The sequence below is a fragment of the Nonomuraea ferruginea genome, assembly GCF_039540635.1.
Taxonomy (GTDB): domain Bacteria; phylum Actinomycetota; class Actinomycetes; order Streptosporangiales; family Streptosporangiaceae; genus Nonomuraea; species Nonomuraea ferruginea.
This window is the reverse complement of sequence record NZ_BAABFD010000036.1, coordinates 1-55,011: the sequence shown is the minus strand read 5'-3', so window position 1 is coordinate 55,011 and position 55,011 is coordinate 1. Positions and strand designations below refer to the sequence as shown.

Here is a 55,011-nt window from a genome sequence, read left to right as displayed (position 1 = left end):
TGGAGATCTACCAGAACTGCAACATCTTCAACGACAACGCCTTCGAACCGCTCAAGGACCCGGAGCTGCGCGACGACATCACGTTGAAGCTGGAACACGGCCGGCCGATCGCCTCGGCCTCCAAGGCGGTCATCCGGGCGGCGAACGGCAGCCTGGAGGTCGTCCCCCGCGACAGCGTGGAGGAGGACCGGGTCCTGGTGCACGACGCGCACAACCCCGACCCGTCGGTGGCGTTCGCGCTGTCCCGGCTGGACGAGCCCGCGTTCGACCACGTCCCGATCGGGATCTTCCGCAGCGTGGACCGCCCGGCCTACGACACGCTGATGACCAGCCAGCTCGACGAAGCGGTGACACAGAAGGGCCAGGGTGATCTGGCCGATCTGCTGATGGGCGGCGACACCTGGCGCATCGGCTGAGTCCGCCGGGGATGTAGGGCGAGCCCCACGGTCCACGCGGAGTCAGCCGGGCCGCTGCCCCGGCTTGTCGACGACAGCCGCCGCGATCAGGGCGTCCCAGTCATGGATCTCGCCCTTCTTCATGGTCCCGAAAGGCCTGTCCTCGTGGTCCTCGACCACGAGGGTGCGGTAGCCCAGATACTCGCAGGTCTTCGGATCGATGAAGATCTCGTCGCGCAGGTAGCCGTCCAGGACGTGGTAGAGGGTGACGCCTCGGCGCTTGAGCAGGTCGGATGCCTCGGCTTCGTAGCGGACGCCCGGGATCTTCGCCATCGCGCCGTACATGGCGGCACGGAGCCTGGGCGGCAGCGCGGTCTCCCTCATGCCCATCGCGATCAGCTGGAACGCCCACCGGTCGCGGTGCTGGGAGGTGAACGCGGGCAGCGACTCCTCGGCCAGCCGCTTCGCCTCCTCGGGGGTCTTGCCCCTGTTCTCCGCACGTTCCCGGGCCGAGCGCAGGAAGGAGGCGCGATTCCTGGCGTTCTCGGTGTCGACGGTCTGGTAGACGCGGGCCAGCAGGGGGCCGGCGTCGGCCGGCAGGGAGAGCAGGTAGGGGTAGGTCACCTCGAACTCCGACCCCTTGGAGACCTTGAGCCTGCCCTTCTCGACGGTGGCGAACGCCTTGTCGTCGAGCCGCCGCCACTGCTCGTGGGTGCTCGTGACCTCCGGCCTGCCGATCAGCCATCGCCCGCCGTCCAGCCGTGTCCGGGCCCGCAGGCTCTTCACGTAGCCCCACTGCTCGGGGCCGGCGCTCCATCCGGGCTCGCCGGAGGCCAGCACCGCCGCGTTGTCGGCCAGATCCTGGGCGTTCGCCACCGGTCGCAACCGGAGCTCGGTGACGGCGGGGGAGTGCCGCGCCCCGGCGACCTCGCCGCCCTTCTCCTGGGTGACGCCAGGAACCATGGTCGTGGCCACGGTGAGCAGCGCGGCCGCCCCGGCCAGGCCCAGCCCCCACACCGGCCGGCGGCGGGCCCGCGGACGCCTTCGCGCGTGATCCGCCAGGCGGGACCGGGCCGCGCCGATGGTCTCCGCGGAGGTCTCCGGCAGCGCGTCGTGATAGCGGCGCAGTTCCTGCAGCTCGTCCATGATTCAGACCTCCTTCGCCACGTGACCCAGTGCCTCGCGCAGCTTGGCCCTGGCCCGGTTCACCCGGGAGCTGACGGTGCCGATCGGGATGTTCAGGGCCGAGGCGGTCTCCGCGTAGCTGAGGCCGGCGCAGGCCACGAGCATCAGCGCGTCGCGGTCGCCCCGGGACAGGCCCTGCAGGCCGCGCGCCAGCCGAGGGCTGAGCTGCTCGGCGGTCACCCGGTCGGTGACGCGGTCGGCGTGGCCTTCCACGTCGTCGCGGGCGGCCGAACGGCTGAGCGCCCGGTAGAGGCGGAGCTCGCCGCGGCGATGGCGGCCGATGAGGTTGGTGGCGATGCCGTACAGCCAGGCCCTGGCCTCCGGGCGGGTCAGGTCGTAGCGGTCGCGCTGGTCGAACGCGGCCAGGAACGTCTCCGCTGCCACGTCGTCGGCGGCGCCGGACCCGAGCCGGGCGGCGGCGTAGCGGTGGATCGCGGTGAAGTACCGGTCGAAGATCACCGAGAACCACTCCGGCTCGTGCCGGGAGTTCGCGATGACCGAAGCGTCGTCCGGCTCCGCGGCCAGCCGTGTGGCGGGGTACGAAGGGTCATGCATCCGGCGCCTTTCTCGAGAAGAGGGTCGGCGCTGATTGCCCGATGCGGGCGTTCTTGTTCGCGGTGCCCTCCGGACGGTGACGACGATCGGCGTCCCGTCGCGCCCCCGGCCACGGCAGGTCACTGTATCCGCGGGGCGGGCGGAGGACCGGCCGCCCCGGCCGTCCGGGTGCCGAAGATCACACTTCGGGGGCATACTCCGCGATACTGGGAAGCCGGACGATCGCGGAGGTCAGGTTGGTTCAGGAGGAGATCCGCCGGAACAACGTCGGCACCCTGCTCCGACACGTGCACCTGGGCGGTTCGGTCTCCCGTACGGCGCTGAGCGAGCGGATGCGGCTCAACCGCAGCACCATCATGGCGCTGATAGCGGAGCTCACCAGGGCCGGCCTGGTGCGCGAGGAGCTTCCCCAGGGCACCGGGCGGGCGGGGCGGCCGTCGCTCGTGGTCCGGCCCGAGTCGGGCCGGGCGTACGTGCTGGCCTTCGACGTGGCGGTGGACAGACTGGTCGCCGCCAGGGTCGCGCTGGGCGGGATCGTGCTCGACCGCAGGGAGGCGGTCCGCCCGCGCGCCGGGGCGGACCTCGACCGCGTGGTCGAGGTGCTCGCCGAGTTCGGTCGCCGGCTGCACGGGGAGGCTCCTCCTGACGCGCTGTGCGTCGGGGTCGGCGCGTCCTACTGCGGGATGATCCGGCCCGGCGACGGCATGGTGCGCTTCGGGCCCGACCTGGGCTGGGTCGACCAGGCGTTCGGCGCCGAGCTCGGGCGCCGCCTCGGGCTCGGCCTGCCGGTGTCGGTGGGGAACGAGGCGCACCTCGGCGCGCTCGCCGAACAGCAGCGCGGAGCCGGCGCGAACTTCCAGAACCTGATCTACCTCCACGGTGACGTCGGCGTGGGCGGCGGCATCATCGTCGGCGGCAAGCTGCTCGACGGCGACAGCGGATACGGCTGCGAGCTGGGGCACATGGTGGTCAACCCGTACGACGGGCGCCCGTGCGGCTGCGGCTCGCACGGCTGCCTGGAGGCGGAGGTCGGCGAGCGGGCCCTGCTCGACGCCGCCGGGCGACCGGCCGAACTGTTCGGCCGCGACGCCGTGCGGGCGGTGGCGGACGACGCCGACCGCGGCGATCCGGCGGCCCAGGAGGCGCTGCACCGGATCGGCGACTGGCTCGGCATCGGGGTGGCGAACCTGTGCAACCTCTTCAACCCCGGCATGGTCATCTTCGGCGGCACGTTGCGCGAGATCTATCCGGGCATGGCGGCACAGGTGCGCGCCCGCATCGCCGCCAACGCGCTGCCCGTCGCCCGGGAGCGGGTACGGCTGCGCACGTCGGCCCTGGGCTACGACGCCACGCTGGCCGGCGCCGCCGAACTCGGCTTCTCCGGCCTGCTGGCCGACCCGCTGGGCGTGCTCGCCCGTACCGCGCCGTGTTCAGCCCGCCGGTGAGGTGCTGGCCCGCACCATGAGCCGGGTGGGCAGGACCTCCACCGCGCCCGGCGCGACGGCGCCGGTGAGAAGGTCGGCGAGCATCCGCGCCGCCCGGCGGCCCATCTCGCGCGGCGCGATGTCGATCGCGGTGATGGGGGTGGCCAGGCCGCGCAGGGAAGGGCTGTCGACGTACGAGGCCACCCGCAGGTCACCGGGCACGTGGCGGCCCTGCTGGAAGGCGGCCTGCACAGCGCTGTTCGCGCCGCCGTCGGGGACGGAGACGATCGCTTCGACGCCGCCGGGCGCCCGCAGGGCCTCGGCCACGGCGCGGCTGACGTCCTGCGGCTCGCAGACCAGCGGCACGTCGTAGACCGACGGCGTCCGGCCGGTCTCGGCGCACCACCTCTGGTAGGCGGTGCGGATGTCCAGGCCGAACGCGGTCTCCTCGCCGGGGCAGAGCATCGCGATCTGGCCGCCGTGACGGGACAGGTGGCCGAGCAGCGTGCGGGTCGCCGCGGCGTGGTCGGACTCGACCCGGCCCGCGTGCCGGGCGCCCGGCGTCAGGTCGCGCTCGCAGGTGACGATCGGCACGCGCAGGCCGGTCAGCGTCTCCAGCATCGGGTCGCCGAGCACGGGGTCGGAGACCACCACGCCGTCGAGGTGGAGGGACGGCGCGCGCCCCGGATCCTTCGTCGCCGGGATGAGCGTGAGCGCCAGATCGTGGGCCAGGGCCTCCTCGGCGGCGCCGATGGCGAGGTGCATGTAGTACTCGAGACCGATCGTGCGGCCGGGAAAGTAGAGGCCGATGGCCCCGGTGCGGCCCCTGCGCAGATTGCGGGCGCTCCGGTTGGCGACGTAGCCCAGGTCGCGGGCGACCGCGGCCACCCGCTCGCGCGTCGCGGCGGGCAGCCGGCCCCGGCCGCTCAGGGCGTCGGACACGGTCGTCGTCGACACCCCCGCCGCGCGGGCCACGTCCTGCAAGGTGATCGGTCGAGGCGCGTTCATCAAGGGCAACCGTACTCCCGCGCGACGGCGGTCGCGGCCGTGGTTCCCGCGCCTGTGCAGGAACGTTTCTCCAGACCATTGCAGGAACGTTCCTGTACGTGTTCTAATCATGCCCACCTCGGCGGATTCCCTACAGGTCATGGAGGCGGTCGTCGTGCATCTCACTCCTGCGGAACGCGACCGGCTGCTGCTGTTCACCGCGGCGGAGCTGGCGCGGGCGCGGCGGGCCAGGGGCCTGCGGCTGAACGTGCCCGAGGCCACCGCGCTGATCGCGGACACGGTCTGCGAGGCGGCCCGTGACGGCCGGCGGCTGAGCGAGGCGATCGCCGCCGGGCGCTCCGTGCTGACCCACGAGGACGTGCTGCCCGGCGTCACCAACGTGGTCACCGAGGTGAAGGTCGAGGCGGTCTTCGACGACGGGACCCGGCTGGCCGTGGTCACCGCCCCGTTCGGCCCGGCGGCGCCCGACCCGGCCGGGCCGGGCGCCCTGCTGCCCGGGGCGGACCGTCCCGAGCCGTACGGCGACGAGGTTGTGACGGTCCTGGTCACCAACACGGCGGCGGTGCCGATCAGCGTCACCTCGCACTTCCACTTCTTCGAGGTGAACCCGCGGCTGCGGTTCGACCGGGCCGCCGCCTACGGGCGCCACCTGGCCGTGCCGGCGGGCACGGCGACGCGGTTCGACCCCGGCCAGACCACCGGGGTGCGGCTGGCGCCGATCGGCGGCGCGCGCGTGGTGGTCGGCTTCGCCGGCCTCGTGGACGGGCCGCTGGACGCCCCGGGCGCCCGGGAGGCGGCGCTGGAACGCGCTCGGGCCTGCGGCTACCTGGGATCGGAGTGACCGTGAACGGCGGCGGCTACGCGGCGGTGTACGGGCCGACCACCGGGGACAGGGTGGTGCTCGGCGACACCGGGCTGGTGGTGGAGGTCGAGGCGGACGCGCAGCGGCGCGGGGACGAGTTCCTCGCCGGCTTCGGCAAGACCGCCCGCGACGGCCTGCACCTGAAGGCCACATCGACCCACGACACGTGCGACCTGATCGTGTCCAACGTGCTGATCCTCGACCCGCTGCTCGGGGTGCGCAAGGCCTCCATCGGTATCCGGGAGGGCCGCATCTGCGCGATCGGGCGGGCGGGGAACCCCGACACCCTCGACGGCGTCGAGGTGGTGGCCGGCACCGGCACCACGATCATCAGCGGCGAAGGCCTGATCGCCACCGCGGGAGTGATCGACACGCACGTGCACCTGCTGTCGCCGCGGGTGATGGAGGCCTCGCTCGCCTCCGGGGTGACCACCATCCTCGGCCAGGAGTTCGGCCCGGTGTGGGGCGTCGGGGTGAACTCGCCGTGGGCGCTGCGCACCGCCTTCGCCGCGTTCGACGCCTGGCCGGTCAACGTCGGGTTCCTCGCCCGCGGCTCCTCGTCGCGGCCCGAGCCGCTGGTCGAGGCGCTGGCCGAGGGCGGCGCCTGCGGGTTCAAGGTGCACGAGGACATGGGCGCGCACGCCCGCGCGCTGGACACCGCGCTCCGGGTGGCCGAGGAGCACGATGTGCAGGTCGCGCTGCACACCGACGGGCTGAACGAGAGCCTGTCTGTACGCGACACGCTGGCGGTGCTGGACGGGCGCACCATCCACGCCTTCCACATCGAGGGCTGCGGCGGCGGTCACGTGCCCGACGTGCTCAGCCTGGCCGGGCAGCCGCACGTCATCGGCTCCTCCACCAACCCGACGCTGCCGTTCGGCCGGGACGCCGTCGCCGAGCACTACGACATGATCGTCTCCTGCCACGGGCTCTCTCCGGACCTGCCCTGCGACGAGGCGATGGCCCGCGACCGGATTCGCGAGCAGACCATGGGGGCCGAGGACGTGCTGCACGACCTCGGCGTCATACCCATCACCTCCTCCGACGCCCAGGGCATGGGCCGGGCCGGCGAGACGGTCCGGCGGACCTTCGCCCTGGCCGCGAAGATGAAGGCCGAGCGGGGGGCCGAGCACGACCGCCACGACAACGCCCGGGTCCTGCGCTACCTGGCCAAGCTCACCGTCAACCCGGCGCTCGCGCACGGGCTCGGCCACGAGATCGGCTCGCTGCGGCCCGGCCTGCTCGCCGACCTCGTGCTCTGGGAGCCGGCCAGGTTCGCCGCCACCCCGCGGCTGGTGCTCAAGGCCGGGTTCCCCGCCTGGGGCGTGACCGGCGACCCGAACGCGGCGGTGGACGAGGCGCAGCCGCTCGTCCTCGGCCCGCAGTTCGGCGGGTACGGGGCCGCCCCCGCCGAGCTGGCCGTCGCCTTCGTCAGCCGGGCCGCCGCCGAGGCCGGGGCGGACCTGCTGCCCACCCGCCGCCGCCGCGTCCCCGTACGCGGCACGCGCGGCATCGGCCTGCCCGACATGGTGCGCAACGCCCGCACCGGCCACGTCCACGTCGACCCGCGCACCGGCGCCGTCCGGCTGGACGGCGAGCCCATCAGTTCCGCACCGGCCGAGCAGGTGTCCCTGTCCCGCCTGTACTTCCTCTGACCCCGAAGAAGGTGCACCGAGTGACCCCACACGCCGATCTCGTGATCGTCGGAGCCGACGTCTACACCGTCGACGCCGCACGGAGCTGGTCCGACGCGGTGGCCGTGCGCGGGGACCGGATCGTCGCGCTGGGCGAGCCCGCCGTCCGCGAGCTCGTCGGCCCGCGCACCCGGGTGATCGAGGCGCGCGGCGGGATGGTGCTGCCCGGCTTCCAGGACGCGCACGTCCACGCGCCGTTCGCCGGCCGCAACCGGCTGAACGTGGACCTCAACGGGCTGGTGGGCCGGCAGGCCTACCTCGACCGCGTCGCCGCCTACGCGGCGGGGGAGCCGGACCGGCCCTGGATCGTCGGCGGCGGCTGGGCGATGGAGTACTTCCCCGGCGGCACCCCGCGCAAGGAGGACCTCGACGCGATCGTGCCGGACCGGCCGGTGTTCCTGTTCAACCGGGACGTGCACGGCGCGTGGGTGAACTCCGCCGCGCTCGCGCTGGCCGGGATCACCGCAGCCACCCCCGACCCGCCCGACGGCCGGATCGAACGCGACCCGCGGACCGGCGAGCCCACCGGCACCCTGCACGAGGGCGCGGCCTACTCCTTCAACGACCGGCACGTCCCACTGCCCTCCCGCGAGGAGTGGGAGGACGCCATCCTCGACGCCCAGGCGCACCTGCACTCCCTCGGCATCACCGGCTGGCAGGACGCCTGGGTCACCCCGGCCACCCTGGACGCCTACCGCTCCCTGGACTCCGCCGGCCGGCTCACCGCGCGCGTCGTGGGCGCGCTGTGGTGGGACCGGCATCGCGGGCTGGACCAGATCCCGGAGTTCCTCGGCCAGAGGGAGACGGGCACCGCCCGGTTCCGCCCCACCACCGTGAAGATCATGACCGACGGGGTGATGGAGAACTACACGGGCGCGCTGCTGGAGCCCTACTGCGACGGCTGCGGCGGGCACACCGCCAACCACGGCCTGACCTACGTCGAACCCGACCTGCTGGCCGCCGCGGTCACCGAGCTCGACCGGCTCGGCTTCCAGACGCACCTGCACGCGATCGGCGACCGCGCCGTGCGCAACGCGCTCGACGCCGTGCAGGCCGCCAGGACCGCCAACGGCCCCGGCGACCGCCGGCACCACATCGCGCACCTGCAGCTCGTGCACCCCGACGACGTCCCGCGCTTCCGCGCCCTCGGCGTCACGGCCAACTGCCAGGCGTACTGGGCGCAGATGGAACCGCAGATGGAGGAGCTGACGCTGCCGTTCCTCGGCCGCGACCGCGCCGACCTGCAGTACCCCTTCGGCGACCTGCTGCGCTCCGGCGCGACCCTGGCGATGGGCAGCGACTGGTCGGTGACCACCGCCAACCCGCTGGAGGAGATCGAGGTCGCCGTCACCCGCGTCGACCCGGAGAACCGGGACAACGCGCCCTTCCTGCCCGAACAGGCGCTGCCGTTGCCCGTCGCGCTGGCCGCGTTCACCGCCGGCTCCGCGTACGTCAACCACGACGCCGACGCCGGCACCATCGCCGTCGGCAACCGCGCCGACCTCGCCGTCCTCGACCGCAACCTGTTCGCCCGCGCCGCCGGCCCGGCCGCCGACGCCCGCGTCGACTACACCATCACCGAGGGGTCCGTCGTCTACGAACGCCCCTGAGGAGGAACCCTTGTCCAGCCAACCCCCCACCCCACACCTGCGGCGGGTGCTCGGTCTGCCCTCGCTTGTCCTGTTCGGCCTGGCGTACATGGTGCCGCTCACGGTGTTCACCACGTACGGGATCGTCACCGAGATGACCGAGGGCCACCTGCCCGGCGCGTACGTCGTCACCCTCGTCGCGATGCTGTTCACCGCCTACAGCTACGGGCGGATGGTCCGGGCGCATCCGTACGCCGGCTCGGCCTACACCTACACCCAGAAATCGTTCGGCCCGCACCTGGGCTTCATGGCGGGCTGGGCCCTGCTGCTGGACTACGTGTTCCTGCCGATGATCAACTACCTGGTGATCGGTATCTACCTGAACGCGGCCTTCGAGGCGATCCCGGCCTGGGTCTGGGTCGTCGGCGCGATCGCCCTGGTCACCGGGCTGAACGTGCTGGGCATCCGGATGGTCAGCCGGATGAACGTCGTGCTCATCGGGATCCAGGTCGTGTTCGTCGTGGTGTTCCTGGCCGGAGCCCTGCGCGCCATCGCCGGTGAACCGATGCCGTCGATCACCGAGCCGTTCTTCGGCGACGGCACCGACCTGTCCATGATCCTCGGCGGCGCCGCGATCCTGTGCCTGTCCTTCCTGGGCTTCGACGCGGTCTCCACGCTGTCGGAGGAGACGCACGACCCCCGGCGGCGGGTCCCCCGGGCGATCATGCTGACGACCCTGGCCGGCGGCGTCTTCTTCATCGTCATCTCCTACGTCGGCCACCTGGCCTTCCCTGACTGGCAGTCGTTCACCGACCCGGACTCGGCGGCCCTGGACGTCATGCGGCACGTCGGCGGGACGCTGCTGGCCGCCTTCTTCACCGCCTCCTACATCTCCGGCGCGTTCGCCTCGGCGATGACCTCGCAGGCGAGTGTCTCGCGCATCCTGTACGCGATGGGCCGCGACGGCGTGCTGCCGCGGCGGTTCTTCGGCTACGTGCACCCCAGGTTCCGCAACCCCGTGCTGGCCACGCTCGCGGTCGGCGCGCTGTCGCTGGTGGCGCTGGTCATCGACCTGGAGTTGGCGTCCGCCATGGTCAGCTTCGGCGCGCTCGTGGCCTTCTCCTTCGTCAACCTCTCGGTGATCAAGCACTACGTCGTGAACGAGGGCAGGCGGACTCCGCCTGACCTGGTCAAGTACGGCGTGGCGCCCGCCGTCGGCGTGCTGCTCTGCCTCTGGCTGTGGACCAGCCTGTCCGGCCTCACGTTCGTCGTCGGGCTGTCCTGGGTCGGCGCCGGATTCGTCTACCTGCTCGGCCTGACCCGGATGTTCACCCGCCGCCCGCCGGAGCTGCGCCTCGGCGAGGTCGAACGGGACGACGACGTCACCGTGCCGACCACGTAGATCACCCCCGCCGACGCGTTTCCACCGGGGAAAACATCCTTTACGTACGAATGTACATATAATGTGTACACTCGTCCTTATGACGCATGATTCGGACGGCCGCTCGATGCGTGAGCGGATGCTCGCCGGCGACCTGTACATCGCCGACGACCCGGAGCTGGCCGAGCACATGCGGCGGGCCGCGGATCTGATGGACGCGTACAACGCCACGTCGGCCCGTGACCCGCAGACGCGGCGGCGGCTGCTCGCCAAGCTGCTCGGCGCGGTCGGCGAGGGCACGGAGATCCGGCCGCCGCTGCGGGTCGACTACGGCAGCCACATCCGCGTCGGCGCCCGGTCCTTCGCCAACTTCGGCCTCGTCGCCCTGGACGTCGCGTCGATCACCATCGGCGACGACGTGCAGATCGGGACGAACGTGCAGCTGATGACCCCGACCCATCCGGTGGACCCGGACCTCCGCCGGGCGAAGTGGGAGTCCGCCGCGCCGATCACCATCGGCGACAACGTCTGGCTGGGCAGCGGCGTGATCGTCCTGGCAGGGGTCACGATCGGGGAGAACGCGGTCGTCGGCGCCGGCGCGGTGGTCACCCGCGACCTCCCGCCCAACGTGGTCGCGGCCGGCAACCCGGCCCGGGTGATCCGCACGATCGAGCACACCGGACCGGGCGCGGGACCGAGCGCAGGGACGGACGCTGGTCCGGGCGCTGGTCCGGGCTCCGGACCGGGCGCGGGGTGAGTCGTGTCTCCGGCGGGGACGGCGGGGCCGTGCCACGGCGCGCCCGCCGCCATGACCCCGGCCGGCGGGACCGGCTGATCGACGCCGCGCTCACCGTCATCGCCGAGCGCGGCCTCGCCGGGACGACCCACCGGGAGATCGCCAGGGTGGCGGACGTGCCGCTGGGCTCGACGACCTACCACTTCACCTCTCTTGAGGAACTGCTCGCCGAGGCGTTCAAGCGGTACGCCGCCACGGTGGCCCGGGTGTTCGACGAGCGGATGGCGGCCGCCCGTGACCGGGACGCGGCGGTCGAGGCCGTCATCACGCTGGTCTCGGACGACCTGCTCGGCTCACAGCGCGACCTCGTGCTCACGGTGGAGCTGTACGTGGCCGCGGCCCGCAACCCGGTCCTGAGAGCCGTCACCCAGGAATGGATGGCCCGCAGCCGCCAGGCGCTGGAGCGCCACTTCGACGCCGACACCGCCCGGGGCCTCGACGCGCTCATCGAGGGCCTCACGCTGCACAACGCGCTGTCGACCGAGCCGATGACGCCCGCGCAGATCCGCGACGCCATCCAGCGCTACCTGCGCTGACCCCCACCCCCTCTACCCCGATCGGAAAGCCGATGTCCGTCACCGCGCCCGCCCGCCGGGCCCGCGTCGCCGTCGCGGCGCTGTTCCTCACCAACGGCGCCGTGTTCTTCAACATCGTCCCCCGCTACCCGCAGATCAAGGCCGACCTCGGAGTGACCAACGCCGTCTTCGGCACCGCGCTGGCGGGATACCCGCTGGGCGCGCTGCTGGCCGGGCTGCTCGCCGGCGCCGCCATCCGCCGCTTCCGCTCCGCGCGGGTGGCGGCGTTCGGGATCGTCCTGACGACGATCGCGACGCTGGTCCTGCCCTTCGTGCCGAACTGGGTCGCGTTCGGCGGCGTGCTGTTCGTCGTGGGCGCTCTCGACGCGATCGTCGACGTCGCCCAGAACGCCCACGGCCTGCGCGTCCAGCGGCTCTACCGGCGCTCCATCGTCAACTCGCTGCACGGCCTGTGGAGCGTCGGCGCGGTGCTGGGCGGCCTGATGGGCGCGGCCGCCGCCGGTCTCCGGCTGCCCCTGGCGATCCACCTGGCCATCTCCGCCGCGCTGTTCAGCGTCGTCGCCGTGGTCGCCTACCGGTTCCTGCTGTCCGGCCCGGAGGACGCCGAGCGCACCGCCGAGGCCCAGGACCCGGCCGCCGCAGACGGCCATCCAGCCGCCCCGGCCGCCGCCGAAGGCCATCCGGCCGCCTCGCCCGTCCGCGGCGGGCGGCGCTCGTTCGCCGGCCCCGCCGTGCGGATGCTGGCCGCGCTCGGCGTGCTGGCGGCCTGCGGCGCGCTCGTCGAGGACGCCGGCGCGTCCTGGGGCGCCCTCTACCTCAGCGGCCTGCACGCCGACGCCGCCACCGCCGGCCTGGCCGTGGTGGCCTTCCAGGCCGCCATGACCGCCGGCCGCCTCACCGGCGACCGCGTGGTGGACCGCTTCGGCCGGCGCGCCGTCGCGCGGGCGGGAGGGGTGCTGGCCGCCGCCGGCATGGGCGGCGCGCTCGCCGTGCCGTCGATCGCGACCGCGCTGATCGGCTTCGCCCTGGCCGGGCTCGGCTTCGCGACGCTCGTCCCCGCCGCCATGCACACCGCCGACGAGCTGCCGGGGCTGCCCCCCGGCACCGGCCTGACCGTCGTCAGCTGGCTGCTGCGCGGGGGACTCCTGCTGTCCCCGCTCCTCGTCGGACTCGTCGCCGACCTCGTCAGCCTCCGCGCCGGGCTGCTCTCCGTCGTGCTGGCGGGCCTCGTCACGGTCGTCTTCGCCCGTGCCCTGGTCGACCGGGAACACGTCCAGTCGCGCTGACCTACCTCGGCGGCATGTCCTTGACGTACACGATGCCGTCGCTCTGAGCCAGGTGGGCCGGATCGAGGGGGAAGTAGCCGAACCAGGAGGACTCGCGGGGCCCGGGCGGCGCATCGGCGAGGACGGCGGCCAGCCGGCGGGCGTCGACCAGGCAGCGGTCCTCCGGGAGCGCGTACAGGAGCCCTTCGACGGTGCCCGGGGGCGGGGTGTCCACCCCCTGGTGCCGGATCGTGCCGAGAGCCCCGGCCACGAAGGCGTACTCCTCGCCCAGATGGGCGCTCACCAGCGCGCCGGCGCCCCACCAGTCCAGCGGCAGGTCGCCCATCCGCATCGCGGCCTCGTGCCGCTGCAGGTGGAGGTTGTGGGCGTGGACCAGCACCGGACCCCGCCGTGCGGCCGCGAGGAGGTTGTCGGCCATGATCGAATCCCGTACGCCCAGCAGCCGCGCCATGCGGCCCGGCGAGTCGTCGGCCATCCAGAAGTGGTAGCGCATCAGGCCGGTGGCGGCTCTGGCGTACTGGCGCGCGCGTTCCCAGGCGTCCCGTGAGGTCGCCGCGATCAGGTGCGGCGTCCGCTCGTCGAGCAGCGCCGCCAGGTCGTCGGCGAGCAGCCGCAGCTCGCGGGCCTCGGCCGACCGTCCCACGGACCGGGACGGATCCATCATCGCGGCCTGGTCGGTCCACCGGTCGTCGGCGCCCAGCAGGCGGTCGAGCGTCTCCGCTGTGCAGGGGAGCAGGCTCTCGTGCACCAGGGCCGCGAGGTAGCCGTGGAGCGCGGTGAGCGACTCCCGGGGGCTCGCCGGGCCGGTGATCTCCATCGGGCCGTCGACACCGGCGAAGCGCAGCCGCTCCGGCGCGGGCCGGCCCTCGTTGTGGGCGCGCATCCAGCGCACGAGCTCGCGGTTGCCAGCGAACGCGCCCCAGCCGTGGCTGATGCCGTGCTCCATGACCTCGTCGAGGGTGCCCGTGCCCCCGGTGACGTAGTCGTCCACGACCAGGCCCATCACGCAGTCGCTCTCGATGGCGATCGTGGTGTAGCCCTCCTGCTCGACGAGCTGCCGGAAGAGCTCGTTGCGGACGTCGAGCAGGAGCTCCTCGCCGTGGGTCGGCTCGCCCAGCGCGAGCACCCGCGGCCGAGCCGGGAGCAGCCGCATGACGGCGGCGGCCTCGACGGCATGGGCGGTGTCCTTGATGCCACTAGTCATGCCATCAACGGTATCGTTGGACATACGGTTGAGACTTTGCTCGCCTCCATGCCTGGTTGAGGAGCACAACCCTCAAAAAGGGGTCAGCTGTTCGACCTAGCGGCCACGGGCGCGGCGGCACGGACGCGCGACGGTCGCGAGCGGTGAAACTTTCAGCGCGCCGCGCCGGGCGACCGGAGCCGCGCGGGGCGATCTTCCGTGGGGATCACGGGCAGGTGGCGGGCGGCGGCGGGCACCGCGGGCGGCGGCGGGCGCCGTTCCTGCGGTACGGCGGGGCTGCGCGCGGTTCCTTGACCGGCCGGGTGTTCGCGCTAACACTGGGCGCACAACCAGGATGACCAGCACCGCGGACGTCGGCCCTCGGTGGTGTAGTTCTCGATCGACCTTCCTTTCTCGACAGCCCCGCCATCTGTTAGCGCTAACATCGAGAGGCGCTCCATGAACAGACCCGCCCCCTCACGACCGAGACCCCGCCGCGCCGTCACGGCAGCCGTCGTGGCGCTGCTGGCCATGTGCCAGACCCTCGTGGCCGCCGGGCAGGCGGCCGCCGCGACGATCGACACCAGCGCCTGGTACGTGCTGGTCAACCGGCACAGCGGCAAGGTCATGGACGTCTACGAGCGCGCCACGGCCGACGGCGCGTCCATCGTCCAGTGGGCCCGCAACGACGGCGCCTGGCAGCAGTGGCAGTTCGTCGACTCCGGAGGCGGCCACTACCGCCTGCGCTCCCGCCACAGCGGCAAGGTCCTCGACGTCCGCGACAACTCCACCGCCGACGGCGCGAACATCGTCCAGTGGAGCGACCGCAACGGCGCCAACCAGCAGTTCCGCGTCGCCGACACCGACAACGGCTTCGTCAAGCTGATCAACCGCAACAGCGGCAAGGCCCTGGAGGTCTGGGAGTGGTCGACCGCCGACGGCGGACGGCTGTCGCAGTACGCCGACCTGAACGGCGCCAACCAGCAGTGGCAGCTCGTCAAGCTGGGCGACTCGTCCACGCCGCCGCCCTCCTACCCCGACCCCGGCACCGTCACCGGCTCCGTCAACGTGCACGATCCCGAGGTGGCCAAGACTCCCGCCGGCGGCTATCTGCTGGCCCACACCGGCGAGGGCATCCAGCTGAAGACCTCGGCCGACCGGACGGCCTGGCGCAACGCCGGGTCCGCCTTCCCCGGCGGCGTGCCGTGGGCGCATCCGTACACGAACGGCGGCAACACGCTCTGGGCGCCGGACATCACCTACACCGGCGGCCGCTACGTCATGTACTACTCGGCCTCCACCTTCGGCTCCAACCGCTCGGCGATCTTCCTCGCCACCAGCACGAGCGGGGCGTCGGGGTCGTGGACCAACCAGGGCCTGGTCATCGAGTCGCGGACCTCGGACGACTTCAACGCCATCGACCCCAACCTCGTCGTCGACGACCAGGGCCGCTGGTGGCTGAGCTTCGGCTCGTTCTGGTCCGGCATCAAGATGATCCAGCTCGACCCGGCCACCGGCAGGCGGCTCGGCTCGGCCGTCCACTCGATCGCCGGCCGCAACGGCGGCGCGATCGAGGCGCCGACCGTCTACCGGCACGGCGCCTACTACTACCTGCTGGTCTCCTTCGACGCGTGCTGCCGGGGCGCCGCCAGCACCTACCGCGTCATGGCCGGCCGCTCCACCTCGGTGACCGGCCCGTACGTGGACCGCAACGGGGTGGCGCTGACCGCCGGCGGCGGCACGCAGATCCTGGCCGGCCACGGCGACATCCACGGCCCCGGCCATCAGGCGGTCCTCGCCGACACCGACGGCGACGTCCTCTTCTACCACTGGTACGCGGCGGACAACTCGTCCCGGCTGGGCATCAACAAGATCGGCTATGACGCGGCCGGCTGGCCGTACGTCTACTGACGCGGCAGGGCGGCCGGCACGCGCCGCGCCCGGCCGCCCTCTACCCGCCCCCGGCGTCCCCGTGCACCCCGGTCGCCCGCAGCAGGTGCGGGCGCAGGAGTTCGGCCCGCTGCAGGGGCAGCCCGCCGGCCCGCGCGGCGCCGGTGAGCGCGTCGGCGATCCAGCCGGGCTCCACCTGACCGCCGTCCGGCCGCCTGATCAGCGGCTCGTCGGCGCCCCGTCCGGCGGACTCGGCCTCCAGCAGGCGGCGGATCTGCGGCGAGATCGGGTACGCGACCGGGTCCCGCTCGTCGCGCACGACGAGCACGACGGGCGGGCCGTCGCCGGGCAGCGCATGCAGGTCGCGGGCCGACAGCGAGGCGAGCGCGTCCGCGGACGTGCCGGTGGCCTCCAGCAGGGCGACGGCGAGCGCCTCGGCGCGCCGGCCGTCACCGGCCAGCCGCGCGATCCCCCTGCGCAGCAGGCGTCGTTCGTCCCGGGTGAGGCGGGACGTGCCGTTCAGGATGCGCTGCGCCCGTACGGCGCCGGTCCGCTCGGCGTGCGCGTAGAAGGAGGCCACGACGGCGCGCCTGCCGGCCACCGTCGCCTGGGCCAGCGGCCTGGCGGCGACGCCGTCGCCGGTGGTGAGTGCGGCGTAGCAGTAGGCGTCCAGATGGGTGGCGGAGGCGGCCAGCGGTTCGAGGCCCTGTTCGGCCGCGTACAGCCAGCGCAGCCATGAGGCCAGGACCCGCAGGCAGGTCCGCCGCCGGGCCGTGGAGGGCCTGCCCGCGAGCCAGGTCATGGCCGCGCGCCAGGTCAGCGGGTCCAGCGCGTCGACCAGGGCCACGTCGGCGTCGCCCCGGCCGCGGTGGGGCGGGCCAAGCCCTCCGAGCTGACCGACGCTGGTCAGGCCGGAATCGTCCAGGCGGCTCATGCGGTGACCATGACCCCCGAAGTGGTGCCGTATGTCGCGGAGGCGGCGACGTGCCGAATATAGCGGACCATGCATGACAGACCGATCACGAATAGATCATTCCACGATCTGCCATGCCGTCAGCAGCGTCCGGCTGAGTAGGGGGCGTTCAGTGACAGATGATCTCGCTGATCCTCAGCTCGCCGTGCGCGGGAACCACGCGGGCGCCGCCGGCGTCCCGGACCAGGGTTCCCCAGCCCGTCGGGAGCAGCAGCGGCCATCGGCCGTGCCCGCGCGGCGCCAGCGTGAGGCGCCCGCTGGTGGCGTCATAGGAGGCTCCCGCCAGGGCGTCGAGCACCGACCAGCCGGCCATGGCGCGCACGTAGTGGTCGCCGCACTCGATCTCGTTGTAGGGGTTGCGCCGGCCGCCGTCGTAGCGGCGCCAGAGCCCGGCGAGGATCGCCTGCGCCTCCTCCTCCAGCCCTTCCCACAGGCAGTGCGCCGCGACCTGGTACTCGCTGCCGGTCCACACCTCGTCGCAGTAGCGGGTAGGCACCGCCGGCCGGCCGCCGAGCGGCCAGGTGCACATGAGCAGCCCGGTGTCGTCCTCGTCGGCGAAGACCCGGTAGGGATGGTCGAAGTCGCGGAAACCGGTGCGCAGGTTGTGCCCGACGACCGCGCGGAGGGCCGAGACGACGTGCTCGCGAGGCAGCAGGTGGCCGAGGCCGAGCTGGTGCGCCCACCACTGCCCGATGAGCTGGTCGGCCAGACAGCCTTCGAGCCACTGGAACTCGGCCGAATCGCCCTCCTCCAAAACCTGCACGTAGTACGAGCCGTTGAACAGCGCCTCGTCGTAGCGGGCGCTGCCGCGGTCGAACAGTTCGCGCAGCTCCGCGGCCAGGCCCGGCTCTCCGGCCGGCACCGCCATCTCCTCGGCGGCCCGCAACGCCGCCAGCCAGAGCGTGCCCGTGAACGGGTTGAGCCCGCACAGGTCGATGTCGTGGGTGGACGGCTGCACGCCGTGCAGCACCCCGCTGTCCTCGGGGTCCCAGGTCGCCCGGACGTGCCCCAGGAGCCGTTTCACCCCGGGCCACCAGGGCTCCAGCGGGGCGCCGTGCCGTACCTCGCGGTAGGTCTTCAGCACGGCCCCGAGCATGCCGTCGAGCGCGGGCTCGACCGGCCCCCCGATGGGCACGTCCCAGAGCTGGCGCAGGTAGGTCGGCGCGATCACCCGGTGCGGCAGGTAACCCTCCGGCGCCTGCATGACCTCGTACTCGGTGGCGCGCATGCTCCGCTCCAGCGACGGGAAGAGCCTGGCCACCGCCTGCGCGTAGTTCCAGACGTGGGTGCAGTTGAGCGGGCAGGAGCCCCCCACGTCGCCCGACCACATCACGGTCGAGGCGCCCAGCACCCCCTCGAAGCCGAAGAACGCCCCGTCGGCCGTCCGGAAGCACGACGGGCTGCGCGGGATCGACGCCTGCGCGGCCAGGTGTTCGGCCGCCTGGGCGGGCAGGCTGCTGTCCGCCAGGACGTCCACCCACCGCAGCGAGGTGTCGCGGAGCGGCGTCCACCGCTCGCGCACGTGGGCCGCCACGTCGAGGGCGTCGGCGAAGCGGGTGGCGTAGGCGTTGCCGAGCCAGAACCTGGTCGGCCCCCACTGCGGGTTCGGCGGACCGAACTGTACGAAGTTCGCGTAGCGGTTCGGGAAGTACCACGCCAGGCACAACCGGACGGCACGGGTCTCACCGGGAGCCAGCACCATCGAAGCGACCACGCCGCCGTTCCACGTCAGGCCCGCCGGGCTCGGCCCGAACCCCTGCCGCGGCCCGCTCGCCTGGTAGTCAGCCTGCCAGGACGCGTGCCGCGCCCGTTCCGCGTCACCGTAGACCGCGCGCCCGGCCACGAAGGCGAGGAACTCGTCGGGATGCGTCCACTGCGGCAGCACCGCCGCGTCGGCCGCGTCCACGGTCAGCACCATCTGCCCGGCGCCGGGCGACGCCGGGTCGATCACCGGGTTCTCCATGACCAGCGAGGTCCAGCCGCCCGCGCGGCGCACGCTGTTGACGTTGCCGCCGTAGCCGAGCCCGCGCACGCCGTCGATCGGCGTGGTCCCGTCGTGCCCGACCGGGTTCTGCGCGGCCGCCGCCAGCCACACCTGCGCCGGCAGCGGTCCCGGATTGGCGATCGTGAAGGTGAACAGCGCGACCGGCAGCGAGCTGTCGTCCACGTCGAGCGGGACCAGCGGGTTGAACGCCTCCAGCCCGACCTCGACGGGCAGCCCGTGGTACTCCAGATGGGCGAAGGGATAGAGGCCGCGGAAGGTCGTCCCGCTCACCCCCCGGCGCGTGCGCAGCAGATCGCGCTGCCACGCGGGCACGTGGTCGTCGTTCACCAGCGGCGTGGCCGGAGCGTCCGGTGACCGCGCCTGCAGGACGAACAGCTCGTTCGCGGGCGGCTCCCACGTGCTGACGCGCAGCGCGAAGAACGTGTACGGCAGGACGCCGCGATGGTTGCCGCAGTTCTGCAGCTGCCACTGGCGCAGCCCGCCGTCCGCGCCGATCGCGAGGTTGCCGGTGCCGATCCCGCCGAGCGGCATGGCCACGTGCCTGCCCTGCCCGTGCGGGATGGGCCGGGCCGCGCCGTTCACTTGAGCCCCGAGAGGCGCACGCCGCGGATGATGTGCCGCTGGAAGATCAGGAACAGCACGATGACGGGCAGGGCGGCCAGCGTCGAACCGGCCATCAGCAGGCCGTGCTCGCTCGTCCGCTCGGAGCGGAAGGTCGCCAGGTACTGCTGGATCGGGAAGAGCTCAGGATCGGTGATGGTCAGCACCGGCCAGATGTAGGAGTTCCAGAACATCAGGAACGACGTCGCCCCGACCACCACGAACGCGCCCTTCGAGAGCGGGACGAAGATGTGGCGGAAGATCCGCCACGGCCCCGCCCCGTCGAGCTGGGCGGCCTCCTCCAGCACCGCCGGCACCGACAGGAAGAACTGGCGCAGGAAGAAGACCTGCACGCCCGCCGCCGCGCCGGGGATCACCAGCACCGCCAGGCTGTCGAGCATGCCCAGCTCGGTCACCACGATGAAGGAGGTCAGCATGATCGCGATCCCCGGGATGAACATCGTGGTGAGCACGATGACCCAGATCGTCCGTTTGAGGGCGAACTCCAGCCGCGCGAAGGCATAGGCGCCCAGCGCGTTGACCACCAGGCTGAGCGCCGCGAACAGGGCGGCGCCGGCGAACGTCACGCCCAGCGAGCGCAGGAACGCCTCGTCGGCCAGAAGTTGCGCGTAGTTGTCCCAGCGCCACATCTCAGGGAAGAACTGGAACGGGGTCGCCACGACCTCGGTCTTGGCCTTGAACCCCGCCATCGCCAGCCACGCGAGCGGGAACAACGCGGCGACGACGAAGACCGCGGCCAGGCCGTACCGCAGGATCGCGCCGGGTGCGCCTCTCATGCGTCCATCGCCTTCTCTGATCTGACCAGCCGGAAGATGATCGCCGACACCGTGCCGAGCACGGCGAACAGCAGCAGCGCGGCGGCGATCGAGTAGCCGACGTACAGGTCGGTGGTGAAATGCTGAAGGATGAACAGGTTCGGCAGGTTGGTGGAGTTCACCGGGCCGCCCTGGGTCATCAGCAACGGCAGGATGAGGAACTGCAGCGACGCCGCGAAGCCGGTGATCAGCAGGAACAGGATGACGTTCTTCATGAGCGGCAGCGTGATCCTGAACATCTTCGTCCACGGGCCGGCGCCGTCGAGCGAGGCGCACTCGTAGTAGGTCTCCGGGATGTCCAGCAGCCCGGCCAGCATGATCAGGGAGGCCACGCCCATGCCGATCCAGATCGCCGGGACCGCGATGGCCGGCAGCGCGGTGACGGTGTCGCCGAGCCAGGGGATCGCCTCGATGCCGAAGAAGTCGAGGAACCAGTTGAGCAGCCCGCCGCGGTGGGTGTAGATGAGCGTGAAGACGATGGCCGCGATCACCTCGGAGATCACCGCGGGCACGTAGATCGTCACCTTCATCACGGTCGCCATCCGCCGGCTGACCGACTTGACCAGGTTGGCGAAGACGAACGCGATCGTGACCTGCGCGGGGACCACGATGGCGGAGAAGAGCAGGCCGCGCGTCACCGAGTTGACGAACTCCACGTCGGTGAGCACGTTGAGGTAGTTGCGCAGCCCGACGAAGACGGCCGGGTCGTAGAAGCTCCAGGTGAAGAAGCTGATGTAGACCGCGTGCAGCAGCGGCCAGACGACGAAGACGCCGAGCAGGGCCAGCAGCGGGGCCAGCATGACGAAGGCGGCCCGGTTCTCCCGCCTCGGCCGGGGGCGGGCGCCGGCGCGCGGCCGGGCGCGCGTGGCCCGCAGTGACGTGACAGCCACCGGCACTCCTTTCTCCGCCGCCGGTCCGGCGCGGACCGGCGGCGGGCTGTGCGGGATCAGGATCCCTGTCCGGCCAGGTCGTTCTTGGCGATCAGCTCTTTGATCTCCGCGTCGGCCGCTCGCAGGGCCTCGTCGATGTCCTTGCCCTGCAGCGCCTTCTCGACGGCCTTGCCGAAGGCCAGGCTGACGGCCCAGTCATAGGCCGGCTCCGCCTTGGCGTACTTCACGACCTGCTCCTCGATCGTCTTGGCCCACGGGTTCTCGGCCGCCGCCGGGTCCTTGGCGATCGCCTCGGCCACGGCGGCGCGCGGCGAGTACTTGGAGAACTTGGTGTTCTTGAAGAACTCGACGAGCAGCGTGGTGTCCTCGGCCAGCAGCCAGGAGACGAAGCCGGCGGAGGCGCGGGCGTCGCGGGACTTGGCGTCGACGACCAGCGTCCAGCCGCCGAGCGTCGCGGTCGGCTTGGTGGCGTCGCCGTCGAAGGAGGGCAGGGCCGCCGCGCCGATCTGGCCGACCAGCTTCGGATAGTCCTGCAGCAGCACGCTGGCCGCCCACGAGCCGCACACCATCATCGCGGTCTTGCCCTGGCCCAGCGGGTTGGCGTCGGCGTACGGCGCGAGCGGCTGCTTGGGCATGATCCCCTGCTGGTAGAGCGTCTGGTAGACCTGCAGCAGCTGCTTGTAGGCCGGGTCGGCGGCGCGCGGCGCGGACCAGTCGTCGCTGATCGGCAGGTGCCCGGCCGCGTTCCACTGCAGGCCCCACGTCGACCAGGCCAGGTCGATCTGGTTGGCGGCGGTGACGACGCCCGCGACGTCCTTGGTGGTCAGCTTCCTGCCGTAGTCGATGAGCTCCTGCCAGGTGGCCGGCGGCCGCTCGGGGTCGAGCCCGGCCTGGGCGAACAGGTCCTTGCGGTAGAAGAGCACGGCCGACGGCTCCACCAGCATCGGGTACCCGTACTTCTTGCCGTCGTGCTCCACCGAGGCGAGCACCGGCTCCTGCAGCCCGGCCCACTTGTCGGCCGGGATGAGCGGGTCCAGCGCCTGGATCACGCCGGTGCGGGCGAAGCCGGGCACCTTGCTGTAGTTGACCGTGTAGACGTCGGGCGCCTTGCCCGCGGCCTGGGCGGACCTCATCTTCTGGTCCCAGGTGTCCGCCGGGACGATCACGTGCTTGAGCACGACCTTGTCCTGGGACCTGTTGAAGGCCGCGACGGCCTTCTTGTACCAGGCGTCCTCCTGGTCGGTGAACTTCTGCTGCCAGAGCGTGATCTCGGACTTGCCGGGCGCCGACGGGCCGGCGCCCGATCCGCAGCCGGCGGCCAGCACGGTCGCGCCGGCCACGGCCGCGACCAGCCGGATGAGTGGTGTGCGCACGACGTCTCCTTTCGCGTCACAGGATGGGCAGCCGGGCGCTGACGGGCGGGAGCGTGAACGGCCGGTGCGGGAGCTCTTGGTACCAGTACGCGACCGAGGACAGGTCGTCCTGGCGGCGGTTGGCGTGACCGTGCTCGATGGTCACCTTGATGGAGGTGGTGAAGGGCACCGGGTCCTCGACGTGGAAGCGGTACATCGAGATCTGCCCCGACCAGTTCTCCCCGCCGGGCAGCGTCAGGCCGTGGTACGGGGCGTGGTAGGACTGGCTCGGGCACCAGGCGGTGTTGAAGTAGTCCTCGGTTCCGGTGCCGTGCAGGCTGGGCGGGAAGGCCTCGCCGTCGATGAAGATCATGTCGTCGCCCTCGCCGTACCAGTTCCAGTCGGAGGTGCGGCGCAGGTTGGTGACGTTCAGGACGCAGCCCACGTAGTGGCCGCGGCCCTCGGCCTCCAGGATGAGGTAGTTGCCCGCCCCGTCCTGGTTGGTGCCGCCGAACAGGTACTCGGCGTTCGTCATGGACCCCTGGCCGACGCCGTCGGCGGGGTTCTCCCGCCGCCACTGGGCGTGGAAGCGGCCCAGTCCGTCACCCAGCTCGTCGAACTCGTCGTAGTCGATGTAGTAGTAGAACCAGAGCACCTCCTCCTCGCACTCGCTGGTCAGCTCGAACCTCGCCCGGCTGCCGAAGGGCATGTGGAACCAGCAGTTGAAGGCCTTGCCGTCCTGCGGGCTCATCTGCAGCGGCGCCGAGACGAAGTTCGCGGTGCGGGCGTGGCCCATGCCGAAGAAGTCGCCCAGCGGCACGAGCACGCTGGGGTGCTCGTTGTCGTCCCAGAAGACGCGCAGCACGAGCTTGCGGAGGAAGTCGCGGTCGTGCGTCTCCGGCGTGCCGGGGTCGCGCGGCGCCACGGTCATCCAGATGTGGTTGACCGAGCCGGCGCCGCGGATGTCGGCGAGGGTCACGGTCTCGCCCGGCGCCACCGTGACGCGGTCGTCGTTGCCACCCGAACGGTCCCAGCTCGACACCCTCCTGCGGCGGTGCGAGCGCAGCCGCGGCAGGTCGCGCAGGCTGCTGCCGTACTGGCCATACGTCACGGTTCCTCCTGGATATGAGAAATCGATTGCCGCTTCCTATCGCCCCGCGGGTGACAGGTCAATGAGCGTTACGCGATCGATGTACGGGTCCCGCACATCGATCAGGACTTCACCAGGGCGAAGTCGTCCAGCTGCAGCCACATGTCGCCGTTGTCCGTCCAGATCCCCGCGAAGACCTCGATCGAGCCGCGGTTCCCGCTGTTGAAGGTGACGGTGCGCTTGGTCCAGCCGCCGAGCGCGCGGAAGTTGAGCTCCGCGAACGGGGCGCCACCGGGGGCGCGGACGCCGAAGAAGCCGTTGTCGTTGTCGGGAGAGGTGCGCAGCCAGCCGGTCAGCGTGTAGTCCGTGTGGGGCGTGACCTGGACGGTCTGGTAGATGTCATGCCAGCCGCGGTTGTAGCGGACGAAGGCGTTGCGGTCGGCGGTGAAGGCCCAGGTGCCCTGGTCGACGCCGCCGTTGCCGCGCACCTTCCAGGGCGCCGCGACCGTGTTCGTGGCCTGGCGTTCGAAGCTCGGGTCGCGGACGAGGTTCGGGTTGGCGATGGTCCCGTCCGGGTTCAGCTGTACGCGGATCAGGTAGACGTTGTAGGGCGTCCACTGCGACAGCGCCAGATAGAGGTCCGGCCCCGACGACCAGGGATGCATGTAGCCGCCGTAGAGCCCGGGGAAGTCGGCGAAGCTCGCCACCACCGCCGGGCCGCTCCACGGGCCGGTGGGCGCGCTCGCGCTCCTCAGCACGACGTCGCTGCCCTTGAGGTAGGTCATCAGCCACTTGCCGGTGTGGGCGTTGAACTGCACCGACAGCTCCGACACCGGCGCCGCGACGATCGGGGCGGCGAGCGTGTCGGCGCCGGACCGCCAGGCGCTGCCCGTCCAGTACTGGTAGGCGGACTTGGTCAGGACCGAAGCCTCGGGCACCCGGGCCAGGTAGGCGGCGCCCTGGCGGCCGTTCGGCGTGCCGAACATGTAGACGTGGCCGTCGCGGCGGACGAAGGCCGCCATCTGGAAGTGGTCGGCGCCGCCGGGGTTGTCCCAGCGGGGGCCGCCGCCGGTCACCCAGGTCTGGCCGTTGTCGTCGGAGTAGGCGATGGCGGAGTAGTTGGTGTCCCAGTAGCCGGGTTCGCCCCAGTGCCGCACCGACATGTAGGCGAGGTACTGCCGCGTCCCCACCGACACCCCGGCCGTGGGGATCACGGTGATCTCGTCGCCGTCGACCTTCCTGCTCGGGATGAGCTCCTTGGCGTGGCCGGGCCGGTCGGTGGCCGCGCTGCTGAAGGACATGCCGTCGGCCAGGTTCCGGTCGGTGCTGCGCAGCAGCACCTGGCTGCGCCAGTCGTCGCCGTTGGCGCCCGGCGGCTGCCAGGAGGCGCCGAACGTGTCGCCGAACGCGGCCAGGATCTCCCCGCGGCCGTTGTCCCACATGACGCCGAGGTCGGTCGCCTTGACCTGCCAGGCGGTGTCGGTGGCGCTGACCGAGCCGGGACCGGTCATCTTGCTCACCACGACGGCGGGGGAGTGGGTCGTCGAGGCCTGGGCAGGCCCGGTCAGCGCCAGGCCCAGGAGCGGGATCAGTGCGATGCGTAAGGGCTTCACAGGGCCCCTCCTTCTAAGGAGATTCCGCACAGGTGCACGTGCACGCCGAGTTCGGCGAAGGCCGCGGCCTTGGCGGCGAGGGCGCGGTCCGCGCCGTCGGCGTCGCCCGCGTAGGCCACGTTGAGGTGGTTGGCCCGGTGGCGGGCCATGAACTGGTCGCGGGTGACGCCGTGCAGCACGGCGTGCATGATCGGCCACTGCGGGGTCGTGGCGTCGAGCCTGCGCCTGGTCTCCTCCTCGGGCAGCTCGACGACGGTCGCCCGGCCGAGGTCGGCGTGCAGCTCGCCGTCCATGATGAACACGCGCGACCAGACGATCTCGCCCGGCTTGGAGACGCCGCTGAGCGTGCCGCCGCCGAGCGGGAAGTACATCGGGGGCTGCCGCATGCTCCACGAGGCGCGGTAGCCGCCGTTGTGCGAGGCGGGTACGGAACCCGAGATCTCGAAGACCCAGACGAACCGTCCGTCGTACTCCTCGCCCCAGCGGATGTCGTGCAGCGTCGTGGCCGGGTCGAGGCCCATCGCGGTCCAGACGCGGTTGGTGATCAGAGAGTCCACGGCGACGCCCTCGTCGACCTCGTTGAAGTGCGGCAGCGGCCGTCCCGCGTACAGCTCGCGGGAACCGTCGCGGCTGAGCACCGGCGGGCGGGAGACGTTGTTGAGCAGGCCCTCCGCCAGGTCGCTGGCCGGGACCACGTCCTTCAGGCCCTGCTGGTACTGGATGCCGACCGCGTCGAGGCCGAAGTCGTCGGCGATCCGCAGCGCGGCGACGTACATCTTGAACTGGCTGGTCAGCTGGGCCTCGGTCAGCTCGGTGGCCTCGTCCGTGCCGAGGTGGAAGGTCAGGCCCTCCCGGTCGAGCCAGGCGCGGACCCGCCCGGCCTCCTCGTCGCCGACCCGTTGCATCTCGGCGACGAGCGCGCTCTGCGACAGGCGCTCCTTGTAGATCCCGAGGGGGTTGAGCAGCTCGTCGTCGATGATGGCGTTGTACATGCCCATGCAGCCTTCGTCGAAGACGCCGATGATGGCCTTCTCGGTGGCGAGCTGCCGGGCGACGGCCTTGCCGAGGGCGATCTCCAGGCTGTCCCCTTCCGGCTGATATTTCGTGACATGGCTGGTGTCGTGGGTGATCTCTCCGGTCTCCAGCCAGGTCTTGAGCCCGTGCCGCGACCACTCGTCGGCGAACTCCTCGCTCCACAGCACCGAGTACGGGCGACCCGCCTTGGTCAGGCTCCCGGCCAGGTTCAGCAGGCCGACCAGGCCGGGCCACTGCCCGCTCCAGTTGGCCACGATCAGGACCGGGCCGCGATGGCCGCGCAGTCCCGCCAGCACGTGGTGGCTGTACTGCCAGACCGCCTCGACGACGATGAGCGGCGCGTCCGGCGGCAGGGTCCTGAAGACGTCGATGCCGGCCCGCTGGCTGTCGATGAAACCGTGACCCTTGACGGGGTCGACCTCGTGTCCGCGCCGCACCGACCAGCCGAGCTCGCCGAGCGCCCGGGCGAGATCGGCTTCCAGCTTCTCCTGGACCGGCCAGCAGGTCTGGTTGGCGCTCTGGCGCAGGTCGCCGCTCGCGACGGTGTAGACCACGCCGGGCTCCGCCGCGGGCGGCTCGATGAGCTGGGGGAATGCGTACATGTCTGCCCTTCAACGATGCTGACGGTCGGCGAGCTCGTGCGCGAGGCTCGCCGTGCTGGGGTAGAGCCGCAGGTAGAGGCGGTAGAGCTCGTCGTACGCGGCCGACGACTCCGGCCGCGGGGTGACCACGTGGCTCACGGGGTTCCAGGCGTCGGCGCCGGCCTCGCCGACGAGCCCGGCGGCGAGCAGCGCGCTGCCGTACGAGGCGCCGATGGAGGTGACCCGGACCTCCTGCGGCAGGCCGGTGATGTCGGAGACGATCTGGGTCCACAGGGCGCCCTGGGTGCCGCCGCCGACGGCGACGGCGCGGCGCACGTCGCCACCCGCCGCCCGGATGGTCTCGACGTTGTGGCGCACGGCGAAGCCGGTCGCCTCCAGGGCGGCCCGGTAGAGGTCGCCGCGGGTGTGCGAGAGGGTCAGGCCGGCGATCACGCCCCTGGCGCGCGGGTCCATGACCGGGGTGCGCTCGCCGGCGAAGTAGGGCAGCATGAGCAGGCCGTTGGCGCCGGCGCCGGACTCTCCGGCCTCCGCCAGGAGCTCCTCGTAGCCGGCGCCGGACAGGTCGCTCAGCCACGTGGTGATCGCGCCCGAGGTCGCCATGCCGCCGGCCAGGTTGTAGGTGCCGGGCACCGCGCCGACCGTCCCCCAGAGGCCGGGCCAGGTCAGGTGCTCGGCGGTGGTGTGGACGAGGAACATGGTCGTGCCGTACATGAGCATGAGGTCGCCCGCGCCGTGGGCGCCGACGCTGAGCGCCTCGGCCCAGGCGTCGATCGTCCCGGTGGTCACCGGGATGCCCGCCGGCAGGCCGGTCTCCCGGGCGGCCCCGGCGGTGACCGTGCCCGCCTGCTCGCCCGGCCAGCGCAGCGGGGGCAGCTCGATGCCCGGCGCGACCGCGTCGGCCCAGGGCCGGTGCCAGCCGAGGCCGCCGACGTCGTAGAGCGGCGTGCACTGGCTGGCCGAGTGGTGGTCGAGCACGTAGGCGCCGGTGAGCCTGCGCACCAGCCAGGAGCTCGGCATGTACAGCCGCCGCGCCCTCGCGTACCGTCCGGGCTCCTCGTCGGCGATCCACGCGATCTTCGCGCCGGCCGCCTGGCTCGACAGGTCCGAGCCGCCCCTCCGCCGGATCTCGTCCTTGCCCAGCTCCCGTTCGAGCCGGTCGATCTGCGCGGTGGCGCGGGTGTCGACGCCGTAGAGGATCGCGGGCCGCACCGGCTCGTCGCCGGCGTCGGCGAGCAGCACGCACGGCCCCATGCCGCTCACCCCGACCGCGCCGACCGTCACGTCCCGCGCCAGCTCACGGGCCAGCTCGGCGAACTCCCGCCACCAGTGGCGGCCGTCCATCTCGAACCGTCCCGGCCCCGGCCGGTCCACCGTGTGCTCGCGTGCCGCCGACCGCCGCACCGTGCCGTCGGGGGCGACCAGCACGCCCTTGCTGCTGGAGGTCCCGATGTCGACGCCGAGCACGTACACGAGCAACCCCTGGGAAATCGATTGCTGACTTCGCCGACGCTAATGAACCCCGCCGACGGAGTCAACAGCTCAGCGGCGCGAGCTCTCCCGTACGTGCAACTGGGTGTGCAGGGTGACGCTGCTCGCCGGACGGGTCGGCTCGGTGATCCGCTCGGCGAGCAGCAGGGCGGCGGTACGGCCCAGCTCGTAGGTGGGCTGGTCCACGGTCGTCAGGGTGGGCCGGACCAGGTGGGCCCACGGGATGTTGTCGAACCCGGCCACGCCGACCTCCTGGGGGATGCGCACCCCCTGGTCGACCAGGCATTCGACGGCGCCGACCGTCATCAGGTTGTTGGCCGCGAAGACGGCGTCGGGCCGGGGATCCTGCCGCAGCAGGTCCGCCATCGCCGCGTAACCGCCCTCCTCGCGGAAGTCGGCGAACCTGATCAGCTCCGTCCTGACCTTGCGGCCGGCGGCGCGCAGCGCCCGCTGGTAGCCGCGCAGGCGCTGGGCCGCCGTCGACAACCGGCGCGGGCCGGTGACGCAGGCGATGCGCTCGTACCCCGCCTCGATGAGGTGCCCGGTGGCCAGCTGCGCGCCGTGCTCGTTGTCCACCATCACGGTGTCGACGGCGACGCCGCGGGGCAGCCGGTCGATGACGACCACCGGGACCCCGGCCTCCACCAGCCGGTTCACGTGCGTGCCCCGGCCCGAAGGAGAGATGATCACCCCGGCCATCTGGTCGTTGAGCGCGGCGGTGACGTACTTGCCCTCCTTGGCGGGATCCTCGTCGCTGTTGCACAGGACGACCGAGAAGCCGGCCTTCTGCGCGACGTCCTCCACGCCGCGGACCATCGCGGTGAAGAACGGGTTGCCGATGTCGGAGATGATGACGGCCCACAGCGTGGTCTGGCTCCTGCGCAGGTTGCGCGCCACGGCGTTGGGCCGGTACTTGAGCTCGCCCATGGCCTGCCGGACCCGCTCGGCCAGCGCCGGATCCACGCTCGACCGCCCGTTGACCACCCGCGAAACCGTCGCCGCGGACACCCCCGCGTGGCGCGCCACGTCGTAGATCGTCGTCATCCCGTCCTCGTTTCGGATCGTCTGGGGGAAGACTAACGGCAATCGATTCCCCCGTCGGGAGGCGCTGTCCCGATCCGGCCAGACTCCGGGTGGACGCCCGCCGGCGGGGTGCTCTCGGCCACTCCGCCGGCGGGCCCGCCGCTACTGGGCGTCGACGATGAAGTAGCCGCCGGTGTTCTCCAGCGGAGCCAGCGGGGTCAGCTTCTTGGCGGCGGCGTCGTACTTCACGACACCGGCGCAGGCGGCGGCGAGCACCCGTCCGGCGGGCCAGGACTGCGAGCAGGTGACGCCCTGGATCGCCTCGTAGCCGAACGAGCCGCCGTTGAGCACGTTGGCCAGCTTCTCCGCGGTGGGCTCACCCTCGATCTCGGCGAACGCCTGCAGGAACAGGTCGGCCGCCCAGTACGTCGTCACCGTGCCGATGCCGTCGGCCGGGGCGTCCGACCCGATCGCCTTGAGGTCCTCGCTGACCTGGGCGAAGCTGTCCCCGCCGAACGCCATGGCGCCCTGGGCCGTGGTGCCGATCATGCCGTCGACCGTCTGCGCCGTGCCGGGGTTGTCGAGCAGCGCCTGCGCCGCCTGCCCGTAGATCATGTCGCCGGTCCAGCCCAGCGACTTCAGCGCGCCGAGCACGCCCAGCAGTGCCGGCGCGGTGACGTTGGCCGCCACCACGTTCGCGCCCGACGCCATGATGCGCGAGGCGATCGGGGTGTAGTCGGACAGCGGCGGCTCGGTGGCGCTGGGCAGGTCCGCCTCGGCGTAGACGACGCTGAGGCCGAGGTTCTCGGCGGTCGCCCGGGACGAGATGACGCCCGCCTTGCCGTAGGGGTCGGAGGAGGCGAAGACGCCGAACTTGATGGAGGCGGCGTCCTTGCCGGTCGCCTTGAGATACTGCTCCAGCGAGGCGGAGGAGCCCACCGCCTTGCCGGGCAGCACCTCCGGGCACGAGGTCTGCCCCTGGTTGCTGTACATCCACGGGTTCTCGTTCCAGGTGCAGAAGTCCTGCCCCAGCCAGCCGAACGTCGGGACCCTGTGCTTGGCGATGTAGTCGCCGTTCACCCCGGAGGCCGGCACGTACGGCACCAGGGCGAAGACCTGCTTGGACTCGACGAGGTTCTGGGTGGCGTGCTGCGAGGCGGCCGGCTGGCCGTTGTCGTCCTGGAACCCGGCGTACTCGAAGGTGTAGCCGTTCACGCCGCCCTCGCGGTTGGCCCGCTCGAAGCGGGCCCGCGCGCCCACGTCGAGGCCGGGCAGGGTGTGCTGGCCCGCCTTGGTGTTGGTCCCGGTCCCGCCCACGGTGATGACCTTGCCGTTGACGCCGCGCACCGTCTCGCCGGTGAGCTCCGGCAGGTCGCCGAGGAGCTTGGCGATCTCCTCACCGGCCTGCTGCGCGGTCAGCGGCTCGGTCGCGGCCGCCTTGGCGGCGCCCGTGCCTGACGAACCGGAGGAGGCGGTGCCTGAACCCCCGCCGCATGCCGTGGTGAAGGAGAAGAGGGCGGTCACGGCCACCGCTGACGTGACCCGCCGGAACCGGCGGGGACGAGGAATGGTCATGGTGTTGCCTTTCTGGTTCGGTCACCCATGGGGGCGTCAGTGCACGACGGCCGACATGCCGAGATAGGCGGCGGCGACCTGCTGCTCGTCGACCTCCGACCGGTCGTTCACCCAGCGGAGGTGGCCGGTCTGGAGCGCGCCGACCTGGTCGGCGACGGTGAGGACGTCCCGAGCCTTCTCCTCGACGAGCACCACAGTGGTGCCCTCCCGCTGGAGGCGCTGGAAGGCGGCCATGATCTCCGCCGTGACGAGCTGCGCCAGCCCGAGCGACGGCTCGTCGCTGATGAGCAGGCGCGGCCGGCGCACGAGGAAGGGGGCCAGGCTGAGCATCTGCTGCTCGCCGCCGGACAGGTTGCCCGCCGGCTGCCCGGCCCGGCGGGCCAGCGATTCGAACTGCTCGTAGACCTTGGCCCGGTCGGCCTTGGACGGGAGCCAGATGCTCAGGTTCTCGTCGACGGTGATCGAGGGGAAGACACCGCGGGACTCGGGCACGAGCACGAGACCGCGCTCCACGCGCTCCAGCGCGCCCAGCGCCGTGATGTCCTCGCCGTCGAAGACGATCCGCCCGCCGGTCGCCGGCACCAGCCCGGCGATGGCAGAGCACAGCGTGGTCTTTCCGGACCCGTTCGCGCCCAGCAGCGCCAGAATCGTCCCCTCCCGCACGGCCAGGTCGATCCCATGCAGAACCTCGACCTCCCCGTACGCCGCCCGCACCCCATCCAACTCCAGCAGTCCGGACCCGCCACCGTTCCCGGCCGCGGTCCCAGCGGCGGCCCCAGCCGCAGCGGTCGCGGGGGCGGCGTCCGGCTCCCGCACCGTGAGGGGCGGCTCCTCCGCCGCCTCGGCCGCCACCGCCGTGCTGGCTGCGGTCGCGGTGAGTTCGGCTCGTTTGCGGTCGCGGCGGTGTCGGGCGGCCTTGGACTGTGCGGCGAGGAGGCCGTTGGGCTGGGCCGCGAGCTGGATGGCGCCGAGCCCGAAGAGCACCTGGGGGATGAGGTCGTTGCTGGTGCCGCCCCAGCTGATCGGCCCGAGGGTGAAGCCGTGGGCCATGATCCAGGGCAGCACGGCGCTGATGATGCCGGCCTCGATGGCGCCCCCGGGCTGGCGGATCCCGATGATCACGACGATCGCCAGCCACAGGAACGTGGCCTGCGGAGGGTTGGCGGTGTTGAGGATCGTGCCGTACACCGTGACGGCCAGGATGCCGCCCAGCCCCGCGACGGCGGCGGAGATGACGAAGATGAGGAGCTTGGTGACCGGCGGGGAGACGGCCGACGCCGACGCGGCCGGCTCGGCCGTACGCACCGCGATCATCGCGCGTCCCGCCGCGGAGTCGGTGAGGTTGCCGGCGATCCAGACCATCAGCAGCACGGTGAGGAAGCAGACGACCAGCAGCACCCGGTCGTCACCGAGGTCGATCGGCCCGAACCGCGGCCTCGGGATCGACCAGCCGGCCGTGCCGTTGGAGAACCACTCCATCTTGAACAGCACGTTGGTGGCGAGCAGCGCCAGAGCCAGCGTGGCGAAGGTGAGACTGAGGCCGGACAATCGCAGCGCCGGCAGCGCGGTCAGCGCGCCGAGCACGGCCGCCACCAGGACGCCGACCACGGCGGCCGGCACGTAGTGCCAGCCGTTGGCCAGCAGCAGGCCGACGGTGAGACCCGCCGCGGTGGCGAACGCCCCCTGGGCCAGGCTCACCATGCCGCCGAGCCCGGTGACGATGGTGAACGACAGCAGGATGATGCCCAGCGCGAGCCCGTAGATGATCAGCTGCCGCCAGATGCCGTTGGCGAAGGTCAGGGCCGGCACCAGGACGATCGCCGACTTGATGATCCACGGCAGGGCCTTCTTGAACGGCGTGAGGTCGTCGCGGTAGTCCGGGGTCGGCTTGGCCGCCGACGCGCTGGTGCCCGCCTTGCGCCGCTTGCGGTCGTACCCGAGGAAGATCAGCGCGATGAACAGCACGGCGTACGGCACCGAGGCGGTCAGGCCGTAGACCTTGGCCGCCCAGGCGCCGACGGCGCCCAGGTAGTCCTCGTTGACGTACGCCACGACCACGTTCCGCAGGGCGCCGATGAGCAGGCCGGCGAGGAAGGCCAGCGGGACCGAGCGCAGTCCCGCCACCACGGCGGCCGTCGTGGCGACGAACAGGGCCAGCGTGTAGTTGTCGTTGACCAGCCCGAACGGGCCGGGGAACGGGGCGGCGAGCACGCCCGCGATGGCGGCCACGAAGAAGCTGATCACCCACGAGAGGGTCGAGACCCGGCCGGTGTCGATGCCGCGCAGCCGCGCCAGCACCGGGCTGTCCACCGCGGTCCGCATGTGCAGGCCGAGGGAGGTGAAGCGGAGGAAGGCCCACATCGCGAGGAAGAGCAGGATGCTGGCGGCCAGGGCGACGAGCTGGTCGTTGCTCAGGACCAGCCCCTCGGCCAGCACGTGCTGGGCGGGGGGCAGCACGCCGGGCACCTGGTACACCTCGGCCACGTCCTGGAACGGGATCCCGAACAGGTCACGCAGCGCACCGCAGACCAGCAGCACGAAGGCCGGCACGACGATGAGGACGCCGACGCCCGCGACGATCTTCGTCGACTCCTCGGCGTCGGTCAGCCGGGAGAACACCAGGCGGTCCCAGGCCCAGCCCATGAGCGGGGCGAACAGCACCACCACGAACAGCAGCGTCAGCCACTTGTTCCAGCCCAGGGCGACGTGCAGCTGGTGGTAGAGGTAGGCGGAGGCGAAGGCGGTGGCCGCGTGGCCGAAGTTGAAGATGCGGGACGTCGAGTGCGACAGGACGAGCCCGATCGCGAGCAGGGCGTAGATCGCTCCCGACACCGCGCCGCTGATCGCGATGCTGAAGAACTGCACAGATACTCCTCACGTGCCTGAAGCGTCAGTTGCCGAGGTAGGCCGCGATGACCTCAGGGTTCCTGCGGATCCCGGCGGGCGTGCCGTCGGCCAGCACCGCCCCCTGGACCAGGCAGACGACGCGGTCGGCCAGGCCCATCACGAAGTCGACGTCGTGCTCCACGAGGATCACCGTCAGCTCGTGCCGCCGCACCAGCCCGAGGAGGACCTCGCGGAGCAGCTCGGTCTCCCGCTGCCCCAGCCCCGAGGTCGGCTCGTCGAGCAGCAGCAGCCTGGGCGAGTCCACGATGGCCCTGGCGAACTCCAGCAGCCGCAGCCGGCCGATCGGCAGCGTCGCCGCGCTCACGTCGCGCACGTCGGAGAGCCCGCACAGCTCGACGACCTCGTCCACCCGCTGGAGCAGGGCCTCGGTCTCGCGCCTGCGGTGCGGCAGGCCCAGCAGGTCGCCCAGCAGCCCGCGCCCTCGGGTGCGCCATTCCAGCGGTACGAGCACGTTCTGCCGGACGGTCAGCCAGCCGAACGCCTGATGCCGCTGGAAGGTCCGGCGGATGCCGTGCCGGGAGAGCCAGGAGGCCGTCCTGGCGGTGACGTCCGCGCCGTCGAGGACGATGCGCCCTTCGGTGGGGGTGCGCAGCCCCGAGACCGAGTCCAGGAGTGTCGTCTTGCCGGCGCCGTTGGGGCCGATGAGGCCGACCACCTGGCCGCCGGGAACGTCCAGGGTGACCGCGTCGACCGCCGTGATCCCGCCGAATCGCACCGTCACGTCCGCCAGGCGGAGAACGTTCGCGCCGCCGGGATCGCCGGGCGGGCGGGCATGGGCGGCTTGGGCAAGGTTCATGTGTGCTCACTTCCTCGGAGAGGCGCGTCTCCACCGCAAGCGCCGACCGGCGTCCTGGCAAAGAGAACCCGTTACCGTTGGAGGTAGCGTGACCAGCCGAGTACGGCTTGTCAATATCTCCGCTGCCAACAGAATCTCGGCGGCACTCTTGACAGATGCCGCCGGACGGGTGAGCCTTCGCTAAACAGAACGTGTTACCAAACGGTCGTGATGTGCCCGGCAGTCCGGCCGTCTCCATCTCCGAGAGGAACGCGGATGACGTCGATCGATGAGTTCCGTGCCAGGGCGCGAGCCTGGCTGGAGCAGCACGCCAAACCCTTCGACGAGGCGGCCGGATACGACCTGGAGGGGAGCGCCGTCCCGCTCCAGGAGTCGAAGCGGTTCCAGAAGGCCCTGTGGGAGGCCGGGTTCGCCGGCATCACCTGGCCGAAGGAGTACGGCGGGCAGGGCCTCGGCGCCGCGGAGCTGATCGCCTTCAACGAGGAGGCGGCCGACTTCGACCTGCCCACCGGGCCGTTCACCATCGGCCTCGGCATGCCCGGCCCGACGATCCTGGAGCTCGGCACGGAGGAGCAGAGGAAGCGCTACCTGCCCCCGCTGCTGCGCGGCGACGAGATCTGGTGCCAGCTCTTCTCGGAGCCCGGCGCGGGCTCGGACGTCGCCAGCCTGCAGACCACGGCCACGCGGACCGAGACCGGCTGGCTCATCAACGGCCAGAAGGTGTGGACCTCGGGCGCCCAGTACAGCGACTTCGGCACCATCATCGCCCGCACCGACCCGACGGTGGCCAAGCACCGCGGCATCACCATGTTCATCGTCGACATGCACCACCCGGGCGTCACCGTGCGGCCCCTCGTCGTGGCCACCGGGCACGCCCCGTTCAACGAGGTGTTCTTCGACGACGTCGAGGTGCCGGCGGACGCGGTCGTCGGCGAGGTCGGCGAGGGCTGGGGCGCCGCGGTGGTGATGCTCCGCAACGAGCGCGTCACCATCGGCGCCGGGGGCCGCGCCCGCTCCAACCCGCTGGGCTTCGACTCGCTCGTCGAGCTGGCCCGCGCTCGCGGCCTGGAGGCCGACACCGCCGTCCGGCGCAGGCTCGCCGTCCTGTACGCCCGGGAGTCCGCGCTCGGCGCGTACGGGCGGGTGCTGCACGAGGAGACCACCGCCGGCGTCGAGATCGGCGCCCGGGGGTCCGCCGCGAAGCTCGCCGGCGCCGAGCTGGCCCTCTGGGCGGCCGACCTGGCGCAGGACATCATCGGCAGCGACATCGCGCTCGGCGGCGCCGACCTGGAGCGGGTGGTCTCGGCCATCGTGGCCGCCCCCGGCGGCGCCGTGGCGGGCGGCACCAACGAGATCCAGCGCAACATCGTCGGCGAGCGCGTGCTCGGGCTGGCGAAGGATCCCGGCGTCGACCGGAACACGCCCTTCAACCAGCTGAAGCTGTCCCGCTGACCGGGCCATCACCTCAGGAGCTCACGTGTCACTCATCTTCACCGACGACCAGAAGAGCCTCGCCGAGACGGTCAGGCGCTTCGTCGCGCAGCGCACGCCCCTGCCGAAGGTCCGCGAGGTCATCGGCGGCGACCAGGCCTACGACCAGGAGGTGTGGTCGCGGCTGGCCGGGGACCTCGGCCTGGCCGGCCTGACCATCCCGGAGGAGTACGGCGGCGCCGGCGCCACCCAGGCGGACCTGTCGGCGGCGCTGCGCGAGCTGGGCGCGGGGCTGGTGCCCTCGCCGCTGCTGGCCTGTGTGCTGACGGCCGGCGCCCTGCTCGCCCTGGACGACGAGGAGGCCAAACGGGAGGTGCTGCCGCGGATCGCCGAGGGCGCCCTCGTCGGCGCGCTCGCCGTCAGCGAGCCGGGGAACCGCCGGTGGATCCCCGCGGAGCCGGAGACCACGGCGACCGGCTCCGGCGACGCGGTCACCCTGTCCGGCGCCAAGGTGGCGGTGCTGAACGGCGCGGAGGCCGGCGTCCTGCTCGTGCAGGCCCGCGGCCCGCAGGGCGTGGGCCTGTACCTCGTCGAGCGCTCGGCCGGCGGCCTCACCGTGACCAAGGACGAGGTCGTGGACCCGACCCGCAGCTCGGCCACCGTGACGCTCGACGGCGCCCCGGCCCGGCTCGTCGCGGGCGACGCCGTCGCCGCGCTCGACCGCGTGGCCGACCTCGCGAACCTGGCGATCGCCTCGGAGCAGTGCGGAGCCATGCTCGCGTGCCTCACCATGACCACCGAGTACGCCAAGGTCCGCTACGCGTTCGGCCAGCCCATCGGCGCCTACCAGGGTGTCAAGCACAAGCTGGCCGACATGTACACCCTGTGGGCGCTCGCCGACGCGGCGCTGCGGGAGGCGACGCGGGCGGCCGACGAGGAGCCGGCGAAGCTCGGCACGGCGGCCGCGGCCGCGCGGACGCTCTCCTCTCCCGGTTACCTCACCTCGGCCAAGGAGACCATGCTCCTGCACGGCGGCATCGGCTTCACCTGGGAACACGACGCCCACTTCTTCTACAAGAACGCGATCGCCGGCAACGTGCTCGCCGGCGACGCCGACTACCAGCAGGACCGGCTCGCCGACAAGCTCGGCGTCTGACACGCGGCCCCGGGCGGGCGCCCGCGCGGTGCCCGCCTCCCACGCCTTCCACCTGAGGTGAACCATGGCCGCTGACCCGCAGGCCTCCGCCGATACGGGCACCCGGGCGATACTCCGCCGCGCGCGGCTGCCGCTCGTCGCCGCCCCGATGCTGCTCGTCTCCGGTCCCGAACTGGTGATCGCCGCCTGCCGCGCGGGCGTCTTCGGGAGCTTCCCGACGGCGAACTGCCGTGAGGAGGGCCGGCTCGACGAGTGGCTGCGCCGCATCGGGGAAGAGTGCGCCGAGACGCCGGACGCCGCCCCCTGCGTCCCCAACCTCATCGTGCACCGCTCGAACCCCAGGCTGCGGCAGGACCTGGAGGTCATCATCCGCCACCGCCCCGCCGCGGTGATCACCTCCGTCGGTTCCCCCGCCGCCGTCGCCCCCGCGCTGCGCGACGCCGGCATCCAGGTCTGGTGCGACGTGGCCACGGTCCACCACGCCCAGCGGGCCGCCGACGCGGGCGCCGACGGGCTGATCCTGCTCACGGCGGGAGCGGGCGGCCAGACCGGCAACGCCAACCCGTTCGCCTTCGTACGTGCCGTACGGGAGAGGTTCGACGGGATCATCGCGCTGTCCGGCGGGCAGGCGGACGGCGCGGCCCTGCTCGCCGCGCAGGCGCTGGGCTGCGACCTCGGCTACATGGGCACCCGCTTCATCGCCACGCGGGAGGCCCGCGCCGAGGCGCGCTACAAGGACCTCATCGTCGAGAGCGAGCTCGACGACATCCACCTGACCAACGCCCTGTCCGGCCTGGAGACCAACCTGCTGCGCCGGTCCCTGCTGGCCCAGGGGCTCGACCCCGCCGAGTTCGGCATCGGGCCGAAGCGCTTCTCCATGACGGCGCTGGAAGGCCGCGAAGGCGGAGCCCCGAAGCGGTGGCGCGACATCTGGAGCGCCGGCCACTCCGTCTCGGGCGTCCGCGACGTGCCGTCCGTCGCCGAGCTGGTGGACCGGCTCGCCCGCGAGTACGGGGAAGCGGCCGAGGCGATGCTGGCCCTGGCCTCCGGGGTGCGGCGATGACCGGTCACGGCGGCAGTGAAGGCCCGCCCGGCGCGCTCGCGGGGCTGCGGGTGCTCGACCTGACCACCGAGCGCGCCTGGCTGAGCGGGCGCGTGCTGGCCGACCTCGGAGCACTCGTCACCCTGGTGGAGCCGCCCGGCGGGCATCCCGCCCGGTCCGGTCCCGCGTGGCTCGCCTTCAACCGGGGGAAGCGCTCGGTGACCCTGGACCTGTGCCGTGGCCGCGACCTGTTCCTGCGGCTGGTGGCCGACGCCGACGTCGTGGTCGAGTCGTACGCGCCGGGAACGCTCCAGGAGCTGGGCCTCGGCCACGACGCGCTCGCGGCGGTGAACCCGCGCGTCGTGCTGGCCGGCGTCACCCCCTTCGGCCAGACCGGCCCGTACGCCCGCCACCGGGCGGCCGACCTCGTCGTAGCCGCCACCGGCGGCGCGGTGTGGCTCAGCGGCGACCCCGACCGCCCGCCGGTCCGCATCAGCTCCGACCAGTACTTCCTGCACGCGGCGGCCGAGGCCGTGGTGCACACGCTCGTGGCCGTCCGGCACGCCAGGCTCACCGGGCGGGGCCAGCACGTCGACGTGTCGGCCCAGCTGGCGACCGTCCGCTCACTCATGAACGCGGTGCCCGGCCCGTACACGGACGGCTCGGTCGTCGACCGGGCCTCCTTCGGGGAGCCGATCCCCGGCGTGCCCTACCGCCAGCTGTACGCCTGCAGCGACGGGCACGTCCTGGCGACCGTCCCCTTCGGCCCCGGACCGGAGGGGTATCTCGCCTGGCTGCGCGACGAGGGGCACCTCACCCCCGGGCTGGAGGCTTCGGCCGCCGATGATCCCGCGTTCCCCGAGCTGCTGGCCGGCGCGCTGGCGGCGTACTTCCGCACCGAGACCAAGGCGACGCTGACCCGCAAGGCGCTGGAGCGCCGGCTCATGGTGGCCCCCGTCAACACGGTGGCCGACCTGATGGACGACGAGCAACTGGCCGGGCGCGACTACTTCCGCACGGCCCGCGCGGGCGGCGAGACCCTGCGCGTGCCCGGCACGTGGGCCCGCCTGTCCGCGACCCCGCTGGCGGGCGGCGGGCACGTCGCCGAGGCCGGGGCCGACAACGAGACGGTGTGGCGCGACGAGGCCGGGCTCTCCGCCCGGGAGCTGCGCCGTCACCGCGACGAAGGGGTGATCTGATGACCGGGCCGCTCGACGGCGTCAAGGTGTGGGACGCGTCGTGGGTGGGCGTCGGCCCGCTTACGGCGAGATACCTCGCCGAGTACGGCGCCACGGTGGTGCGCACGGAAAGCCTCCGGTCGGTGGACGTGCTGCGGATGGCGCCGCCGTTCAAGGACGGGGTGCCGGGCGTCAACCGCTCGCAGTTCTTCGCCGACTACAACGCCTCCAAGCTGGGGCTGGGGGTGAACCTGTCCACCGAAGGCGGCAAGCGGGTCGCGCACCGGCTGACGGCCTGGGCCGACGTCGTCATCGAGGCGTTCACGCCCGGCGTGATGGACCGGCTCGGGCTCGGCTACGACCGGCTGCGGCAGCTCAACCCCGCGCTGATCATGATCTCGACGTCCATGAACGGCCAGACCGGCCCGCGCCGCCACTTCGCCGGCTTCGGCACCGTGCTCGCCGCCATGAGCGGCTTCTGCGAGCTCACCGGGTGGCCCGACCGCGACCCGGGCTCCCCGTACGGCGCGTACACCGACTTCATCGCCCAGCGGTTCGCGGCCGCCGCCGTCGTCGCCGCGCTGGAGCACCGCGACCGGACCGGCGAGGGACAGTACATCGACCTGTCGCAGATGGAGACGGCCCTGATGTTCCTGGCGCCGGAGCTGGTGGACTACCAGCGGACCGGGCGCGTCGCGACGCGCGACGGCAACCGGAGCCGCGGGGCCGCCCCGCACGGCGTCTTCCCGTGCCTGCCCGAGGACGGCCGCGAGCGGTGGGTCGCCATCGCGGTGACGTCCGACGCCGAGTGGGCGGCGCTGCGCCGGGCGCTGGGCGCCCCCGGATGGACGGCCGATCCCCGCCTCGGCACCCTGGCCGGGCGCAAGGAGCAGGAGGACCGGCTCGAAGCGGAGCTCGCCGCCTGGACGCGCACCCGCACCGCCGCCGAGGTGGTCGGCGCGCTCCAGCCGGGCGTGCCGACCGGGCCGGTGCACGACGCCCGGGGACTCCAGGCCGACCCGCAGGTGGCGCACCGGCACTACTTCCGGCGGCACCCGCACCCCGTCATGGGCGAGATGCCCTACGAGGGCGCCCAGGCGGAGCTGTCGCTGACGCCGCACCGCGTCACCAAGGCGGCCCCGCTGCTCGGCGAGGACAACGAGGAGGTCCTCACCGCGCTGCTGGGCCTCAGCCGGGCCGAGGTGGCGGAACTCGCCGCGTCGGGCACCCTGGAGCAGGTCCTCGACTGACCCACCCGCAACGGAAGGTGACCGCCATGTCCCCTCAGATCGTCGACCTCACGGGCCAGACCGCCGTCGTGACCGGCTGCTCCTCGGGCCTCGGGCGGCGGTTCGCCGTCACCCTGGCGGAGCACGGGGCCGACGTGGTCGCGGTGGCGCGGCGGGCCGACCGGCTCAAGGACCTCGCGGACGAGATCGAGGCGGCCGGCGGCTCCTGCCTGCCGCTCGGCGCCGACCTCACCGACGACGCCCGGCTCGGCGGCCTGCTCGACGCGGCCGAGGAGCGGTTCGGCACCGCCACCATCTTGGTCAACAACGCCGGCATCCCCGACGCCCAGTACGCCACGAAGATGCCCGTGGAGCTCGTCGACCGCGTGCTGGGCACGAACCTGCGCGCTCCCTGGCTCCTGTCCTGTGATTTCGCGCGCCGGCTGATCAAGGCGGGGACCGGCGGCCGGGTGGTGAACATCTCCTCCATGGGCGCCTACGAGTACAGAGGCGGGGGAGCGGCGCTGTACTCGGTGACGAAGGCCGCCCTGTCCAGGATGACGGAGGTGCTCGCCGTCGAGTGGGCCAGGTTCCACATCAACGTCAACGCCATCGCGCCGGGGGCGTTCGCCTCGGAGATGATGGACGGCATGGTGGAGCGGACCGGCGCCGACCCGACCGGCTACTTCCCCCGGGCCCGCATGGGCGACCCGCGGCAGCTCGACAGCACGCTGCTCTACCTGGTCTCGCCGCACTCCGAGTTCGTCACCGGCACGGTGGTCAAGGTCGACGACGGCCAGGGCGCGCGCTGACGCGGATCACCTGCCCGCCTCCGGCTCGGGGGCGAGCAGGCGCTTGGCGGCGAACTTCAGCCGCTCCTCGACGTACTCGGGGGTCATCTGATCGTTGAGCCAGCCGATGACACTGCTGTTCCAGAGCGACTCCAGCATGTGCAGCACGCGGTACTCGGCCGTCGTGGTGCGGTGTGACGGGCCCCAGGCCGCGAGCGCGAGGAGGTCGGTGAGCGCGGTCGGATCGGACGTCTCCACCAGCGGCGAGGCGTCCTCCGGCTGCTGCCCCAGCGGCTTGGGGATGTGGTAGGCGCTGAGCGCGGCGTGTGCCCAGCCGCGGTTGTACTGCATCGCCCGGAAAGCGCGGTTGAGCACCTCCGCGGCCCGTCCCTCGGGGGTGCGCTGCCGTGGCGGCCGCCGGATGATGTCCTGCCGCAGCTCTTCGAGCTGCACCATGATGGCGGCGCTGATCAGCGCGTCCTTCGACGGGTAGTAGCGGTAGAGGGTCGACAGGGCGACGTCGGCGATGCGGGCGACCTCGCGCATCTGCACCGCTTCGTAGCCGCCCCTGGTGGCCAGGGCCATCCCGGCATCCAAAACGCGTTCCGCCCTGAAGGCCCGGGCCTCGGGCGTCCGGCCCTTCCTGCTGACACGGCCCACGAAGAGCCCCCTTTCCGGCCGGTGGAGAACGCGACGGCCACCCCGCGTGGTACGGCGTCAACGGCTGAAAGCCGGAACTAAAGAGTACAGGTTATCGAGTGGGGCGGCGCCTTCCCCCGGCGCCGCCCCACCGGGCTCAGCCGCGGTGGCGGGAGAGCACGAGGCTGCCGGCCGCGGCGAAGAACATCCCGACGCCCTGCACGAAGCTGACGTCCACGTCCTGGACCTGCTCCACGGCCTCGCCCCGGAGCTGGCGCACCGCCTCCTGGATGGCGAACATGCCGTACATGCCGGTGTGGGTGTAGGACAGGCCGCCGCCGTTGGTGTTCATCGGCAGCGAGCCGCCCTTGACCGTGTTGCCCTCCGCGACGAAGTCGCCCGACTCGCCCCGGCCGACGAAGCCGAGGTCCTCCAGCATGTAGAGCGGGACGTGCGCGAAGGCGTCGTAGGCCATGAAATGGTCCACGTCGGCGTGCGTGATGCCCGCGGTCCTGAACGCCTCCTCGCCGGCCCTGCGGAAGGCCGCGAACGATCCGGGATCCGCCATCTGCGACACCAGGGGGCCCTCGGCCGCCTCTCCCGAGCCGAGGAGGTACACCGCCCGGTCGCCGCTCGGCAGGTCCTTCGCCCGCTCGGCCGAGGTGAGCACGAGCGCGCCGCCGCCGTCGGTCACCACGCAGCACATGTCCCTGGTGAACGGGTACGCGATCGGCGGCCCCGCCAGGACCTCCTCGACGGTGACGGGCTTGCGCCGGAAGGCGCGCGGGTTGTTCAGCGCCCACGACCTCTGCGCCACCACGACCTGGGCCAGGTGCTCGCGGGTCATGCCGCGCTCGTGCAGGAAGCGCAGCGCGGGGAGGGTGAAGGTGGAGTACGGGGCCTGGGCTCCGTACACGGTCTCGAACTGCCCGCTCGCGGAGGCCGGGTCGGGCGCCCAGGGCGCGACGCCGACGCGCGAGCGGCCGGACTCGCCGTGCGTGACGAGCACGACGTCGGCGGCGCCCGCCGCGATGGCGGCCGCGGCGTGCCGGACGTGCAGCATGAAGCTGCAGCCGCCGACCAGGGTCCCGTCGAGCCAGCGCGGCTCGATGCCGAGGTGGTGGGAGACCTCCATGGCCAGCGGCCCGGCGGTGGCCACGCCGTCCACGTCGGCGGCGGTGAGCCCCGCGTCCGCGAGGGCGTTCCTGGCCGCCTCCGCGTGCAGGCCGAGGACGGACATCTCGGGGCGGACGCCGATGCCGGTGGTCTCCGCGGCGCCGACGACGGCGATGCCGCCGCGGTGCATCGACGTCATCGGGCCACCGCCGGGGCGAACACCGGGAGCGTGTAGTCCTCGTACTCGATGAATTCGGCCTTCAGCGGCATGTCCAGCTCCAGGTTCTCGGGCTCGGGCGCGATGCCGACGATGTTCGTCATCATGCGCGGCCCCTCGGCCAGCTCCACCAGCGCCACGACGACCGGCGTCGCGGGGTCGAAGGGCGGGAACGGCCGGTAGTTGATGATGTACGACACCAGCCGCGCGTCGCCGCTGACCGTCGTCCACTCCACCTCCTCCGAGCCGCACCGGGGACAGAACGGGCGGGGGTAGAAGTAGTGCCGCGAGCAGGGGGTGCAGCGCTGGACGCGCAGCTCCTTGTCCGCGGCGCCCTCCCAGAACGGGAGCGTCTCCGGGATGGGCGCGGGGGCCGGGCCGGGCATGGCGGTTCCTTTCGACGGCGCGGGACGACGGTCGGCGGGCCGAGCCCGGCCGAGTTAAAGACAACATGTTCTGCTTATAGCAGAGTTGAAGCCGGAGCGCCCCTTGTCAAGGGGGTACGGACTCTTGTCCTGTTTGCCGTAACGTGTTCTACTTGTCGTCAGTTGTGGGACCTGGACGGATCCCGTGGTCATGTCCGCCGAGCGTTCGCGGGGAATGAGGATCATGCCAATCGACGCATCTCTGGTCGGCCGCAAGAGCGAGCCCCTCATGAGGTCCTGGACGTCCGCCGACGCGCTGCTCTACGCGATCGCCGTCGGCGCCGGCCAGGAGGACCCGCTGACCGAGCTGGAGTTCACCACCGAGAACACCGAGGGCAAGCCGCAGCGGGTCCTGCCGACCTTCTGCAACGTGGCGATGGGCGGCGGCATGTCCCTGCCTGACGACCTCGACCTCACCAGGATGCTCCACGCCGAGCAGGCCTTCGAGCTGCTGGGCACGGTCCCGGCCGCGGGCGAGGTCGAGGCGACGGGCGAGATCGTCGGCGTCTACGACAAGGGCTCCGGCGCCATCGTCGCCAGTGAGACGCTCGCCCGCGACTCCGCCGGCCACCCGCTCGCCAGGATCCGTACCTCGCTCTTCTTCCGCGGGTACGGCGGCTTCGGCGGCGAGCGGGGGCCGGGCACGTCGTGGGAGCTGCCGACCGGCGCCCCCGACCACGTCGTGACCTACGCGACCCGGCCCGATCAGGCGCTCCTCTACCGGCTGACCGGCGACCGGAACCCGCTGCACACCGACCCGTCCTTCAGCGGCAGGGGCGGCTTCCCGAGGCCGATCCTGCACGGCATGTGCACCTACGGCTTCACCGGCCGCGCGCTGCTGCACGCCGCCGCCGGATCCGACCCCGGGCGCTTCCGCGCCATGTCCGGCCGTTTCACCAAGCCGATACTCCCCGGGCAGACGATCACGGTGTCGATCTGGGCCGACGGCGCCGATGTCCGGTTCCGGACGACCGACGAGACCGGGGCCGTGGTGATCGATCACGGAACCGCGGTCATCCGCTGACCGGCTTCTGACAGGCGCGGCCCCGCCGCGCCCGTCAGAAGGCGCGGCCCCGCCGCGCGAACACCTCCAACTCCTCCACATCGGAAGGGCGTCCCATGGGATCTCTTGACGGCAGAGTCGCCATCATCACCGGTGCCGGCCGCGGCATCGGAGCCTCCATCAGCCGCGCGTTCGCCCAGCAGGGCGCGCGGCTCGTGCTCAACGACCTCGGCGCCGGCCCGGACGGCAGCGGCGGCGACGCCGGGCCCGCGCAGGACATCGCCAAGGAGGTCACCGACCTCGGCGGCGAGGCGGTCTCCGACGGCGGCGACATCGGCGACACCGCGACCGGCCGGCGTCTCGTCGAGATGGCCGTCGAGTCCTACGGGCGCCTCGACGTCGTCGTCAACGTCGCCGGCATCCTCCGCGACAAAATGATCTTCAACCTGCCCGAGGAGGACTGGGACGAGGTCATCCGGGTCCACCTGCGCGGCCACTTCAGCACGATCAAGCCCGCCGCCGCCTACTGGCGCCAGCAGCGCAACCCTGACGGGCACTACCGCATCATCAACTTCACCTCCGACTCCGCCCTCCAGGGCTCCCCGGGCCAGCCCAACTACGCCGCCGCGAAGATGGGCATCATCGGCCTGACCGCTTCCCTCGCCAACGGCCTGGCCCGGTACGGCGTGACGGCGAACGCGATCGCCCCCGGCGCGGCCACCCGCCTGACCGCCACCGTCCCCGACGACAAGAAGCTCGGCGAGGACCCCGGCGAGGAGCAGCTCATGTCGCCGGACAACATCGCGCCGATCGTCACCTACCTCGCCGGCACCGAGTCCGACTGGCTGTCGGGCCGCACCATCGGCGCGGCCGGCCACGAGGTCCGGCTGTGGAACAACCCCGAGGTCGTCGAGACCATCAGCTCCGACGGGCCGTGGGACCTGCAGGACCTCGCCGCCAAGCTCACCACGTCGTTCCGGCCCAAGGCGGACGGCCTGCACCCGTCGATCTTCATGGGGCAGCTTCCCAAGTGAGGGCCGCGTCCAGGTGGGGCGGCCGGGCAGCCGCTCACGGGGACGCACCGGCCGGGCGGGCCGCGATCCCGCCCGCCGCCACGACACGGGGCACGGGGCCACGGGGGGCCACGGGGGGCCACGGGGGGATCGTCTAGCTACGTCACGCCGACAGGAGAGAGACGCACCATGTCCTCTGCCACTCACTCGACCACGGCACCCACCGGCTTCTACGAGATCGCCGCCGCCGACCCCGGCCGGCCCGCCATCATCGACCCCGATGGATCGACGATCACCTGTGGCGACCTGCTGGCGCGGGTCAACCGCGTCTCGCGCGCGCTGCGCTCCCACGGCCTGTCGGCCGGTGACAGCGTGGCGGTGGCGGTGCACAACGGCCACGAGTATCTGGAGCTGATGCTGGCCACCGGGCAGGTCGGCATGTTCCTCGTCCCGGTCAACTGGCGGCTGACCCCTGCGGAGATGCTCTACATCATCAAGGACTCCGGAGCCAGGGTCGTCGTCGCCGACGTCGAGCAGGCCCGTACGCTGCCGGAGGAGTCGCTGCCCGAGCACCGGTTCGTGATCGGCGGGCAGGCGGACGGCTGGCGCCCGTACCCCGAGCTGGGCGAGGGCGAGCCGTCCGACGCGCCGCCGGACCGCCGGTTCGGCGGCACCATGGGCTACACCTCCGGCACCACCGGCAACCCCAAGGGCGTGCGGTCCCTCCTCTACCCCGACTCCGAGCCGGAGCCGGTCATCAGCGCCCTGTACGGGGGACTCGCCGCCCGCTACGAGGTCACCCTGGACAAGGGCGTGCACCTGGTGTGCTCGCCGATCTACCACGCCGCCCCGACCGGGCACGCCTACGCGTTCCTCCAGCTCGGGCACACCGTGGTGATCCAGGGCAAGTTCGACGCCGAGGGCGTGCTGGAGGCGATCGAGCGGCACCGGGTGACCAGCGTGCACATGGTCCCCACCCACTTCAACCGGATGCTGCGCCTGCCGGAGGAGGTCCGGGCCAGGTACGACCTGTCCAGCCTGGAAGCGGTGATCCACGCGGGCGCGCCGTGCCCGGTGCCGATCAAGCAGCGGATGCTCGACTGGCTGGGGCCGGTGGTGTGGGAGTACCTCGCCTCGACCGAGGGCGGCGTCTCCCTGGTGAGCCCGCGGGAGTGGCTGCGCAAGCCCGGCACCGTGGGACGCCCGACGCCGAACACCATCGTCAAGATCCTCGGCGAGGACGGCGAGGAGGTGCCGACCGGGACGGCGGGCACGATCTACTTCGGCATCCCCGGGCGCGAGGCGCTCTTCGAGTACAACAACGACCCGGCCAAGACCGCCGCCAGCCGGAGGGGAGGGCTCGCCACCGTCGGCGACTACGGCTACTTCGACGAGGACGGCTACGTGTTCCTGCTCGACCGGCGGACCGACCTCATCATCTCCGGCGGCGTCAACATCTACCCGGCGGAGATCGAGCAGGCCCTGATCACGCATCCCGCCGTCGCCGACGTCGCCGTCATCGGAGTCCCCGACCCGGACTGGGGCCAGAACGTGCTGGCCGTCGTCCAGCCGGCCGAGGACGCGGTCCCCGGTGACGAGCTCGCCGCCGCGCTGCGCGCCCACTGCGCCGAGCGCCTGGCCTCGTTCAAGATCCCCCGGCGTTTCGAGTTCCGGGCCGACTTCCCCCGGACGGAGACCGGCAAGCTGCAGCGCCGCAAGCTCCGCGACCACTACGCGGGTGAGGGGGAGAAGCCGTGAAGACCGGCGTGCACGCCTTCGAGGCCGGCATCGCCGACGTCGCCGCCTGCGCCGCGTGGGCCGAGGAGGCCGGCTACGACGTCGTGGCCAGCGCCGAGGTCGACCACGACCCGTTCCTGCCGCTGGCGCTGGCCGCCCGTGACACCAGCCGGGTGCGGCTGGCGACCACGATCGCGGTCGCCTTCGCCCGCACGCCGATGACGATGGCGTACGTCGCCAACGACCTGCAGGCGCTGTCCGGAGGCAGGTTCGTCCTCGGGCTCGGCACCCAGACCAAGCCCCACATCACCCGCCGGTTCGGCATGCCGTGGGGCCGGCCGGCGGCGCGGATGCGCGAGTACATCACCGCCCTGCGCGCGATCTGGGACGACTGGAACACCGGCCGCCCGGTCCGGCACGAAGGGGAGCACTACCGGCACACGCTGATGACGGCGACCTTCCGCCCGGCGCCGCACGGCCACGGCAACCCGCCGATCCACCTCGCCGCGGTCGGGCCGCTCATGACCCGGCTGGCCGGAGAGGTGGCTGACGGGCTGATCCCGCACGGCTTCAGCACCGAGCGCTACTTCCGCGAGGTGACCCTCCCGGCCCTGGAGGAGGGACTGGCGCGGGCCGGTCGCGACCGCTCCGAGGTGACCGTCCACTGCCCGGGGTTCGTGCACGTCCACGCCCCCGGCGACGACGTCGACGCGCAACGGCGGATGCTGCGCGGGCGGGTCGCCTTCTACGGCTCCACACCGGCCTACCGCGGCGTGCTGGACCTGCACGGCTGGCAGGAGCTGCACGAGCGGCTGCACGCCCTGTCGGTCACCCCCGACGAGGACCGCTGGGACCGGATGGCCGACCTCGTCGACGACGAGGTGCTCGACACGTTCTGCGTCAGCGGCTCCCTCGCGGAGGTGACGGCGGAGGTCTCCCGCCGGTTCGGCGGGCTGGTCGACCAGGTCCACATCCAGCCGCCGGCCGGCACGCCCGCGCCGGAGATCCGCGCGGCGCTGGCGTCGCTGAAGAACCAGGCGTCCGGCGTCCGCTGACCGGCGGGAGAGAGGAACGGCATCCGTGTCCGACAACCCTGTCGTCCTGGTGGAGCGTGACGGGAGCGGTATCGTCACCGTCACGCTCGACCGGCCCGACACCAAGAACAGCGTGCCGCGCGCCGGCTGGATCGAGCTCGCCGAGGTGTTCGGCGACATCGCGGGCCGGGCGGACGACCGTGTGGTGGTGCTCACCGGCGCGGGCGGCGACTTCTGCTCCGGTTCCGACCTGCGCGGCGGCGACTCCGCGGACTCGCCGCGCCGCGCGATGCGGATCGTCAACGCGGCGCTGCTCGCCGTCCGCGACCTGCCGCAGCCCACGATCGCCGCGGTCTCCGGGGTCGCGGCGGGCGGCGGCTTCAACCTGGCGCTCGCCTGCGACCTGGCGGTCGCCGAGGAGACGGCGAGGTTCTCGCAGATCTTCGCCAGGCGCGGGCTCTCGGTCGACTTCGGCGGGACCTGGTTCCTGACGCACATGCTGGGGCTCCACCGTGCCAAGGAACTCGCCTTCTTCGGCCGGATGCTCCCCGCCGCCGACGTCCACGCCCTCGGGCTGCTCAACAAGGTCGTGCCCGAGGGGGAGGCCCTGGCGCAGGCGTACGAGTGGGCCCGTGAGCTGCTGGCCCTCGCGCCCCTCGCCCTGTCGCAGACCAAGGAGATGCTCAACCTCGCCGCCTCGGGAAGCTTCCACGACAGCGTCCTGCGTGAGGCGGCCGCCCAGAACATCAACGGGACCACCGAGGACACCCGCGAGGCGATCCGGGCCTTCCTGGAGAAACGGGATCCCGTGTTCCGCAACCGGTAGCGTCGTGGTCGCCTGGGTGGGAGGTGTTGGTTACCTCCTGACGTCGGGGGTAGGCGGGCGTAACCGACGTCACCTTCGGGGGAGGGGACCATGACAACGGGTGATTTCTGGAACTACGGCTACGGCCCCATGGACGATCTCCTGGCCAGGTTCTTCGGGTACGGCCAGCCGGCGATGCCCCGCCGCGTCGACATCGGGAGGCTGCTCAGCGAGGACGCGATCGACCTCCTGCGCGTGGCGACGGAGAAGGCGGCCGAGTGGGGCGCCGACTACGTGGACACCGAGCACATGTTGTGGGCGGCCGCCCAGGTGGACACGGCCCGGCAGTTCCTGGAGCGGGCCGGGGCCGACCCGGCCGCGCTGGCCCGTGAGGTCGAGCAGGCCGTCGAGAAGCGTGAGCCCCGGCAGGACCCGATGTCGCTCGCACCGGCGGCCAAACGGGCCCTGCTGGACGCCAGGCAGGTGGCGCACGCCACCGGCGCCTCCTACATCGACCCGCATCACCTGCTGCTCGCCATGTCGGCGAACCCCCGGTCGATGGCGGGGCGGCTGCTCCGGGAGGCGCACGTCACCCCGCAGTCGTTCGTCCAGGAAGGCGCGGGCAACGGGGAGACGCTGACCGGCCAGCAGGCGCCGCCCAGCAGCACCCCGACGCTCGACCAGTACGGCCGGGACCTGACCGGCGAGGCCCGCGAGGGCGGCATCGACCCGGTGGTGGGCCGGGACCAGGAGATCCTCCGGGCGGTCGAGGTGCTGTCGAGGCGGACCAAGAACAACCCCGCGCTGATCGGCGAGCCGGGCGTCGGCAAGACGGCGGTCGTCGAAGGGCTGGCGCAGCGCATCGCGGACGGCGAGGTGCCCGAGACGCTCAAGCGCAAGCGCGTGGTCCAGCTGGATCTGGCCGGCCTGGTCGCGGGGACGAAGTTCCGCGGCGAGTTCGAGGAACGCCTGAGCAAGGTCATGGAGGAGATCCGCGCGCACAGCGAGGAGCTCATCATCTTCATCGACGAGCTGCACACCGTCGTCGGCGCGGGCGGCGCCGAGGGCGCCATCGACGCCTCCAACATGCTCAAACCCGCCCTGGCCCGCGGCGAGCTGCACGTGATCGGCGCCACCACGCTGGACGAGTACCGCAGGCACGTGGAGAAGGACGCCGCGCTCGAACGGCGCTTCCAGCCCATCCTGATCCCCGAGCCGGACGTCGCGGACACCATCGAGATCCTGCGCGGCCTGCGTGACCGGTACGAGGCCCACCACCAGGTCAAGTTCACCGATGAGGCGCTGGTGGCGGCGGCCGACCTGTCCGACCGCTACATCTCCAGCCGTTTCCTGCCCGACAAGGCGATCGACCTGATGGACGAGGCGGGCGCCCGGGTGGCCCTGCGCACCGGCACCGCCCCGACCGGCACCCGCGAGCTGGAGGAGGAGCTCGGCCACCGGCAGCGGGAGAAGGAGCAGGCGGTGACGCGCGAGGACTACGAACGCGCCCGCGAGCTCCGCGACGAGATCTCCGATCTCCAGTCCAGGATCGAGCAGACCCGCGACGGCCGCGGGAGAGTCGCCGAGGTGACCCCGGACGACATCGCCTCCGTGGTCTCCCGCGCCACCGGCATCCCGGTCGCCCAGCTCACCGAGGAGGAGCGGGACCGGCTCCTGGGCCTGGAGGAACACCTGCACCAGCGCGTCATCGGCCAGGACCAGGCGGTGGAGGCGGTCGCCGAGGCCGTGCGCCGCTCCCGCGCCGGCCTGAGCGATCCCAACCGGCCGATCGGCTCCTTCCTGTTCCTCGGGCCCACCGGCGTGGGCAAGACCGAGCTGGCCAGGGCCCTGGCCGAAGCGCTGTTCGGCGAGCAGGACCGGATGATCCGGCTGGACATGAGCGAGTTCCAGGAACGGCACACCGTCTCACGGCTCGTGGGGGCGCCCCCCGGTTACGTGGGCTACGAGGAGGCGGGCCAGCTCACCGAGCAGGTGCGGCGCAAGCCGTACGCGGTGGTCCTGCTGGACGAGATCGAGAAGGCCCACGCGGACGTGTTCAACCTGCTGCTGCAGGTGCTGGAGGACGGGCGGCTGACCGACGGGCAGGGCCGGACGGTGGACTTCAGGAACACCGTGCTGATCATGACGTCGAACCTCGGCGCCGACCTCATCATGGCGCACGCCGGCGAGGACCCGCAGGCGCTGCGCGGCCAGCTCTCGCGGCTGCTGCAGATGCAGTTCAGGCCGGAGTTCCTCAACCGCGTCGACGAGATCATCATCTTCCGCGGCCTCGACGCCGAGCAGCTCCGCCAGATCACCGTCCTGCTGCTGGAGGAGACCCGGCGGCGGCTGCACGCGCAGAAGGTGGTCATGGAGATCGAGCCGGCGGCCGTCGACTGGCTCGCCAAGGAGGGCTACCAGCCGCAGTACGGAGCCCGGCCGCTGCGCCGCACCATCCAGCGCAAGCTCGACAACACGCTGTCGCGGCTGCTGCTGGACGGCACGCTCAAGCCGGAACAGCGTGCCCACATCGGCGTCAGGAACGGCGACCTGGCCATCACCGTCCTCGACGCCGGGGCCGAGGTGGGCCCGGACACCGAGCCGCAGGTCCTGGCCAAGCCCGAGCCGCGTTCCCCCGAGGAACGCCGCGACCGGAGCGACCCCGGGCTCTACCTGTAATCGGATCGTGACGATGTGTCGCGTTAGTCCCTTCACTCCACCGATCATCACATGAGGGGGGAGTGAAGGGGGGTTCTCGGTGGGGTCGTCGGAATCGTCCACACATCTGGTCTATCTGGTGACGTACTGGCGGGAGTGGCGGGCGTGGGGGCCCGGGGGCGGCGAGGCGGACGACCGCATCATCAGGGAGCTGCTCGAGTCGAACGGGGGCGCCGAACCCGGGGTGTGGCTGACGACGTCGCCCGACGGCCTGCTCGACCAGGTCACCTGGCGCACCGGCGACGCCGCGCTGCGGGAGCTCGACCGGGGCAACGAGAAGGTCGACCAGGCGTACCGGGAGATCGAGGCCGGTTACCTGGACGCGGCCGACAGCCTCCACTGGTACCACGTCCTGATCCACCCCGACCACGAAGTGGGGCCGTTCAAGCGGGAGGGCGGGGGCGGGAAGCCGTGGATCCTGTTCGACATCCAGTTCCGCAACCGCTGGAGCTCGCGGATGATGTTCATCGGCGTCAGCTTCTGGGTCGGCGATCCGAACTGGATCCCCGATGAGGCCCTGGGCCGCGCACCGCGGGAGACGAGCGCCCACCGGCGGCACGAATGGTTCATGCGCTGCGAGCGGCAGGCCCGCACCCACGTGAGAGCCCACTTCCGCAAGGCGAAGCAGGACATCAGGGAGTACGAGGCCCCGGAGTTCTGGATCGCGCTGGAGGACAACGGCACGGGGGACCGGCCGAGCCTGAAGAACGCGCGTGACCTGTACGAGGTGGTGCACGGAGGTGCCACGTCCGGTGGGGCGCGCAAGCGCTTCCCGCTGCGCCGGCTGCTCGGTGGCGCCGGCGCCACGGAGCTGAGCAGCGCGGACGTGTGTGTGGAGCCCGCCCGGCGCGACGAGCGCACGGTACGCGAATGCTACGTGGTGCTGCCCGACACGCCGCATCTCAACGGCACGGTCGTGGGGGAGCGATTACGTCCCGCGGTGGCGGGGCTTCTGACCTTGGAGGCGCTGGCCGCCTCCGGCAACGACATCCGCGAGCAGCTCCAGGTCTGGCGCGAGCACGCGATGATCTACCAGCACGCCGCCCGCACGGCCGGGGCCCTGTGGGACGGGGTGGCCACCCACCTGCCGATCCGGCGCTGGTGGCGGCTGAACCGCGCGCACCGGGCGGTGGAGCTGATCCACCTGATGCTGCTGCAGGGCATGGCGGACCTCGCCGACGTGGCCAGCCACGTCGACGAACGGGTGAGCCGGATCGAACGGCTGGAGCACCTCGCCGACGAGCGGTTCGCCGAGACGCTCGGCTGGGCGGGCCGCGGGCTGCGGGAGGCGCTGGCCGACGCCAGCCACTTCACCGAACTCAAACGGTTCGGCTCGCGGGCGCGGGACGTCGCCGACCGCGCCACCGAGCAGTACAAGAATCTGCTCGAGTCGATGGCGCACGCCTTCGACGAGCGCCGGGTCAGGGAGCTGGAGGTGCTGCAACGGGCGGGCTTCTGGCTGAGCATGACGATAGGCGCCTTCGCGGTCCTCACCTTTATGGACTTTTTCATGGAGATCGAACACAAGCAGGTCGTGGACGACCTGTTCATGGCGGACCGCCGGCTGCACGTGATGGTGTGGGGCGTCCTCGGCCTGCTGACCGCGATCGTGCTGGGCGTGACGGCGAAGTCGCTGTGGTCGCAGCGGATGGGGTCGAGCTGGTTCCACCGGACGTTCCGGCGGCTGGAGCGCTATCTGCGTCTGTCGTCCACCCGCGAACTGGAGCTGCTGCGCGGCCGTATCACCCGCACGCGCAAGGACACGTGGAAGGGGCGCGACCAGGACCTGGCCGACCGCTTCGCGGACCTGTGGGACGAGTCGGCGCGCGCCGTCGCGGCCAACTCGTCGGCCAGGCCGCAGCCGCCGCGCCGGGCCGGGCGGTCCGGGGGGCCGTCCGGCTGGCTGGACGCGCGATGGGTGGCCCTGCGCGGTGTGCGCTGGTCCGGCCGCGATCTGGCCACGCAGCGCCGCGACATCGAGGCGCTGATCGTGCGCACTCTCCTGCTGGCGGAGCGGACGCCGACGCTGCGCCGGTACGGGCTGGTCCGGCTGGCGCTGCTGCACCGGCACTGCGGGCGGCTGCCCGGCAACTGGTTCGGCGAGTTCGACGGGGTGTCGAGGTCGGAGCTGCGGATGGTGTTCACGACCGCCGGAGGCAGCGCGGAGATCGCGGACAAGGTCGACAAGCGGATGGCGGAACGGATCGCCCACACCAAGGCGGTCGAGGCGGGCCGGGTCGACGACCGGGCCGCGCCCGCCGGCAAGATCAGGACTGCTCGGGAGCTGCTGGAGGCGATCGAGCAGGAACTGGTCCGGCCCGACCTGCCGGGGCTGGCCGCGTGAGCGTGGGCGCCCGCGCGCCGTCGGCGCCGGTACGGCGCCCGGCGTGCGGCGCCGGTACGCCGGTCGCTCAGGGGACGCGCCAGGTGTCGCCGGAGTCGAACAGGCGCGTGAGGTCGCCCCGGCCCTTCTGTGCGACCGCTTCGTCGAGCTGGCTGGTCATCAGGGTGTCGTAGGCCGGGCGGTCCACGCTGCGGAAGATCCCGATCGGGGCGTGGTCGAAGGCGGGTTCGTCCAGCCGGGACAGCGCGAACGCCACCGACGGGTCGGGGTTGTGCGCGTCGTGCACCAGGACCCGGTCCTCCTCCACGCTGTCGCGGGGGACCACGTCCAGGCTGCCGTTCGCGGCCCGGATGACCGCCTTGGAGGCCGAGGCGATCGGCCGGCCGTGTTCCAGCTTCAACGTGATGTCGTCGCGCAGCTCCGGGTCCTTCAACGGCTCGAAGGCGTTGTCGTTGAAGATGTTGCAGTTCTGGTAGATCTCCACCAGGGACGCGCCCCGGTGCGCGGTCGCCTCCCGCAGCACCGCCTGCAGGTGCTTGCGGTCCGAGTCCAGGGTGCGGGCCA

General features: G+C 72.2%; 42 protein-coding genes and 2 pseudogenes. 23 read left to right on the top strand and 21 right to left on the bottom strand.

Going from position 1 to position 55,011, the window contains the following annotated elements:
* Positions 1–416: pseudogene (locus ABD999_RS42350) on the top strand (2-oxoacid:ferredoxin oxidoreductase subunit beta); the annotation flags it as partial.
* 42 nt (positions 417–458) lie between these two features.
* Here the strand turns inward: ABD999_RS42350 and ABD999_RS42345 are convergent.
* Both ABD999_RS42345 and ABD999_RS42340 read right to left on the bottom strand, forming a co-directional pair.
* Positions 459–1,541: a CU044_5270 family protein gene (locus tag ABD999_RS42345; RefSeq protein ID WP_271279955.1), complete on the bottom strand. Its 1,083-nt coding sequence runs from the start codon at positions 1,539–1,541 to the stop codon at positions 459–461.
* Between the two features lie 3 nt (positions 1,542–1,544).
* A complete protein-coding gene (locus ABD999_RS42340) occupies positions 1,545–2,135 on the bottom strand; it encodes an RNA polymerase sigma factor (protein WP_271279956.1) in 591 nt (196 codons plus the stop codon).
* Positions 2,136–2,371: 236 nt separating this feature from the next.
* Between ABD999_RS42340 and ABD999_RS42335 the strand changes: the two genes are divergently transcribed.
* Entirely contained in the window at positions 2,372–3,580 is a 1,209-nt protein-coding gene (locus tag ABD999_RS42335; protein ID WP_271279957.1) for an ROK family transcriptional regulator, read from the top strand.
* On the opposite strand, the gene ABD999_RS42330 is transcribed toward ABD999_RS42335, so the two are convergent.
* Positions 3,566–4,567, bottom strand: a complete 1,002-nt coding sequence (locus ABD999_RS42330) for a LacI family DNA-binding transcriptional regulator (protein WP_271279958.1) — start codon at positions 4,565–4,567, stop codon at positions 3,566–3,568. The genes ABD999_RS42335 and ABD999_RS42330 overlap by 15 nt on opposite strands.
* A 139-nt stretch (positions 4,568–4,706) precedes the next feature.
* Between ABD999_RS42330 and ureA the strand changes: the two genes are divergently transcribed.
* The 7 genes from ureA to ABD999_RS42295 all read left to right on the top strand — a co-directional run bounded on the left by ureA (position 4,707) and on the right by ABD999_RS42295 (position 12,711).
* A complete protein-coding gene (gene ureA, locus ABD999_RS42325) occupies positions 4,707–5,408 on the top strand; it encodes an urease subunit gamma (RefSeq protein WP_333485744.1) in 702 nt (233 codons plus the stop codon).
* Positions 5,405–7,084: an urease subunit alpha gene (locus ABD999_RS42320; protein ID WP_271279959.1), complete on the top strand. Its 1,680-nt coding sequence runs from the start codon at positions 5,405–5,407 to the stop codon at positions 7,082–7,084. The genes ureA and ABD999_RS42320 overlap by 4 nt, the downstream gene beginning before the upstream one ends.
* Before the next feature lie 20 nt (positions 7,085–7,104).
* A complete protein-coding gene (locus ABD999_RS42315) occupies positions 7,105–8,733 on the top strand; it encodes an amidohydrolase (protein ID WP_271279960.1) in 1,629 nt (542 codons plus the stop codon).
* 10 nt (positions 8,734–8,743) lie between these two features.
* Positions 8,744–10,114 carry an APC family permease gene (locus tag ABD999_RS42310; RefSeq protein WP_271279961.1) on the top strand — a complete coding sequence of 457 codons (1,371 nt, stop codon included), beginning with the start codon at positions 8,744–8,746 and terminating at the stop codon, positions 10,112–10,114.
* A gap of 79 nt (positions 10,115–10,193) precedes the next feature.
* Positions 10,194–10,850, top strand: coding sequence for a sugar O-acetyltransferase (locus tag ABD999_RS42305; protein WP_271279962.1), 657 nt, complete (start codon positions 10,194–10,196; stop codon positions 10,848–10,850).
* Positions 10,851–10,879: 29 nt separating this feature from the next.
* A complete protein-coding gene (locus ABD999_RS42300; protein WP_271279963.1) occupies positions 10,880–11,425 on the top strand; it encodes a TetR/AcrR family transcriptional regulator in 546 nt (181 codons plus the stop codon).
* 32 nt (positions 11,426–11,457) lie between these two features.
* Entirely contained in the window at positions 11,458–12,711 is a 1,254-nt protein-coding gene (locus tag ABD999_RS42295; protein ID WP_345483231.1) for an MFS transporter, read from the top strand.
* A gap of 1 nt (position 12,712) precedes the next feature.
* Here the strand turns inward: ABD999_RS42295 and ABD999_RS42290 are convergent, their stop codons facing one another.
* Positions 12,713–13,915 carry an erythromycin esterase family protein gene (locus ABD999_RS42290; RefSeq protein ID WP_271277536.1) on the bottom strand — a complete coding sequence of 401 codons (1,203 nt, stop codon included), beginning with the start codon at positions 13,913–13,915 and terminating at the stop codon, positions 12,713–12,715.
* A gap of 438 nt (positions 13,916–14,353) precedes the next feature.
* On the opposite strand from ABD999_RS42290, the gene ABD999_RS42285 reads away from it, so the two are divergent.
* The gene (locus tag ABD999_RS42285) at positions 14,354–15,805 is read left to right on the top strand and encodes a family 43 glycosylhydrolase (RefSeq protein ID WP_333485720.1); all 1,452 of its coding nucleotides are present in this window, start codon (positions 14,354–14,356) and stop codon (positions 15,803–15,805) included.
* 40 nt (positions 15,806–15,845) lie between these two features.
* Here ABD999_RS42285 and ABD999_RS42280 read toward each other — a convergent pair whose 3' ends face one another.
* The 13 genes from ABD999_RS42280 to ABD999_RS42220 form a co-directional block, all read right to left on the bottom strand.
* Positions 15,846–16,718, bottom strand: coding sequence for a hypothetical protein (locus ABD999_RS42280; protein ID WP_271277535.1), 873 nt, complete (start codon positions 16,716–16,718; stop codon positions 15,846–15,848).
* 148 nt (positions 16,719–16,866) lie between these two features.
* Positions 16,867–19,344 carry a GH116 family glycosyl-hydrolase gene (locus ABD999_RS42275; RefSeq protein ID WP_271277534.1) on the bottom strand — a complete coding sequence of 826 codons (2,478 nt, stop codon included), beginning with the start codon at positions 19,342–19,344 and terminating at the stop codon, positions 16,867–16,869.
* Positions 19,341–20,159 (bottom strand): carbohydrate ABC transporter permease, encoded by an 819-nt coding sequence (locus ABD999_RS42270; protein WP_271277533.1) that lies wholly within the window; start codon positions 20,157–20,159, stop codon positions 19,341–19,343. Before ABD999_RS42270 ends, ABD999_RS42275 begins: the two co-directional genes overlap by 4 nt.
* Positions 20,156–21,088, bottom strand: a complete 933-nt coding sequence (locus tag ABD999_RS42265) for a carbohydrate ABC transporter permease (RefSeq protein ID WP_271277532.1) — start codon at positions 21,086–21,088, stop codon at positions 20,156–20,158. Before ABD999_RS42265 ends, ABD999_RS42270 begins: the two co-directional genes overlap by 4 nt.
* A 56-nt stretch (positions 21,089–21,144) precedes the next feature.
* Entirely contained in the window at positions 21,145–22,461 is a 1,317-nt protein-coding gene (locus tag ABD999_RS42260) for an ABC transporter substrate-binding protein (RefSeq protein WP_271277531.1), read from the bottom strand.
* A 16-nt stretch (positions 22,462–22,477) separates the two neighbouring features.
* On the bottom strand, positions 22,478–23,551 hold the full coding sequence (locus tag ABD999_RS42255; RefSeq protein WP_271277530.1) for a glycoside hydrolase family 172 protein: 1,074 nt from the start codon (positions 23,549–23,551) through the stop codon (positions 22,478–22,480).
* A 101-nt stretch (positions 23,552–23,652) separates the two neighbouring features.
* Positions 23,653–25,143: a glycoside hydrolase family 183 protein gene (locus tag ABD999_RS42250; protein ID WP_271277529.1), complete on the bottom strand. Its 1,491-nt coding sequence runs from the start codon at positions 25,141–25,143 to the stop codon at positions 23,653–23,655.
* Positions 25,140–26,780 carry a hypothetical protein gene (locus tag ABD999_RS42245; RefSeq protein WP_271277528.1) on the bottom strand — a complete coding sequence of 547 codons (1,641 nt, stop codon included), beginning with the start codon at positions 26,778–26,780 and terminating at the stop codon, positions 25,140–25,142. Before ABD999_RS42245 ends, ABD999_RS42250 begins: the two co-directional genes overlap by 4 nt.
* A gap of 9 nt (positions 26,781–26,789) precedes the next feature.
* Entirely contained in the window at positions 26,790–28,250 is a 1,461-nt protein-coding gene (locus tag ABD999_RS42240) for an FGGY-family carbohydrate kinase (RefSeq protein ID WP_271277527.1), read from the bottom strand.
* Positions 28,251–28,319: 69 nt separating this feature from the next.
* Positions 28,320–29,312, bottom strand: coding sequence for a LacI family DNA-binding transcriptional regulator (locus ABD999_RS42235; protein ID WP_219549532.1), 993 nt, complete (start codon positions 29,310–29,312; stop codon positions 28,320–28,322).
* 141 nt (positions 29,313–29,453) lie between these two features.
* A complete protein-coding gene (locus ABD999_RS42230) occupies positions 29,454–30,866 on the bottom strand; it encodes an ABC transporter substrate-binding protein (RefSeq protein WP_271277526.1) in 1,413 nt (470 codons plus the stop codon).
* 36 nt (positions 30,867–30,902) lie between these two features.
* Positions 30,903–33,731, bottom strand: a complete 2,829-nt coding sequence (locus ABD999_RS42225; protein ID WP_271277525.1) for an ABC transporter permease subunit — start codon at positions 33,729–33,731, stop codon at positions 30,903–30,905.
* 25 nt (positions 33,732–33,756) lie between these two features.
* Entirely contained in the window at positions 33,757–34,569 is an 813-nt protein-coding gene (locus tag ABD999_RS42220; RefSeq protein ID WP_271277524.1) for an ABC transporter ATP-binding protein, read from the bottom strand.
* 255 nt (positions 34,570–34,824) lie between these two features.
* Between ABD999_RS42220 and ABD999_RS42215 the strand changes: the two genes are divergently transcribed.
* The 6 genes from ABD999_RS42215 (at position 34,825) to ABD999_RS42190 (ending at position 41,417) form a co-directional block, all read left to right on the top strand.
* A complete protein-coding gene (locus tag ABD999_RS42215) occupies positions 34,825–36,021 on the top strand; it encodes an acyl-CoA dehydrogenase family protein (RefSeq protein ID WP_271277523.1) in 1,197 nt (398 codons plus the stop codon).
* Positions 36,022–36,046: 25 nt separating this feature from the next.
* Positions 36,047–37,156, top strand: a complete 1,110-nt coding sequence (locus ABD999_RS42210; protein WP_271277522.1) for an acyl-CoA dehydrogenase family protein — start codon at positions 36,047–36,049, stop codon at positions 37,154–37,156.
* Positions 37,157–37,220: 64 nt separating this feature from the next.
* Positions 37,221–38,219, top strand: a complete 999-nt coding sequence (locus ABD999_RS42205) for an NAD(P)H-dependent flavin oxidoreductase (protein WP_271277521.1) — start codon at positions 37,221–37,223, stop codon at positions 38,217–38,219.
* On the top strand, positions 38,216–39,397 hold the full coding sequence (locus ABD999_RS42200; RefSeq protein ID WP_271277520.1) for a CaiB/BaiF CoA transferase family protein: 1,182 nt from the start codon (positions 38,216–38,218) through the stop codon (positions 39,395–39,397). Before ABD999_RS42205 ends, ABD999_RS42200 begins: the two co-directional genes overlap by 4 nt.
* Positions 39,397–40,626 carry a CaiB/BaiF CoA transferase family protein gene (locus ABD999_RS42195; RefSeq protein WP_271277519.1) on the top strand — a complete coding sequence of 410 codons (1,230 nt, stop codon included), beginning with the start codon at positions 39,397–39,399 and terminating at the stop codon, positions 40,624–40,626. Before ABD999_RS42200 ends, ABD999_RS42195 begins: the two co-directional genes overlap by 1 nt.
* A gap of 26 nt (positions 40,627–40,652) precedes the next feature.
* Positions 40,653–41,417: an SDR family NAD(P)-dependent oxidoreductase gene (locus ABD999_RS42190; protein WP_271277518.1), complete on the top strand. Its 765-nt coding sequence runs from the start codon at positions 40,653–40,655 to the stop codon at positions 41,415–41,417.
* 6 nt (positions 41,418–41,423) lie between these two features.
* Here ABD999_RS42190 and ABD999_RS42185 read toward each other — a convergent pair whose 3' ends face one another.
* The 3 genes from ABD999_RS42185 to ABD999_RS42175 form a co-directional block, all read right to left on the bottom strand.
* Positions 41,424–42,056, bottom strand: a complete 633-nt coding sequence (locus ABD999_RS42185; protein ID WP_271277517.1) for a TetR family transcriptional regulator — start codon at positions 42,054–42,056, stop codon at positions 41,424–41,426.
* Positions 42,057–42,192: 136 nt separating this feature from the next.
* Positions 42,193–43,350 (bottom strand): thiolase C-terminal domain-containing protein, encoded by a 1,158-nt coding sequence (locus ABD999_RS42180; protein ID WP_271277516.1) that lies wholly within the window; start codon positions 43,348–43,350, stop codon positions 42,193–42,195.
* A complete protein-coding gene (locus tag ABD999_RS42175) occupies positions 43,347–43,754 on the bottom strand; it encodes a Zn-ribbon domain-containing OB-fold protein (RefSeq protein WP_271277515.1) in 408 nt (135 codons plus the stop codon). Before ABD999_RS42175 ends, ABD999_RS42180 begins: the two co-directional genes overlap by 4 nt.
* Before the next feature lie 223 nt (positions 43,755–43,977).
* Between ABD999_RS42175 and ABD999_RS42170 the strand changes: the two genes are divergently transcribed.
* From ABD999_RS42170 to ABD999_RS42140, 7 genes are all read left to right on the top strand, one after another.
* Positions 43,978–44,817, top strand: coding sequence for a MaoC family dehydratase (locus tag ABD999_RS42170; RefSeq protein ID WP_271277514.1), 840 nt, complete (start codon positions 43,978–43,980; stop codon positions 44,815–44,817).
* A gap of 95 nt (positions 44,818–44,912) precedes the next feature.
* Positions 44,913–45,830, top strand: a complete 918-nt coding sequence (locus ABD999_RS42165; protein WP_219549557.1) for an SDR family NAD(P)-dependent oxidoreductase — start codon at positions 44,913–44,915, stop codon at positions 45,828–45,830.
* Positions 45,831–45,998: 168 nt separating this feature from the next.
* Positions 45,999–47,567: an AMP-binding protein gene (locus ABD999_RS42160; protein WP_271277513.1), complete on the top strand. Its 1,569-nt coding sequence runs from the start codon at positions 45,999–46,001 to the stop codon at positions 47,565–47,567.
* Positions 47,564–48,601, top strand: a complete 1,038-nt coding sequence (locus tag ABD999_RS42155) for a TIGR03617 family F420-dependent LLM class oxidoreductase (RefSeq protein WP_271277512.1) — start codon at positions 47,564–47,566, stop codon at positions 48,599–48,601. The genes ABD999_RS42160 and ABD999_RS42155 overlap by 4 nt, the downstream gene beginning before the upstream one ends.
* A 25-nt stretch (positions 48,602–48,626) precedes the next feature.
* Complete coding sequence (locus ABD999_RS42150; protein WP_271277511.1) at positions 48,627–49,406, top strand: enoyl-CoA hydratase/isomerase family protein; 780 nt, start codon at positions 48,627–48,629, stop codon at positions 49,404–49,406.
* A 90-nt stretch (positions 49,407–49,496) separates the two neighbouring features.
* A complete protein-coding gene (locus tag ABD999_RS42145; protein ID WP_271277510.1) occupies positions 49,497–52,064 on the top strand; it encodes an ATP-dependent Clp protease ATP-binding subunit in 2,568 nt (855 codons plus the stop codon).
* 118 nt (positions 52,065–52,182) lie between these two features.
* Positions 52,183–54,447: a hypothetical protein gene (locus ABD999_RS42140; protein WP_345483228.1), complete on the top strand. Its 2,265-nt coding sequence runs from the start codon at positions 52,183–52,185 to the stop codon at positions 54,445–54,447.
* A gap of 67 nt (positions 54,448–54,514) precedes the next feature.
* Here ABD999_RS42140 and ABD999_RS42135 read toward each other — a convergent pair.
* A pseudogene (locus ABD999_RS42135) lies at positions 54,515–55,011 on the bottom strand (2-oxoacid:ferredoxin oxidoreductase subunit beta); the annotation flags it as partial.

Bases quoted from the DNA above. Each gene is read 5' to 3' on its own strand.
- ABD999_RS42345 (WP_271279955.1), bottom strand. From the start codon at position 1,541: ATGGACGAGCTGCAGGAACTGCGCCGCTATCACGACGCGCTGCCGGAG.
- ABD999_RS42340 (WP_271279956.1), bottom strand. From the start codon at position 2,135: ATGCATGACCCTTCGTACCCCGCCACACGGCTGGCCGCGGAGCCGGAC.
- ABD999_RS42330 (WP_271279958.1), bottom strand. From the start codon at position 4,567: ATGAACGCGCCTCGACCGATCACCTTGCAGGACGTGGCCCGCGCGGCG.
- ureA (WP_333485744.1), top strand. From the start codon at position 4,707: ATGGAGGCGGTCGTCGTGCATCTCACTCCTGCGGAACGCGACCGGCTG.
- ABD999_RS42305 (WP_271279962.1), top strand. From the start codon at position 10,194: ATGACGCATGATTCGGACGGCCGCTCGATGCGTGAGCGGATGCTCGCC.
- ABD999_RS42295 (WP_345483231.1), top strand. From the start codon at position 11,458: ATGTCCGTCACCGCGCCCGCCCGCCGGGCCCGCGTCGCCGTCGCGGCG.
- ABD999_RS42290 (WP_271277536.1), bottom strand. From the start codon at position 13,915: ATGACTAGTGGCATCAAGGACACCGCCCATGCCGTCGAGGCCGCCGCC.
- ABD999_RS42285 (WP_333485720.1), top strand. From the start codon at position 14,354: ATGAACAGACCCGCCCCCTCACGACCGAGACCCCGCCGCGCCGTCACG.
- ABD999_RS42280 (WP_271277535.1), bottom strand. From the start codon at position 16,718: ATGAGCCGCCTGGACGATTCCGGCCTGACCAGCGTCGGTCAGCTCGGA.
- ABD999_RS42270 (WP_271277533.1), bottom strand. From the start codon at position 20,159: ATGAGAGGCGCACCCGGCGCGATCCTGCGGTACGGCCTGGCCGCGGTC.
- ABD999_RS42245 (WP_271277528.1), bottom strand. From the start codon at position 26,780: ATGTACGCATTCCCCCAGCTCATCGAGCCGCCCGCGGCGGAGCCCGGC.
- ABD999_RS42235 (WP_219549532.1), bottom strand. From the start codon at position 29,312: ATGACGACGATCTACGACGTGGCGCGCCACGCGGGGGTGTCCGCGGCG.
- ABD999_RS42230 (WP_271277526.1), bottom strand. From the start codon at position 30,866: ATGACCATTCCTCGTCCCCGCCGGTTCCGGCGGGTCACGTCAGCGGTG.
- ABD999_RS42220 (WP_271277524.1), bottom strand. From the start codon at position 34,569: ATGAACCTTGCCCAAGCCGCCCATGCCCGCCCGCCCGGCGATCCCGGC.
- ABD999_RS42215 (WP_271277523.1), top strand. From the start codon at position 34,825: ATGACGTCGATCGATGAGTTCCGTGCCAGGGCGCGAGCCTGGCTGGAG.
- ABD999_RS42205 (WP_271277521.1), top strand. From the start codon at position 37,221: ATGGCCGCTGACCCGCAGGCCTCCGCCGATACGGGCACCCGGGCGATA.
- ABD999_RS42200 (WP_271277520.1), top strand. From the start codon at position 38,216: ATGACCGGTCACGGCGGCAGTGAAGGCCCGCCCGGCGCGCTCGCGGGG.
- ABD999_RS42195 (WP_271277519.1), top strand. From the start codon at position 39,397: ATGACCGGGCCGCTCGACGGCGTCAAGGTGTGGGACGCGTCGTGGGTG.
- ABD999_RS42190 (WP_271277518.1), top strand. From the start codon at position 40,653: ATGTCCCCTCAGATCGTCGACCTCACGGGCCAGACCGCCGTCGTGACC.
- ABD999_RS42180 (WP_271277516.1), bottom strand. From the start codon at position 43,350: ATGACGTCGATGCACCGCGGCGGCATCGCCGTCGTCGGCGCCGCGGAG.
- ABD999_RS42175 (WP_271277515.1), bottom strand. From the start codon at position 43,754: ATGCCCGGCCCGGCCCCCGCGCCCATCCCGGAGACGCTCCCGTTCTGG.
- ABD999_RS42170 (WP_271277514.1), top strand. From the start codon at position 43,978: ATGCCAATCGACGCATCTCTGGTCGGCCGCAAGAGCGAGCCCCTCATG.
- ABD999_RS42165 (WP_219549557.1), top strand. From the start codon at position 44,913: ATGGGATCTCTTGACGGCAGAGTCGCCATCATCACCGGTGCCGGCCGC.
- ABD999_RS42160 (WP_271277513.1), top strand. From the start codon at position 45,999: ATGTCCTCTGCCACTCACTCGACCACGGCACCCACCGGCTTCTACGAG.
- ABD999_RS42145 (WP_271277510.1), top strand. From the start codon at position 49,497: ATGACAACGGGTGATTTCTGGAACTACGGCTACGGCCCCATGGACGAT.